This window comes from Pseudomonas sp. NY15356 (assembly GCF_048068175.1).
GTDB classification, from domain to species: domain Bacteria; phylum Pseudomonadota; class Gammaproteobacteria; order Pseudomonadales; family Pseudomonadaceae; genus Aquipseudomonas; species Aquipseudomonas putida_K.
Genome location: NZ_JBLUPW010000018.1, coordinates 1 through 55,617 on the forward strand (window position 1 = coordinate 1; position 55,617 = coordinate 55,617).

Annotated in this window: 59 protein-coding genes (1 of these 59 only partly in view); 32 read left to right on the plus strand and 27 right to left on the minus strand. The window is 63.5% G+C overall.

Going from position 1 to position 55,617, the window contains the following annotated elements:
* The 7 genes from ACNFCI_RS15255 to ACNFCI_RS15285 form a co-directional block, all read right to left on the minus strand.
* On the minus strand, positions 1 to 180 hold a 180-nt coding region (locus ACNFCI_RS15255), incomplete at its 3' end, for a hypothetical protein (protein WP_416768032.1).
* On the minus strand, positions 177 to 818 hold the full coding sequence (locus ACNFCI_RS15260; protein ID WP_416768033.1) for a hypothetical protein: 642 nt from the start codon (positions 816 to 818) through the stop codon (positions 177 to 179). The genes ACNFCI_RS15255 and ACNFCI_RS15260, both read right to left, overlap by 4 nt.
* Positions 815 to 1,561 carry a Rha family transcriptional regulator gene (locus ACNFCI_RS15265; RefSeq protein WP_416768034.1) on the minus strand — a complete coding sequence of 249 codons (747 nt, stop codon included), beginning with the start codon at positions 1,559 to 1,561 and terminating at the stop codon, positions 815 to 817. Before ACNFCI_RS15265 ends, ACNFCI_RS15260 begins: the two co-directional genes overlap by 4 nt.
* Positions 1,558 to 1,848: a hypothetical protein gene (locus tag ACNFCI_RS15270; protein ID WP_416768035.1), complete on the minus strand. Its 291-nt coding sequence runs from the start codon at positions 1,846 to 1,848 to the stop codon at positions 1,558 to 1,560. The genes ACNFCI_RS15265 and ACNFCI_RS15270 overlap by 4 nt, the downstream gene beginning before the upstream one ends.
* Positions 1,845 to 2,081, minus strand: a complete 237-nt coding sequence (locus tag ACNFCI_RS15275; protein WP_416768036.1) for a hypothetical protein — start codon at positions 2,079 to 2,081, stop codon at positions 1,845 to 1,847. The genes ACNFCI_RS15270 and ACNFCI_RS15275 overlap by 4 nt, the downstream gene beginning before the upstream one ends.
* On the minus strand, positions 2,078 to 2,473 hold the full coding sequence (locus tag ACNFCI_RS15280; RefSeq protein ID WP_416768037.1) for a hypothetical protein: 396 nt from the start codon (positions 2,471 to 2,473) through the stop codon (positions 2,078 to 2,080). The genes ACNFCI_RS15275 and ACNFCI_RS15280 overlap by 4 nt, the downstream gene beginning before the upstream one ends.
* Before the next feature lie 130 nt (positions 2,474 to 2,603).
* Positions 2,604 to 2,891 carry a transcriptional regulator gene (locus ACNFCI_RS15285; protein ID WP_416768038.1) on the minus strand — a complete coding sequence of 96 codons (288 nt, stop codon included), beginning with the start codon at positions 2,889 to 2,891 and terminating at the stop codon, positions 2,604 to 2,606.
* Positions 2,892 to 2,970: 79 nt separating this feature from the next.
* Here ACNFCI_RS15285 and ACNFCI_RS15290 point away from each other — a divergent pair, with 79 nt between their 5' ends.
* From ACNFCI_RS15290 to ACNFCI_RS15355, 14 genes are all read left to right on the plus strand, one after another.
* Positions 2,971 to 3,645 (plus strand): XRE family transcriptional regulator, encoded by a 675-nt coding sequence (locus ACNFCI_RS15290; RefSeq protein ID WP_102082663.1) that lies wholly within the window; start codon positions 2,971 to 2,973, stop codon positions 3,643 to 3,645.
* Between the two features lie 146 nt (positions 3,646 to 3,791).
* Positions 3,792 to 4,184 (plus strand): LuxR C-terminal-related transcriptional regulator, encoded by a 393-nt coding sequence (locus ACNFCI_RS15295; protein WP_416768039.1) that lies wholly within the window; start codon positions 3,792 to 3,794, stop codon positions 4,182 to 4,184.
* A gap of 37 nt (positions 4,185 to 4,221) precedes the next feature.
* Complete coding sequence (locus ACNFCI_RS15300; RefSeq protein WP_416768040.1) at positions 4,222 to 4,482, plus strand: hypothetical protein; 261 nt, start codon at positions 4,222 to 4,224, stop codon at positions 4,480 to 4,482.
* A gap of 46 nt (positions 4,483 to 4,528) precedes the next feature.
* A complete protein-coding gene (locus ACNFCI_RS15305; RefSeq protein WP_236183476.1) occupies positions 4,529 to 5,104 on the plus strand; it encodes a Rha family transcriptional regulator in 576 nt (191 codons plus the stop codon).
* A gap of 100 nt (positions 5,105 to 5,204) precedes the next feature.
* A complete protein-coding gene (locus ACNFCI_RS15310; RefSeq protein ID WP_102082661.1) occupies positions 5,205 to 5,600 on the plus strand; it encodes a carbon storage regulator in 396 nt (131 codons plus the stop codon).
* Positions 5,597 to 5,797, plus strand: coding sequence for a hypothetical protein (locus ACNFCI_RS15315; RefSeq protein WP_054913066.1), 201 nt, complete (start codon positions 5,597 to 5,599; stop codon positions 5,795 to 5,797). The genes ACNFCI_RS15310 and ACNFCI_RS15315 overlap by 4 nt, the downstream gene beginning before the upstream one ends.
* On the plus strand, positions 5,794 to 6,528 hold the full coding sequence (locus ACNFCI_RS15320; protein WP_416768041.1) for a hypothetical protein: 735 nt from the start codon (positions 5,794 to 5,796) through the stop codon (positions 6,526 to 6,528). The genes ACNFCI_RS15315 and ACNFCI_RS15320 overlap by 4 nt, the downstream gene beginning before the upstream one ends.
* Complete coding sequence (locus ACNFCI_RS15325) at positions 6,525 to 7,055, plus strand: hypothetical protein (RefSeq protein WP_416768042.1); 531 nt, start codon at positions 6,525 to 6,527, stop codon at positions 7,053 to 7,055. The genes ACNFCI_RS15320 and ACNFCI_RS15325 overlap by 4 nt, the downstream gene beginning before the upstream one ends.
* Complete coding sequence (locus ACNFCI_RS15330) at positions 7,052 to 7,447, plus strand: hypothetical protein (RefSeq protein ID WP_416768043.1); 396 nt, start codon at positions 7,052 to 7,054, stop codon at positions 7,445 to 7,447. Before ACNFCI_RS15325 ends, ACNFCI_RS15330 begins: the two co-directional genes overlap by 4 nt.
* Before the next feature lie 184 nt (positions 7,448 to 7,631).
* Positions 7,632 to 8,822, plus strand: coding sequence for a tyrosine-type recombinase/integrase (locus ACNFCI_RS15335; protein WP_416768044.1), 1,191 nt, complete (start codon positions 7,632 to 7,634; stop codon positions 8,820 to 8,822).
* A gap of 36 nt (positions 8,823 to 8,858) precedes the next feature.
* A complete protein-coding gene (locus ACNFCI_RS15340; RefSeq protein WP_084854897.1) occupies positions 8,859 to 10,646 on the plus strand; it encodes an N-acetylglutaminylglutamine amidotransferase in 1,788 nt (595 codons plus the stop codon).
* 3 nt (positions 10,647 to 10,649) lie between these two features.
* Positions 10,650 to 12,392, plus strand: a complete 1,743-nt coding sequence (ngg, locus tag ACNFCI_RS15345) for an N-acetylglutaminylglutamine synthetase (protein ID WP_368829850.1) — start codon at positions 10,650 to 10,652, stop codon at positions 12,390 to 12,392.
* A gap of 179 nt (positions 12,393 to 12,571) precedes the next feature.
* Positions 12,572 to 13,753: an osmoprotectant NAGGN system M42 family peptidase gene (locus tag ACNFCI_RS15350; protein WP_084854895.1), complete on the plus strand. Its 1,182-nt coding sequence runs from the start codon at positions 12,572 to 12,574 to the stop codon at positions 13,751 to 13,753.
* A gap of 340 nt (positions 13,754 to 14,093) precedes the next feature.
* Complete coding sequence (locus ACNFCI_RS15355) at positions 14,094 to 14,321, plus strand: YheU family protein (RefSeq protein ID WP_084854894.1); 228 nt, start codon at positions 14,094 to 14,096, stop codon at positions 14,319 to 14,321.
* Here ACNFCI_RS15355 and csrA read toward each other — a convergent pair.
* Both csrA and ACNFCI_RS15365 read right to left on the minus strand, forming a co-directional pair.
* Complete coding sequence (gene csrA, locus ACNFCI_RS15360) at positions 14,318 to 14,533, minus strand: carbon storage regulator CsrA (protein WP_084854893.1); 216 nt, start codon at positions 14,531 to 14,533, stop codon at positions 14,318 to 14,320. The genes ACNFCI_RS15355 and csrA overlap by 4 nt on opposite strands.
* Before the next feature lie 117 nt (positions 14,534 to 14,650).
* A complete protein-coding gene (locus ACNFCI_RS15365) occupies positions 14,651 to 14,983 on the minus strand; it encodes a YnfA family protein (protein ID WP_084855136.1) in 333 nt (110 codons plus the stop codon).
* Positions 14,984 to 15,144: 161 nt separating this feature from the next.
* On the opposite strand from ACNFCI_RS15365, the gene ACNFCI_RS15370 reads away from it, so the two are divergent.
* Complete coding sequence (locus ACNFCI_RS15370; RefSeq protein ID WP_003252624.1) at positions 15,145 to 15,297, plus strand: DUF3309 family protein; 153 nt, start codon at positions 15,145 to 15,147, stop codon at positions 15,295 to 15,297.
* A gap of 5 nt (positions 15,298 to 15,302) precedes the next feature.
* On the opposite strand, the gene ACNFCI_RS15375 is transcribed toward ACNFCI_RS15370, so the two are convergent.
* The 10 genes from ACNFCI_RS15375 to ACNFCI_RS15420 all read right to left on the minus strand — a co-directional run bounded on the left by ACNFCI_RS15375 (position 15,303) and on the right by ACNFCI_RS15420 (position 29,360).
* Complete coding sequence (locus tag ACNFCI_RS15375; protein ID WP_368829851.1) at positions 15,303 to 16,517, minus strand: hypothetical protein; 1,215 nt, start codon at positions 16,515 to 16,517, stop codon at positions 15,303 to 15,305.
* A 41-nt stretch (positions 16,518 to 16,558) separates the two neighbouring features.
* Positions 16,559 to 17,293 (minus strand): pilus assembly protein, encoded by a 735-nt coding sequence (locus tag ACNFCI_RS15380; protein ID WP_084854890.1) that lies wholly within the window; start codon positions 17,291 to 17,293, stop codon positions 16,559 to 16,561.
* Between the two features lie 67 nt (positions 17,294 to 17,360).
* On the minus strand, positions 17,361 to 19,856 hold the full coding sequence (locus ACNFCI_RS15385) for a CS1-pili formation C-terminal domain-containing protein (protein WP_368829852.1): 2,496 nt from the start codon (positions 19,854 to 19,856) through the stop codon (positions 17,361 to 17,363).
* Positions 19,857 to 19,955: 99 nt separating this feature from the next.
* Complete coding sequence (locus ACNFCI_RS15390; RefSeq protein ID WP_084854888.1) at positions 19,956 to 20,438, minus strand: CS1 type fimbrial major subunit; 483 nt, start codon at positions 20,436 to 20,438, stop codon at positions 19,956 to 19,958.
* Between the two features lie 134 nt (positions 20,439 to 20,572).
* Positions 20,573 to 23,773: a transporter substrate-binding domain-containing protein gene (locus tag ACNFCI_RS15395; RefSeq protein ID WP_416768045.1), complete on the minus strand. Its 3,201-nt coding sequence runs from the start codon at positions 23,771 to 23,773 to the stop codon at positions 20,573 to 20,575.
* A 10-nt stretch (positions 23,774 to 23,783) separates the two neighbouring features.
* A complete protein-coding gene (locus ACNFCI_RS15400) occupies positions 23,784 to 24,407 on the minus strand; it encodes a response regulator transcription factor (protein ID WP_084854886.1) in 624 nt (207 codons plus the stop codon).
* A gap of 226 nt (positions 24,408 to 24,633) precedes the next feature.
* Positions 24,634 to 25,806: a hypothetical protein gene (locus ACNFCI_RS15405; RefSeq protein WP_368829854.1), complete on the minus strand. Its 1,173-nt coding sequence runs from the start codon at positions 25,804 to 25,806 to the stop codon at positions 24,634 to 24,636.
* A 292-nt stretch (positions 25,807 to 26,098) separates the two neighbouring features.
* Complete coding sequence (locus ACNFCI_RS15410; protein WP_084854884.1) at positions 26,099 to 27,766, minus strand: cation acetate symporter; 1,668 nt, start codon at positions 27,764 to 27,766, stop codon at positions 26,099 to 26,101.
* Complete coding sequence (locus tag ACNFCI_RS15415; RefSeq protein ID WP_084854883.1) at positions 27,763 to 28,074, minus strand: DUF485 domain-containing protein; 312 nt, start codon at positions 28,072 to 28,074, stop codon at positions 27,763 to 27,765. The genes ACNFCI_RS15410 and ACNFCI_RS15415 overlap by 4 nt, the downstream gene beginning before the upstream one ends.
* A 437-nt stretch (positions 28,075 to 28,511) precedes the next feature.
* Positions 28,512 to 29,360, minus strand: coding sequence for a glycine betaine ABC transporter substrate-binding protein (locus ACNFCI_RS15420; RefSeq protein WP_084854882.1), 849 nt, complete (start codon positions 29,358 to 29,360; stop codon positions 28,512 to 28,514).
* Positions 29,361 to 29,565: 205 nt separating this feature from the next.
* Between ACNFCI_RS15420 and ACNFCI_RS15425 the strand changes: the two genes are divergently transcribed.
* A complete protein-coding gene (locus ACNFCI_RS15425) occupies positions 29,566 to 31,122 on the plus strand; it encodes a beta (1-6) glucans synthase (RefSeq protein ID WP_368829855.1) in 1,557 nt (518 codons plus the stop codon).
* A gap of 49 nt (positions 31,123 to 31,171) precedes the next feature.
* Here ACNFCI_RS15425 and ACNFCI_RS15430 read toward each other — a convergent pair whose 3' ends face one another.
* Positions 31,172 to 31,534, minus strand: a complete 363-nt coding sequence (locus tag ACNFCI_RS15430) for a hypothetical protein (protein WP_368829856.1) — start codon at positions 31,532 to 31,534, stop codon at positions 31,172 to 31,174.
* Between the two features lie 222 nt (positions 31,535 to 31,756).
* Between ACNFCI_RS15430 and ACNFCI_RS15435 the strand changes: the two genes are divergently transcribed.
* Complete coding sequence (locus ACNFCI_RS15435; protein ID WP_084854880.1) at positions 31,757 to 33,055, plus strand: serine/threonine protein kinase; 1,299 nt, start codon at positions 31,757 to 31,759, stop codon at positions 33,053 to 33,055.
* Positions 33,048 to 33,860 carry a VacJ family lipoprotein gene (locus tag ACNFCI_RS15440; protein ID WP_143515163.1) on the plus strand — a complete coding sequence of 271 codons (813 nt, stop codon included), beginning with the start codon at positions 33,048 to 33,050 and terminating at the stop codon, positions 33,858 to 33,860. The genes ACNFCI_RS15435 and ACNFCI_RS15440 overlap by 8 nt, the downstream gene beginning before the upstream one ends.
* A gap of 59 nt (positions 33,861 to 33,919) precedes the next feature.
* Here the strand turns inward: ACNFCI_RS15440 and ACNFCI_RS15445 are convergent, their stop codons facing one another.
* Positions 33,920 to 35,068 carry a patatin-like phospholipase family protein gene (locus tag ACNFCI_RS15445; protein WP_368829857.1) on the minus strand — a complete coding sequence of 383 codons (1,149 nt, stop codon included), beginning with the start codon at positions 35,066 to 35,068 and terminating at the stop codon, positions 33,920 to 33,922.
* Positions 35,069 to 35,198: 130 nt separating this feature from the next.
* On the minus strand, positions 35,199 to 36,134 hold the full coding sequence (locus tag ACNFCI_RS15450) for a lipid A biosynthesis lauroyl acyltransferase (protein WP_368829858.1): 936 nt from the start codon (positions 36,132 to 36,134) through the stop codon (positions 35,199 to 35,201).
* Positions 36,135 to 36,244: 110 nt separating this feature from the next.
* Between ACNFCI_RS15450 and minC the strand changes: the two genes are divergently transcribed.
* From minC to ACNFCI_RS15485, 7 genes are all read left to right on the plus strand, one after another.
* Entirely contained in the window at positions 36,245 to 37,006 is a 762-nt protein-coding gene (gene minC, locus ACNFCI_RS15455; protein WP_084854876.1) for a septum site-determining protein MinC, read from the plus strand.
* 96 nt (positions 37,007 to 37,102) lie between these two features.
* Positions 37,103 to 37,915 carry a septum site-determining protein MinD gene (gene minD, locus ACNFCI_RS15460; protein ID WP_368829859.1) on the plus strand — a complete coding sequence of 271 codons (813 nt, stop codon included), beginning with the start codon at positions 37,103 to 37,105 and terminating at the stop codon, positions 37,913 to 37,915.
* A gap of 3 nt (positions 37,916 to 37,918) precedes the next feature.
* Positions 37,919 to 38,173, plus strand: coding sequence for a cell division topological specificity factor MinE (minE, locus tag ACNFCI_RS15465; RefSeq protein ID WP_043206650.1), 255 nt, complete (start codon positions 37,919 to 37,921; stop codon positions 38,171 to 38,173).
* Between the two features lie 117 nt (positions 38,174 to 38,290).
* Positions 38,291 to 38,926, plus strand: coding sequence for an RluA family pseudouridine synthase (locus ACNFCI_RS15470; RefSeq protein WP_084854874.1), 636 nt, complete (start codon positions 38,291 to 38,293; stop codon positions 38,924 to 38,926).
* 76 nt (positions 38,927 to 39,002) lie between these two features.
* A complete protein-coding gene (locus ACNFCI_RS15475; RefSeq protein WP_084854873.1) occupies positions 39,003 to 40,292 on the plus strand; it encodes a M18 family aminopeptidase in 1,290 nt (429 codons plus the stop codon).
* A gap of 184 nt (positions 40,293 to 40,476) precedes the next feature.
* Positions 40,477 to 40,641: a hypothetical protein gene (locus ACNFCI_RS15480; RefSeq protein WP_172402951.1), complete on the plus strand. Its 165-nt coding sequence runs from the start codon at positions 40,477 to 40,479 to the stop codon at positions 40,639 to 40,641.
* A 47-nt stretch (positions 40,642 to 40,688) separates the two neighbouring features.
* Positions 40,689 to 42,845, plus strand: a complete 2,157-nt coding sequence (locus ACNFCI_RS15485; protein WP_368829860.1) for a mechanosensitive ion channel family protein — start codon at positions 40,689 to 40,691, stop codon at positions 42,843 to 42,845.
* A 15-nt stretch (positions 42,846 to 42,860) separates the two neighbouring features.
* Here the strand turns inward: ACNFCI_RS15485 and ACNFCI_RS15490 are convergent, their stop codons facing one another.
* On the minus strand, positions 42,861 to 43,574 hold the full coding sequence (locus ACNFCI_RS15490) for a UTRA domain-containing protein (protein WP_368829861.1): 714 nt from the start codon (positions 43,572 to 43,574) through the stop codon (positions 42,861 to 42,863).
* Between the two features lie 326 nt (positions 43,575 to 43,900).
* Here ACNFCI_RS15490 and ACNFCI_RS15495 point away from each other — a divergent pair, with 326 nt between their 5' ends.
* From ACNFCI_RS15495 to ACNFCI_RS15520, 6 genes are all read left to right on the plus strand, one after another.
* On the plus strand, positions 43,901 to 44,965 hold the full coding sequence (locus ACNFCI_RS15495; RefSeq protein WP_084854870.1) for an ABC transporter substrate-binding protein: 1,065 nt from the start codon (positions 43,901 to 43,903) through the stop codon (positions 44,963 to 44,965).
* A 143-nt stretch (positions 44,966 to 45,108) separates the two neighbouring features.
* Positions 45,109 to 45,915, plus strand: coding sequence for an alkaline phosphatase family protein (locus ACNFCI_RS15500; RefSeq protein WP_368829862.1), 807 nt, complete (start codon positions 45,109 to 45,111; stop codon positions 45,913 to 45,915).
* Positions 45,912 to 46,751, plus strand: coding sequence for an ABC transporter permease (locus ACNFCI_RS15505; protein WP_084854868.1), 840 nt, complete (start codon positions 45,912 to 45,914; stop codon positions 46,749 to 46,751). Before ACNFCI_RS15500 ends, ACNFCI_RS15505 begins: the two co-directional genes overlap by 4 nt.
* Positions 46,741 to 47,532, plus strand: a complete 792-nt coding sequence (locus ACNFCI_RS15510; RefSeq protein ID WP_084854867.1) for an ABC transporter permease — start codon at positions 46,741 to 46,743, stop codon at positions 47,530 to 47,532. The genes ACNFCI_RS15505 and ACNFCI_RS15510 overlap by 11 nt, the downstream gene beginning before the upstream one ends.
* Position 47,533: 1 nt before the next feature.
* Entirely contained in the window at positions 47,534 to 48,523 is a 990-nt protein-coding gene (locus tag ACNFCI_RS15515) for an ABC transporter ATP-binding protein (RefSeq protein ID WP_324818195.1), read from the plus strand.
* Positions 48,524 to 48,535: 12 nt separating this feature from the next.
* A complete protein-coding gene (locus tag ACNFCI_RS15520) occupies positions 48,536 to 49,189 on the plus strand; it encodes an HAD family hydrolase (protein ID WP_416768046.1) in 654 nt (217 codons plus the stop codon).
* A gap of 117 nt (positions 49,190 to 49,306) precedes the next feature.
* Here ACNFCI_RS15520 and ACNFCI_RS15525 read toward each other — a convergent pair whose 3' ends face one another.
* Complete coding sequence (locus ACNFCI_RS15525) at positions 49,307 to 50,269, minus strand: NAD(P)H-quinone oxidoreductase (RefSeq protein ID WP_368829863.1); 963 nt, start codon at positions 50,267 to 50,269, stop codon at positions 49,307 to 49,309.
* A gap of 142 nt (positions 50,270 to 50,411) precedes the next feature.
* Here ACNFCI_RS15525 and ACNFCI_RS15530 point away from each other — a divergent pair, with 142 nt between their 5' ends.
* Positions 50,412 to 52,493: a carboxy terminal-processing peptidase gene (locus ACNFCI_RS15530; protein ID WP_172402950.1), complete on the plus strand. Its 2,082-nt coding sequence runs from the start codon at positions 50,412 to 50,414 to the stop codon at positions 52,491 to 52,493.
* Between the two features lie 79 nt (positions 52,494 to 52,572).
* Here ACNFCI_RS15530 and ACNFCI_RS15535 read toward each other — a convergent pair whose 3' ends face one another.
* The 3 genes in view from ACNFCI_RS15535 to ACNFCI_RS15545 are tightly spaced (at most 15 nt apart) and all read right to left on the minus strand, a layout consistent with a single transcriptional unit that may run on beyond the window.
* On the minus strand, positions 52,573 to 53,403 hold the full coding sequence (locus ACNFCI_RS15535; RefSeq protein WP_368829864.1) for a hypothetical protein: 831 nt from the start codon (positions 53,401 to 53,403) through the stop codon (positions 52,573 to 52,575).
* Positions 53,404 to 54,987: a hypothetical protein gene (locus ACNFCI_RS15540; RefSeq protein ID WP_368829865.1), complete on the minus strand. Its 1,584-nt coding sequence runs from the start codon at positions 54,985 to 54,987 to the stop codon at positions 53,404 to 53,406.
* A 15-nt stretch (positions 54,988 to 55,002) separates the two neighbouring features.
* On the minus strand, positions 55,003 to 55,617 hold the final stretch of the coding sequence (locus ACNFCI_RS15545) for an OmpA family protein (RefSeq protein WP_368829866.1). 882 nt of this gene lie beyond the right edge of the window; the window shows 615 of its 1,497 coding nt (coding positions 883–1,497); its start codon lies beyond the right edge, outside the window; the stop codon is at positions 55,003 to 55,005.

Here is a 55,617-nt window from a genome sequence, read left to right on the forward strand (position 1 = left end):
GCTCATCACCAGGCCCTGGAGCTCCAGCGCCTCGCGATACGCCTTCGCGCTGCCGTACAGCACCCAACGCTCGCGCTCTGGTAGATTTCGGAATGCGGCATAGCTTGGCCAGGGGCCGCTGATAATCGTTGCGCCAGTGAGCTGCGGTAGCGCCTGGACGGGATTCGGGATCGGAGTCATTGGAGGGTCTCCGATGCGGGGCCGGCGTTAACCGTCAACGGATCGACCTGAACCAGTTCGGCGCCAGCGAAGGGAGAGCCAGGTCCGAACAGATCAGGCAGGTCGCCTTCCGGCGCCGTCTTGATCCAATCGACCATGGCCATGAAGCACGCTTCGAACAACGGCCCACCCTCACCCCAGCCATCTGACTTGAGGCTCACGCTGTTTTCGAGCCGGGCGACATAGATCAGGCCTGCCAAGCCTCGCTCGTCATGTTGAATAGAACGGCGATGTACCGGGTTAATGCTCAGCAAGTCGCACAGGCGGTCGAAGCCAATTGCGTTGTAGCTGTCATCGGTGTCCTTGATCAGGTGGTAGCCCATACCGACCAACCCTTGCTTGATATCACGCATGTCATCGGCGCGATGGTTTCGAGCTTGCTGAAGAAGGTAATCCATCTGTTGCTGGGTGAACGGGTAGCCCTGCAGCTTTGCCGCTTCGCGTCTGAAGACTCGGCGCTCGGCGCGGATCTCAGATAGCTTGGCCAAGCCGTTGCGTACCACACGCTGAGTGAGGATCAACATCGTACTCGGCGACAGATCGGGCTTCTGAGCGATGCTGGCAATTTTCTCGGCGAGTTTGAGTTTGAGGATGGTCATTGGTGTTCTCCAGCGGCGCCGAACAGCTCGGCCAGGTCAATTTGGTAAACGGCCGCCCAGGCGGCAGCAGGCCAGGAGCGCACCCAGCCGAATCGAGGATCTTGGACTTTCGGGGCGGATACCCCGTGGCTGTCACACCAGTTCTTGAGCGGTCGGAAACCCTGGCTGCCGAAGCTCCGGTGGGCGGCTTTCTCCACCGCGGTTACGGTGGCGTGCTGACAGCCCCTGCCCAGCTCGTTCTCCAAGTGCATGACCTTGCGCACGGCAGCTGATGCGGTGGCCATGGCCGTGGCCTCGCGGCGGCTACCGATCTCGGCCTTGGTGGCGATCGCATGGTCACGCTGCTCCAGCGCCAGCTGCTCCGAACGCTTCGAGGCCAGCAGATGCTCTAAGGCCTCGATATAGTTCTCGGGCAGGGATGACCTGGCGCGGTTGCGTTCCTGCACCAGCTCCCAGAATTCACGGACCAGCTTTTTCTTGAAGGCCCGGACAATCTCGGTGTTGCGCATGTACGTGAGTAGCAGCGTGGCCTGCGGCTCTGTCAGCAGAGCGATCTCTCGCGTCTGCACACCACCAGCCGTTTCGAAGGGGTCTACCTCGAATCGAACCCTTCCGAACTCGCAAAGATCGTCGTGATACTTGCGCACAAGAGCGATAACGCTCGCATGCTCATTCTCGGTCCCTGTAGCGATAGCAGTGGTCGGAGTGACGGCATCGCCGTCCTTGATGATTACCATGCTCATGCCGCACCTCCCGCGCCACGATTCCGTGAGGCAGCTTTTTGTGGCGCGGCGGTCCTTCCAGCGTCGATTTCAGTGAAGCTGGCATCCATCCTCTTCATCCAGTCGTCGACATGGTTCACCCATTCCTCGCAGAGCTCATCACCCATCAGCGCGAGCTTCGTGGGCAGGCTCGATTCCTCTGCAATCTTGCTAATGGAAAGGAACAGAGTACGGGCATCTTCCAAGCGCGCCTGGAGGCAGAGAATGTCGTTGTAGGCCTCGTCGGCAATCATGCGGATAGTTTTCATTGGCTATCCCCCGCTGCATTCATCAGCTGAAGCAACTGGTCCTGCGCCTGGTCGGCCAACATGAACAAGGCCTCGTGGAGGACTGATTCGCTGAGGTGATCGAGTTGAGGAGCGAACCCGGCCTGCGCATCCCCCTTGAGGCTGTCGTTCTCCATCAGGATGGAGGCGAACCCCTCGATAACACGCAGACGGGCCATGACCTTTTCGCCCAGGTCCCTGGTTGTGGTCGTCATTGGGTTACCTCCGCGCCACGAGCTGGAGAGGTAAGGTTTTGTGGCGCGACCTCACCAAACACCATCGACAGACCAAGACGCTCGGCGTAAACCGAGGCCGGAAATTCTGCTTCACGACAGCTGATGATGATGTCGCGGTGCCGATCAGCCTGTTGCTGAAGCTCGGCCAATTCAGCAGTCGCCCTTGGAGGCACGCAAACCAGGCTAGCGAATGGGTACGCTTGACGAAGCAGGTCGACGCATTCGTTTTCAAGGTCTTTCCCTGAAACTGGCGGAAGCTGAGCGCCGGTATCAGGCCCGCAGATAGATATAATTGCGAACGGTTGCGGCCATTCATCAGTGGATGGCGGGTATTGCGTCCGGTTATGTCCGGTGGTATTTTTCGGGTGCATCTCGTCCTCCTACAGAACGAAGATTCAAAAAGTCCCCTGCAAGGGACGGTTAAAGAACCCGCCTGGCAGCGGGTTTTTTGTTGCCCGGAGAAAAGTCAGCCGGACAGCAAAAACATGGATGCCGAGGCCGTCATGGAGAGGCCTGCGCAGCACTGGATGGATGAACAGAGGGTTTGCCCGACTGATGAGCGGCATCATTGGTGCGTATCGTTGCGTTCAGGATAGGTGCCGCCAATTCCCGAGCAGTTACGACACCTCCTGTCAGATCCTCAGCCAGGAAAGCTTTTGCAGCAGACATTGAGTGAGAGCCGCTGACCCAGTGCGACACTGCGGCTTGGGATACTCCAAGGGCTGCGGCAGTTTTGGTCTGACCTCCAAAGAAGCCGACCAGTCGTTCGATAGGTGTCACAGCAGTCACTCCAAAATAACCATACTTATACCATATTTAAAAGCATACCTATTTGCAACCCCATAGGGAAACTTATACCGTTGCTACTATGAATACACTCGCAGACCGCATAAAGCTCGCACGCAAGCATGCCCACCTGACCCAGAAGGCTTTGGCCGACAAGGCGGGAGTCGAGCAGCCAGTGATCTCCCAGCTTGAAACTGGGCGAAGCCAGAAAAGCGCATTCATTTTCGAGATCGCTATGGCGTGCGGGGTGAATCCTGCCTGGCTGACTAAAGGCGTGGGAGAAATGACCAGTGAAAGCGAGGCGAAGCTGGGCGCTATGCTGGAAAGCAACGTAGAGCCAGGGCCGCCGATCACCACCGCACCTCGAAGGATCGAAATTGTGGGCACTGCCCAGCTTGGAAACGATGGCTACTGGATTGGCCTGGACAATTCGGATGGTTGGGTAGAGACCTGGTCTCGCGACGAAGACGCCTACGCACTGCGGCTCAAGGGCGACTCGATGGCCCCAGCGATCCGTAGTGGCTGGGTGGCTGTGTGCGAGCCGAACCATCGTCTCGTCCCTGGCGAGTACGTGATGGTCACAACCATAGACGGCCAGAGCATGGTTAAAGAGCTGCTATTTGAAAGCGAAGACAGCGTGAGCGTGATGTCGGTGAACTCAGCCTACGAGCGACGGACCATTGATTGGTCTGACATAGATAAGATTCACTACGTGGGCAATATCCTTGCGCCGAGCAAGATTCTCAGTCGAATTTGAATCGCCAGGGTTGACCCCGGCCACGGCAGAAGCCCGCCACTGAGCGGGCTTTTTTGTGGCTTGCATAAAATTATAAGAAAACCTATTGACCAGACGAATAACTGTTCTTATATTTGAATCATGACAACCAAGCATGGAGCTTCCAAATGACCAACACCTCTATCACCTGCCAAGGATGGACCGGACGCCTCGACATGGGCCTGGCCCCGCGCGAACTGGAAGCCACGCTGCTTGCAGCTGCTGACCTGACCGTGAAGCAGGTTGCCCAGGTGATGGGGGTTGCTCCGAAAACGGTTGAGAAACGCCTGGAGGCAGCCCGCCTCAAGCTCGGCAGCAAAACGATTCGCGGCTTGGTGCTAGAAGCGTTCAAGCGCCAGATCATAAGCCCGGCCGCAACCGCCCTGGCATTGCTGATGGCCATCCACGGAATGATCGGCGACGACCAAGCAATGCGCATCCGCCGTGGCGGCAACGGTAGTGAGCGCCGGGTCGAGCTTCGAGTTGCCGCACGCCGGGTCGAGCAATTCCTGGCGGCGTAAGCGCCAGCTCAAACGAATCCCAACTCAGGACCTAGCCATGATCGACGTGACTATCAACATCAGCTCAGAAGCGCGCCAGCCGGCACCCGCTCCTGCCGCCGCGAAGCTGACCACCCTCAAAGAGCTGGCCGAGCTGTTGAAGATGGACCGCAGCGCAGCCCGTCGCTACGTGATGCGCCTGGGTTACGAGCCGAAGCGGGCGCGTACTGCGTCCAGCGGTTTCCAGGCCGCGCTGGTGTTCGACCACGACCAGGTGCGCCAGATCGTCGAGGCCCGGCAACAGGACGGGTACTGCTGACACGGATCGGCCAGCGTCGAGGGCTTTTTCACAAGAGCCCTGTGCGGTGACCAACCAGCACAGCGAATGGATGCGCGATCAATGGCTCCACTCGAGGGAAAACTGGATGACTGATTTGATTTTGACCGAGGCCGACTATCGCGAGCTTGTGAGCTGCGACGGCGACGAGCCGACCACCGACTCGGTCAGGGTGGCCAAACGTTTTGGCAAGCGTCACGACAACGTGCTGCGCACGATCGACCACATCAAATGCTCTGCGAAATTCCGACTCCTCAATTTTGAGGAGTCCTCCTACATCAATGAGCAGGGCAAAGTGCAACGGATGTTTCACATGACGAAGGACGGATTCATCTTCGTTGTCATGGGGTTCACCGGAGAGAAGGCGTCAGCTTGGAAAGAAGCATTCATTGAGTCATTCAACAGGATGGCTCGCGAGCTTCAGGACCGTTCGCTATCGATCGAGCAGCAACGCCACATGCTGATGGCGGAGTTCAAGCAAGAGAAAGGTCTGGCGAGTCTCGCCGGGAAAACAATGCGCCGCTGGCAGCTCAAGAAGCCAGTCATAGAAGGGAAGATCATCCAGCTTGAAAAGGATGGTCAGCAGGTACTGCAACTTCACTGAGATATCGGGCGCAACTTACGCCCAAGTAACACCCGAAACTTCACTCGAAAGCCAAGTTACTCGGCGGGTACTCGCTCGCCTTAAATAAGGAGATTCAAACATGCTCATGCTAAGCCGCAACATCGGCAAGGCCGTCATCATCGGCGGCAACATCCGGGTCAGCGTGGCCCAGGTTAACGGTTGCCAAGTCCGCCTGGGGATCGAGGCCCCGCGTGGAGTGGTGGTTGATCGCGAGGAGATCCACCAGCGCCGGGTCGCCGAAGGCACTGCCCAAGAGGCGCCAGCGTTCGACATCGACGACCACGTCAAGCTGGTGGCTGATGCACGCCGGTACCGCTGGCTGCGTGACCGTGAGCGAATCGAAGATCCCGACGAAGACCTGCTGGTAGTGCGCGGCGATAACTGGTTCTCCGGCGAAGAGCTGGATCAGGAGATCGATACCGCCCTGCGCCTGGAAGCCTTGCAGCGGCAGGCGGTGCTGGAGCAGCAGCCATGACCATCACCACAACCGACACCCGCGTCTATACGGATCACCTGACAACTGAACTAGGGAGGCTGGGTCAGCGGCTTGTCGATTTCGGTCAAGCCCTGCAAAGCCCGTCCACGACGGTGGCAGAGCTTCAGGTGCTCGCCAAGTCTTGCGGCATCAAGCTGCACATGCGCACCGTTGCCGAGTCGGGGGAACAGCCATGAACAAACGCCGCTCAATCAACCCCGCCGCCCTCCCCGCCGCTGGCCAGCCTCTGGCCGGTGGCTTCTACGCCGGGCGCCTGTTCTTCGACGGCGCCGAGCACGCGGTAATCGATGCTGGGCGCGAGTTCGAAGCCGTTGCTCAGTGGTGGGAGCAACCAGGGCCGCGAGTGAACGTCCGTGGAGCCCTGTCGTTCCATGACGGACTGGCGAATACCCGCGCCATGGCTGAGGCCGGGAGCGCTATTGCGCGCAAGGTGCTGGGGATGACCATTCGTGGCCAGCGCGGTTGGCACCTGCCGAGCATCGAGGAGCTGCAGGTCATGCGGGCGAACCTTCTGCAGTTGCCTGACTGGGATCGCTACTACAGCTCCTGCCGTGCTGGCGGGCCCGCCCAGGCCTTCACCCACATGGAGTACTGGTCCAGCACGCAGAATTCCGCCGGCAGCTCCTGGTGCTTGCATATGCTGCCCTGGTGCACCCCGACCACCAACTGGGCCAGCAAGTGCAAGGGCATCCGCCCGGTGCGCACGCTGCTGATCAGCCAAGAATCTTTCGTGCACGCCCCGTCGACCGACGCGGTCCTGCCCGCCGTCGATCTGCGCGGCCTTGCCAACCAGCAGGCCGTAGCCACCGTGCTCGAGCGGTTCGTGAACGAGGACACCGGGAAGTTCTACGGGCGCACTGATGCACTGGTGGCTGAGCTGGCAGCGCTGGCGGGAGGCAGGCCATGAGTATCGTATTGCAGGGTTACAAGCTGAACCAGCGCCAGCTGGATGCCATCACGCCAGCCTTGAACGACTTCATGCACGGGAAGATCAAGGGCCAGAAGAAGCTGGAGCAGGCTTGCGCCAGGGCGCTTGAGGCTGCCGGCTGCGCTCTTGGCTACGACACGTCAATGCCCGGTGGAGATACCACGGTCGAGCAGCGCGCCGCGGCCTGGATGCGTGACGGTGAAGTTGGAATGTCGTCTCGGGCTATTCACGACCACATGCTAGGCTTTCCCGCCCGTAATGGTTATGCCGCCCCTGCCGACCCGGATGATCTCAACCGCTGCATCAAGCTGCTTGAGTTGATCCCTGAGTGGAAGCCACGCATGGGCGAGATGATCTATCACGGGAAGGATTGGGCAGGACTGGCCAGCCGTTGGGAGGAAATCTGCCAGTGCTTCATTGATGAGGTTGGCGTGGATTGGTGCAAGGGTAACAGCGCTCCGATGACGTACATGCTGATGAAGCAAGCGATGGGGGAGCGGTCATGAACGACGCCAAGCATTCATGCGGCCTCGACATTGCTGCGTCCTGCGCAGCCTGCGAGCAGAAAACCACGGTTCCAGCAAGCGCCAGGCGCGACATCATCCCCGACCTTGGCGCGTTCGTGGACTGGGTATGGGCATTGAAGGCCGAGCGCGACCAGCTCAAGGCCGAGAACGAGGCGCTGCGCAAGACGATGAGCGAGTGCATCTCATCCCTCGCCGGAGAGATGGCGCAGAAGTTTGCAGGCCAGAGGCCAGAAGATATGCATCCCGTAACGCGCCGCGACTACGACCGCGACATGGCGGAGCTGGCCGGATATAGAGCAGTCATGGCTAAGGATGCTGACGTGACAGATCAGCGTGACAACGAAAACCTGACGCGTCAGGAGGTGGAGTGATGGCAGCAGCAGAGAATCTGCCCGATGACCATATGCACGACAAGGTCACCGAAAAGCGGATGAGCGAGTTGGTGGGGTGTACGGCGAAGGCGCTTCAGCGCAAGCGCGAGAAAGGCATCATCCCAAACTGGGTGTGGATGAAGATCAATGGCAGGATCATGTACAGCAGAAGGAGATACGACGAATGGATGGAAAGCCTGTGGACCTCCCGGCCGGGGTCGAGCTTGTCGGGCGATCAATCCGAATTCGCTTCACCTGGAACAAGAGGCGGTGTTGCGAGACGCTCCCCCTCCCCCCGACTGCGAAAGGAATCGCGGCAGCAGCGAGTCTACGTGCTCAAGTAAAAGGCCTGGATAAGCTCGGTGCCCTGACAGTAGAGAAGTACGCCGAGCTGTTCCCCAACACCCGCAGCGTGGTGGTGCAGGACAAGGTCGCTCCGATCTTCTTCGACTACGCCCAGGACTGGCTCAACAGCTTGCAGATCGTTGACGGCACTCGCCGGAACTACAGATCGGCCCTGCAGGTGTACTGGATTCCGTACCTGGCGGAGACGCCAATCGACGCCATCACGTCTGTCAGGCTGCGCAAAATCATGAACGAAATCGAGTGGACCTCAGCCATCCGACGCAAGGGTGTCGTGAGGCTGCTGGTGTCGATTCTGCAGCAGGCCGTGGTCGACGAGCTGATCACCCGCAACCCTGCCCTGTCCATCCCTGGCGCGAAGGTGCCCAAGCGCGAGGTAGATCCTTTCCTCAAGGAAGAAGCGGATCTGATCATTGACCAGCTGTACAAGACGACCAGCGGCCTGACCACGATCTATGCCGCCTATTTCGAGTTCTGCTTCTACACCGGAATGCGGCCCGGAGAGGTGATGGCTCTGCGCTGGAGCGAGATCGACAAGCGCGGGAAAACCGCCAACGTGTGCAGGATTCAGATCCGCGGATTAATCCAGGATCGGACCAAGACCAAGCGTACCCGGAAAGTTTTATTGAACGATCGCGCTCTCCATGCACTCGAAAAAGCCAGGCCACTCACCGAGGCGCGATCCGATTATGTGTTCGCACCGAGTGGTACAGGCGAAAGATCGGAGATGTTCATTCGCTCCGAGACGAGCCAGAAACGCTACTGGGAGGCTGCGTTGCGGAAGCTTGGGATCAGGCGCCGCAGGATGTACGACACGCGCCACACGTACGCAACCATGTGCTTGATGGCCGGCATGAACCCGGCATTCATTGCCGCGCAACTTGGGCACAGCGTGCAAGTGCTGCTTTCCACATACGCCAAGTGGATCAACTCGCCGAACGACTGGGCCGAGCTTGATAAGCTGAAAGCGCTGGAGAGTGGTACGAAAGTGGTACGAGCTGATAGCCAGTAACGCCAAGAGTGCCGAAACCCAAAAGGTTTACGCTACATGTGCGGATTAGCAGGAGAGTTACGTTTCACCCCCATCGACCAAGCCCCTCGCCCGGCGGACCTCGCCGCGGTGGAGCGCATCACCCACCACCTGGCACCCCGAGGCCCCGACGCCTGGGGCTTCCATAGCCAGGGCCCGATCGCCCTCGGCCATCGACGCCTGAAGATCATGGACCTGTCCGACGGCTCGGCCCAGCCGATGATCGACAACACCCTGGGCCTGTCGCTGGCCTTCAACGGCGCCATCTACAACTTCCCCGAGCTGCGCGAAGAGCTGCAAGGCCTGGGCTACAGCTTCTTCTCCGACGGCGATACCGAAGTGCTGCTCAAGGGCTACCATGCCTGGGGCGCGGCACTGCTGCCCAAGCTCAACGGCATGTTCGCCCTGGCCATCTGGGAGCGCGACAACCAGCGCCTGTTCCTGGCCCGCGACCGCCTCGGGGTCAAGCCGCTATACCTGTCGCGCAACGGCGAGCGCCTGCGCTTCGCCTCGAGCCTGCCGGCCCTGCTCAAGGGCGGCGACATCGACCCGGTTATCGACCCGGTGGCGCTCAACCACTACCTCAACTTCCATGCCGTGGTCCCCGCGCCGCGCACCCTGTTGGCCAACGTGCAGAAGCTCGAGCCCGGCACCTGGATGCGCATCGACCGCCATGGCGAAGTGCAGCGCGAGACCTGGTGGCAACTGCACTACGGCCCGCACCCCGACGAACAGCAGCTGGACCTGGATGACTGGACCACCCGCGTGCTCGACGCCACCCGCGACGCCGTCGCCATTCGCCAGCGTGCGGCAGTGGATGTCGGCGTGCTGCTCTCCGGCGGCGTCGACTCGAGCCTGCTGGTGGGCTTGTTACGCGACGTCGGCGTGGACGACCTTTCGACCTTCTCCATCGGTTTCGAGGACGCCGGAGGCGAGCGCGGCGACGAGTTCCAGTACTCTGACCTGATCGCCCGCCACTACGGCACCCGCCACCACCAGTTGCGCATCGACGAGCGCGAGATCATCGAACAGCTGCCCGCGGCGTTCCGTGCCATGAGCGAGCCGATGGTCAGCCATGACTGCATCGCCTTCTACCTGCTCTCGCGGGAAGTGGCCAAGCACTGCAAGGGTGTGCAGAGCGGCCAAGGCGCCGACGAGCTGTTCGCCGGCTACCACTGGTACCCACAGGTCGACGGCGCCGAGGATGCCTACACCGCCTACCGCGAAGCCTTCTTCGACCGCAGCCACGCCGAATACCGCGACACCGTCCAGGCCCCTTGGCTGCTGGAGACCGACGTGGCCGGCGAGTTCGTCCGCGAGCACTTCGCCCGCCCCGGCGCCAGCGAGGCGGTGGACAAGGCCCTGCGCCTGGACAGCACGGTGATGCTGGTGGACGACCCGGTCAAGCGCGTCGACAACATGACCATGGCCTGGGGCCTGGAAGCGCGTACGCCGTTCCTGGACTACCGCCTGGTGGAGCTGTCGGCACGCATCCCGGCCCGCTTCAAGCTGCCCGACGGCGGCAAGCAGGTGCTCAAGGCTGCGGCGCGGCGGGTCATCCCCCATGAGGTGATCGACCGCAAGAAGGGCTATTTCCCGGTGCCTGGCCTCAAGCACCTGCAAGGCGCCACCCTGGACTGGGTGCGCGAACTGCTGACCGACCCGAGCCAGGACCGTGGCCTGTTCAACCCAGCGATGCTCGACCGCCTGCTGAGCAACCCACATGGCCAGCTGACGCCGCTGCGCGGCTCGAAGCTGTGGCAGCTGGCGGCCCTGAACCTGTGGCTCAGCGAACAAGGAATCTGACCGATGAAAGCCCAAACAGCCTATGGCCAACGCCTGCTCCGCGGACAAGCGCCCTCCTACGAGCGCCTGCAGGCGCGCCTGGCAGGCGACGGCAGCGAACCCCACGACCAGCCGCGCGCCGTGCATTGCGGCTGGGGTCGCCTGTTGATCGGCCACACCTACCCGGACCCGGCAGTGTTGGCCGAGGCGCTGCTGGACGAGCACCCCGGCGAACGTGACATCGCCCTCTACGTGGCGGCCCCGCAACAGTTGCTGGCGCAAGCGCCGCAACAACTGTTCCTCGACCCCTCGGACACCTTGCGCCTGTGGTTCACCGACTACCGCCCGGCGCAACGGGTATTCCGCGGCTTTCGTATCCGCCGCGCCCAGGCCGAAGCCGACTGGCAGGCGATCAACGCACTCTACCAGGCCCGCGGCATGCTGCCGGTCAACCCTGACCTGCTCACACCGCACCACCTGGGTGGCCCGGTGTACTGGTTGGCCGAGGACGAAGACACCAACGCGGTGATCGGCAGCGTCATGGGCCTGAACCACAGCAAGGCCTTCGACGACCCCGAACACGGTAGCAGCCTGTGGTGCCTGGCGGTGGACCCGCAATGCAGCCGCCCAGGCGTTGGCGAGGTGCTGGTGCGCCACCTGATCGAACACTTCATGAGCCGTGGCCTGGCCTACCTGGACCTGTCGGTGCTGCACGACAACCGCCAGGCCAAGCGCTTGTACAAGAAGCTGGGCTTTCGCAACCTGCCCACCTTCGCCGTCAAGCGCAAGAACGGCATCAACCAGCAGCTGTTCCTTGGCCCTGGCCCGGAGGCCAAGCTCAACCCTTATGCCCGCATCATCGTCGACGAGGCCTTCCGGCGTGGCATCGAGGTGCAGGTGGACGATGCCGCCGTGGGTCTGTTCACCCTCAGCCTGGGCGGGCGGCGGGTGCGTTGTCGCGAGTCGCTGAGCGACCTGACCAGCGCCGTGACCATGACCTTGTGCCAGGACAAGCGCCTCACCCAGCATGTCCTGCACAATGCCGGGCTGAGGGTGCCGGTGCAGCAGCTGGCCGGCAATGCCGACGACAACCTGGCGTTTCTCGAAGAGCACGGCGCGGTGGTGGTCAAGCCGGTCGATGGCGAGCAAGGCCAGGGCGTGGCGGTCAACCTGACCACCCACGAAGAGATCAGCCAGGCGATCGAGCAGGCCCGCCGCTTCGACAGCCGAGTGCTGCTGGAAAGCTTCCACCCGGGGCTGGACCTGCGCATCGTGGTCATCGGCTTCGAAGTGGTGGCCGCGGCGATCCGCCACCCCGCCCAGGTGGTGGGTGACGGCGAGCACAGCATCAAGGCACTGATCGAGGCCCAGAGCCGTCGGCGCCAGGCCGCCACGGGCGGGGAAAGCCGTATCCCGCTGGACGAGGAAACCGAGCGCACTCTGCGCGCCGCAGGCCTGGGGTACGACAGTGTGCTGCCGGCCGGCCAGCGCCTGGCAGTGCGGCGTACCGCCAACCTGCACACCGGCGGCACCCTGGAAGACGTCACCGAGCGCCTGCACCCCGTGCTCGCCGATGCAGCGGTGCGCGCGGCCCGGGCCCTGGATATCCCGGTGGTGGGCCTGGACCTGATGGTGCGCGATGCCGAGCACCCGGACTACGTGATCATCGAGGCCAACGAACGGGTCGGCCTGGCCAACCACGAACCGCAACCCACGGCCGAGCGTTTCATTGACCTGTTGTTCCCCCATAGCCGGGCGCTGGTCTGAGCGACGCCGTACCGGCCCAATCGCTGGCAAGCCGGCTCCCACAGGGCGCACGCCAGCGCTCAGAAACAATTGCTCCCACTGGTATCGCGATGTCTCTGAAACAACGCAGCCCAGGTGGGAGCCGGCTTGCCGGCGATGGGGCACCACCCCATTCACTGACCCAGAACGGAGGCCAGGACATGTCCGACCGACATCCCGAACCCGATCTCGACTACCTCAAGCGCGTGCTCCTGGAAATGCTCGCCATCCCCAGCCCCACCGGCTTCACCGACACCATCGTGCGCTACGTGGCCGAGCGCCTGGAAGAGCTGGGCATCCCCTTCGAGCTGACCCGCCGCGGCACCATCCGCGCCACTCTCAAGGGCCGACAGAACTCGCCGGACCGCGCCGTCTCGGCGCATGTCGACACCATCGGCGCCAGCGTGCGCCAGTTGCTGGACAACGGCCGCCTTGCCCTGGCCCCGGTGGGCTGCTGGTCCAGCCGCTTCGCCGAGGGCAGCCGGGTGAGCGTGTTCACCGACACCGGCGTGTTCCGTGGCAGCGTGTTGCCGCTGATGGCCAGCGGGCACGCCTATAACACCGCGATCGACCAGATGCCGATCACCTGGGAGCATGTGGAAGTGCGCCTGGACGCCTACTGCACCACCCGCGCCGACTGCGAGGCCCTGGGGCTGGCCATCGGTGACTTCGTGGCCTTCGACCCGCTGCCGGAGTTCACCGAAAGCGGCCATATCAGCGCTCGTCACCTGGACGACAAGGCCGGCGTGGCGGCGCTGCTGGCCGCGCTCAAGGCCGTGGTGGAGAGCGGCCGCCAGCCGCTGATCGACTGCCACCCGCTGTTCACCATCACCGAGGAAACCGGTTCCGGCGCCGCCGGGGCCCTGCCCTGGGATGTCAGCGAGTTCGTTGGAATCGATATCGCGCCGGTGGCGCCGGGCCAGGCGTCCAGCGAACATGCGGTGAGCGTGGCCATGCAGGACTCCTCCGGCCCTTACGACTACCACCTCTCGCGCCACTTGCTGAAACTGGCCGGTGACCACGACCTGCCGGTGCGCCGCGACCTGTTCCGCTACTACTTCAGCGATGCCCATTCGGCCGTGACCGCAGGCCACGATATCCGCACCGCGCTGGTGGCCTTCGGTTGCGATGCCACCCACGGCTATGAGCGTACCCATATCGACAGCCTGGCGGCCCTGAGCAAGCTGCTGGCCAGCTACCTGCTGAGCCCGCCTGTGTTCGCCAGCGACTCGCACCCGGCCAACGCCTCCCTGGAGCGCTTCAGCCACCAGCTGGAGCACGAGGCGCAGATGGAAAGCGAGACGCGCGTGCCGCCGGTGGACAGTTTGGTGGGGAGGTCTTGAGAGGGTAGGCGCCTGTGAAACCGAGCGCCGCCCGCGCGGCGCATCGCGAGCTGCGCTCGCTCCTACGTTTATTTCGGGCCAATTATTCCTGGGGGATTTTCGCGCGGGCGCCTTGGGGCATGACGCAATATCGTGCCGTACGAACCAGGCGGTCGCGCGCGCCTGTCACAGGCGTTACTGGCCGTAAACAAACGTAGGAGCGAGCGCAGCTCGCGATGCGCCGCGCGGGCGGCGCTCGGTCTCCCAGGCGCTAAAGCAACTGCGCCGGACACCTTAAACCCGCTACAGCTTTGCATCAATCTATGGGAGCATGCCGCTTCCCAGCCAAGACCGTGCGACCATGCTGATCCCCTACGACCAACTCGAAGCCGATACCCTGACCCGCCTGATCGAAGACTTCGTCACCCGCGACGGTACCGACAATGGCGACGACACCCCCCTCGAAACCCGCGTGCTGCGGGTGCGCCAGGCCTTGGCCAAGGGGCAGGCGTTCATCCTCTTCGACCTGGAGAGCCAACAGTGCCAGCTGCTGGCCCGGCATGAGGTGCCCCGGGAACTGCTCGACTAGGTGTTCCTGGCCCGGCGCCCAGGCCGGCAGGCGCCCTCTTCGTTTGCCTGGTTGGCCTTGATGCGCCGGTACACCTCTTCCCGATGCACCTGCACCTCGTGCGGCGCGCTGATGCCGAAGCGAACGGCCTTGTCCTTGGATGACACTACCTTGATGTAGATGTCATCGCGAATGACGATGCCTTCTCCAATATCGCGTGTGAACACCAGCATGCTCCGATCCTCCAACCCAACGGAAAACCAGAGACTGCCTGGGGTACATTCGGCCGCACAATGCATCGACCAGTATTTAGATACTTCCTACACAATGCGGTAATTTTCCCTACAAATTCAGCCTTGTTGCAGGCGCGGACCGAATACGATGAGGGTCGCCCCCAGCACGCACAACAACGCCCCCAGCCAGTCGCTGCCCAGCGGCCTGGCACGCTCCACCAGCGCCAGCCAGAGCAGCGAAGCGACGATGTAGATTCCGCCGTAGGCGGCATAGGCACGGCCGGCATAGGCCGCTTCGACACGGGTCAGGATCAAACCGAAGAGCATCAGGCTGGCCAGCGCCGGCACCACCCACCAGGCACTCTTGCCCAGGCGCAGCCACAGGTACAAGGCGTAGCAGCCACCGATCTCGAACAGCGCGGCGGTAAAGAACCAGACGTAGTTGATCACCCAGGCACCCTGCCAGCGAAAAGACGCCAGCATACCTGAGGGGCGCGCCGGGGCAAGCGCCGCACCATCCGATGGAATCTTTCCCCTGGCGCGCCAGTCGGAATGATCAAGAGGCCAGCCTTTCCGAGCCCTTAACCCTCGAACAACGCAAGGACTCCGCCATGACCACGATCCTCATCATCATCCTGATCCTGCTGCTGATCGGCGGCTTACCGGTCTTCCCCCATTCGCGCAGCTGGGGCTATGGCCCGTCCGGCATCATCGGTGTGGTACTGGTGATCCTGCTCGTATTGCTGCTCCTGGGCATGATATGAGCCCGCTAGAGCACTTCAGCATCGAAGAGCAGGGTAACGCCCCCTCGGTAGGTGCCCGGCGGTTTCTGGAGCATGGATGCTACCCATGACTCCCTGATCCAGAAATGCACTGTACCGGGCAAAGCACTGGTCGCCGAGTCCGGTACAAGCCTCATGCGGCGGCCGGTATTAGCGTGAATTCTCATCCGCTGCACTGGCCCATTGTTGTACTTCACACCTGCAGGGAGCGACATCGCCAGGTCCAGCACAACCCCTTCCCCATTTTGATGGTTCTTGAGCGTGCAAAAGCCCGATCCGCCCAGCGGATACTCGCAGGCTGCATATACGGTGAACGGGCCGGATGTGGTCAACCGAAACGAAAGGTCCCGGGCCAGTTGCGGTGGGACACGCCCACCCGGCCAGGCCAACCATCCGCCTGGCGGCTCGAGCACGGCCCGGTCGGAGCCGGGCGGGAAATCCACCTTCAGCTCGTGGCGCAGATCCACCTCGAAATCGATCGTCAAGCTATTGCCAAGCCGATCGACTCCCTCGCCGAAATCAATGTCGGCACCGACGCCCCCCACGGTGAATGTCATGCTTCCTCGGTATATGCCCGACGCAACCTTGGTCGGCGAGGGCAAGCTCAGCTTGTAGCCAATACCCGTTCGACTTACGAGCGATTCCCTCCAATCACCGATGCTGCCCAGTGAACTGCTGGAATAGCAGTACTTACCACTCACGAATTTCCACTGAAAAACGCCCCCAGAACCCGCAGGCGGAAGTGGAGCACGGGCAACGCTGCAGTTACGAACATCATACGTGGCGATCGGGCTGTTGTTTCGCGCCGGGCTCGCGGACGTCACGACTGCATACTGGCTGACATGGGTGATCTCGAACACCAGGTCCAAAACCTCGGTGCCTCCCTCGCGCCGCACTTGCAGGGTGCGTGGCGGCGGGACCCTGACATAGTATTGATCGCGCGTGCCCGCATCCTTCTTGGAGATTTTGTAATAGGTGCCGAACGGCAGGTCCACTGCATTTTCCGATGCACTTTTGCACAATGCCGACCAAGTACGGCATATCCACTCATTGGACGAGCCGAACCGCGCATACTGGTTGCCGACGTCGGCCCGATAGCGTGCGCCGATGGTAACGTCGGCTGCCTGCGCCGTCGGCAGCAGGCCCAGTACGAGCCAGGCGACGGCAGCGCGTACGGTTGCGGGCAGGTAATACAATCGCATCTTCTGATCCCTCCTGGGAGGCCGAAACATGGCTGGGCGGGTCAATCCTTGAATGCCAGTTCCTGGCGTTGGCCGCCCTCCTGGAGCTCGAAACGGTATTCGCGCCCGGGCTGCTGGGGGAACTTGCGGGTGACACCTGGCAACAGGTGGTACTTGGTCGCCGCCCCGCACTCATGCCCATCACGGTCGCAGTGGCGAAAGTTATCCAGCACCACGGTGGCGTTGCCCTGGTTGCTCACCACGAAATCGGCGCCTTCACGCAGCAGCGGCGTGCGGAAGTGGCTACCCTTGGGACGCACGAACAGCAGCGTGCCATAGCCTGCCAGCAACTGGACGCCCGCCTTGAGGCTCTCGCTGTAGTCTTTCGCTTCTTCCTCGCTGATGGCGAAACCGTCGTTCGTTTCCGGCAGCACGGGCACGAAGCGCAGGCGGAAGTAGCGCTCCTTGTCCCGCTCGCCCCGGTAGAGCAGGCGCACCGACTGCATGCCCCTGGCCGGCACGATCAGCCGCGCGGGGCTGGCGATCACGCCGCGCTGGTCGAGGGGCTGCTTTTCGAGGTCCACCTCGCGGGGTTCGCCGTCTGCCCCATAGATCAACTCAGCAACGCTGACCTTGACGAAGGCCGTGGAATCGCCTGCGTTGTAGATGCGCTTGAGCACCGTGCTCTTGCCTTCATCCAGGTAGTCGTACAACGCGCCAACGTTGAGCTCCGGCCCGGCCTGGGCCACCAGCGGTGCCAGCAGCAACGCCAGGCAGAGTGATTTGAAGGGTTGCATCATCAACCTCCCTATTCGTGTTTATCCAACCCTGGCCTGCAGGCCGGGCATCTGCTTGTCGGCCGTATCAGCCTCGACCGGTATCGCCCCGGTCGGCCAGGCTGGCGGTTCGACAGACCTGGTCGCCGGCCATCACCACATCCCCTTCATGCACCAAGGTGTCCAGCGGCAGGCTCAACAGGCAACTGACGGCGCCGGCCTGACGGATCTCCAGGGTGGGTGTCGTCTGGCTCATCTCCACCGAGAAATAGCCATCCACTTCGCTCACGCCTCGGCTGGCATGGTTGATCACATGGGCCCCGCGGATAGGCTGGCCTTTTTCGTCGATCAACCGGCCCAGCACGGTGACCGTGCGCATCACGTGCACCTGGCGGTACTCCACGCCACCGCGGTTGAGGTGGTAGTCGAGGCTCGAAGGCTGGATCACCGCCGCCGGGGCATCGGCGCCCTCGAAATCGAACTGCACGTAACCGGACTTGAACGCCGTGACCGGGATGATGTTGCGCCCTGGATGCAGGACGGCACTGGTGCCCTGGTAGTCGTCGGCACGCAGCTTCAGGCCTTGCATGTCGGAATCCACATCGACGATCAGGCCTGCCTCATGGGATAGGTACTGGCCGCTCACGGCCAGCTTGCCTGCGCCGAAGGCGACCATGCTCTGCAGGTTCAGGCCTCCGCTGAGCGCGTTGTCGATCGTCGAGGTCTGGGCATAGGCATCACCTTGCAGGCTTTCACCCAGGAACTGGGCATTGCCACCGAACCCGATGCCGTAGCGGTCGAAGGTGGTACTGGCACCGACGCTTTGCAGCGGGCCGAAGTCGACCTCTTGCTGGTAGGAAAGCGACCCATGCCGGTCGTTGCCGCCGTCGCGCGAGGTACGGCTCCCGAGGGTCGCGGCGATACGTTTGCCGGGGCCGCCAAGGTTCATGCTAAGGCTCAGGTTGACACCACGGCTGCGTGCATCGCCGCTGCTGGACGTACCCGGCCGGTCGAACACCGACAGCCGCCAGTTGGTGTCGGTACCGAACATCTTGCCGTAGAACACCCAGCCCAGGTCGATGCCCGTACCACTGGCCGCCCCGCTGCTGTGGGACAGGCGCAGGGTCGCACTGCTGCGCTGGGTGACCCGATGGTTGAGCGAAAGGCTCGACTGGCTGCGCTGTTCCTGCACGGACGGCTCGCCCCGCACCCGCCGCCCGGTCTCGAGCCACGACTGGCTATGGCTCACTACCAGCGAGCCCTGGTCATAGGTATGGATCGTTTGCAGGTCGTACCCGGTACCCCGCTCCTCGGTGTAGTTGATGTTGCCGTAGAACTTCAGGCGTTCGAGCACATCCCAGTCCAGCGACGTACCGTACTGCATGCTCTCGTCCACATGCTGCGCCGAAAGCCCGAGCACGGCGCGCGGATGCAGGAGGTAATTGGACATCACCCCGGCGCCAAGCCCATCGCGGCGCTCGTAGTCCCAGTTGTTCAGCAGGCTGGTCTGCTGGCCGAGGTAAAGGTTGTAGCGCCAGCGACTCTCGGGGTTGCTCCAGTTCGACGGCTTGTAGATGAAGGCCTCGGTGCGCGAGGTCTCCTGGCCGTCCTCCAGCAGGCGCACCTCCACCTGGTAGATCCCGCCGGGCAATACCCGGGTGTCGAGGGTCTGCAGGCCCGGCTGCACCGGCTGGCTGTTGATCAGCACGCCGTTGCGATAGATCTCGGCGATGCCCTGGCGGTTGGGCGTGACGTAGATCGGCGTGGAACTGGGCTGGCCGTTGTCGATCAACAGGCTGTCGCTGCTGCCGAACATCACGCCAAGGGTCGTGTCGGGGCTGTCGCCCAACAGCGTGGGCTGGCGGGTCAGGCCTTGCGCGCCCGGGGTGAAATAGCCCAGGCGAAAGAAATGCTGTTCGAGCAAGCGCTCGACGTAGAGCTGGTCCATGCGATAACGCGTGCCATCCTCGCCCTGGCTGACACGGTCGGCCTGGGCATCGGCGTAGGTGGTCCAGTTGCCCAGGCTGCCCTGGCCCTGGAAAGCGACGCGGCCAGTGGTGTCGGTGCCGTCATGCACCAGGTTGAGCTGGTTGCGCAACAACAACCCGAGGCTGCCGCCTTCAGGCATGCGGTGATAACGCACCTGCTGCCCCTCCTTCTCGGCGTTGGAGGTCAGCAAGGAAAGCTGGGAATTGGCCAGGCTGTAGTGGATGGCCTGCAACCCGTCCGGGCAGTTTTTCGTGCAATCGCCCAACAGGCGCCCGGCGGCCAGCCGCTCCTGCCAGACGCGGCGCAGCGCAGGGGGTTCGCGGCTGTCCATGACATCGGTGAACTCGAGCATCTGCACACGCTCGTCACGGGTCAGGATAACCATGGCGTCCCCAAGGTAACGCCCATCCAGCTCGACCCGGACCGCCAATGGCACATCGAAGAAATGCGCCTCGAACTCCCGGGGCAGGCCTTCGAACTGATGCACCACCGACGGCGGGGTTGGCGCCTGGGCCCAGCCTTGCAAGGGCGCCAGGCAAGCACCCAAGGCCAGCCAATGGCGCAGGCGACGGTAACGTGCAGAAAAGTGGAACATGACCTTTTCCATAGGCAATGCCCGCCCCCGACTGCCCGGCAGGTGCCGAGCAGCCAAGGGAGACTATGGATGTTGAAGGGGGTATGGAAGCGAGGAGAATCAGGCGCCGCCAGGTGCTGCGCTTTCGAACATCATGTTGACCATGCCCATGTAGTTGCCAGGCACATAGCCCCCTGCAGGTTTCTCGGCGCTGATCAGGAAGTCCATCGTGGTGCCTGCACTGGCCTGGGCCTGGTTGAGCAGCTCGACCGGGGTCAGGCCCAGGTCCTTGCCAGCCATGCTGACCTTCAGGCTGAACTTGTCGATACCGCTGACCACTTCCGGCTGGGTGGTCAGGAACGCCTTGATCGGGCCGATGGTGCTCTTGGCCTGGAACTGGCGGCGTACCTCACCGAAGTCCCCGCGCTGGGAATTGAAGCGCAGCTCCTGCGGGTCGTTCATCCAGTCTCCGACCGGCTCGACATAGAACTGCGCGGTCGGAACCGTGGCGATGACCTGGACCTGCTTCTCGATGGTTTCAGCGGCAAATGCCGAGCCCGCAGCCAACGCCAGGAAAGGGATAGCCAGAAAACGCGCTTTCATTCATTCATCTCCTTGAAAAACTGAAAATTTCAATCAGCACTTGGTGGCTGACGGAGAGAATTATCAGCAAGGGCCGCAGCCACAAATACAGGACCGCTCCGAGCGTTTTGTGGAAATTTCCCATGCCAGATCATTCAACCCTGGCCGGGTGCGCCACGGGCGGCCTCCCGCGCCAGCTGCCGCTCCAGGCGCATCATCACCCGTCGCAGCGCCTGCACATCCCGACGCAACGTGGTGATGACCACAGGCTTGGCCGCGCAGCTGCGCTCGAGCTGCTCGCACAGGTCATACAAACGGTCGGCCCGGGCGATTCGCGCGCCACCCTTGACCCGATGCGCCAACTCCGCCAAGGCCACCGCATCGTCGCCCAGCGACTCCAGGCGCTGCAGGTCCTCCCGGTTGCTGCTGCGCAGGTCACGCAGCAAGGCCTTGAGTGCGGCCTGGTCCTTGCCCACCAGATGATCCAGGTGCGCAAGATCGAGCATCGGTTGCTCCTCGCTTGCCGCTTGCATGCAACTGGCCAGGGTGCGTTGCAGGCTGTCCAGCCCGAGGGGCTTGAACAAGCAATCATCCATGCCGACGGCACGGCAACGTCGTCGCTCGCGCGTCATGGCCCTGGCTGTCAGGCCGATCAACCGACACCGCGGCCGGCCGCTACGCCGCTCGTGCTCGCGAATCGCCCGAGCCAGGGCATAGCCGTTGAGGCGCGGCATATTGCAATCGCTGATCACGACGTCGAAATGCTCCTTCAGCCACAAGCGCAGCGCCTGCGACCCATCTTCGGCCACCCGCGCCTGGTGCCCGAGGAAGTCAAGCTGTTGGGCCAACAGCAGCCGGTTGGCCGGATAATCGTCCACCACCAGGATCCGCAGGCGCATCTCGGTGCCAGCGACGTAGGGGGCATCGGCAGGTTCACTCGCCTCGCCTTCGGGCAACAACGCCAGGTCGAGGCTCACTTCTACCCGCGTCCCCTGCCCCAGCACACTGTGCAGACGCAGCCCCCCGCCCATCATCTGGCACAGGCTACGGCTGATCCCCAGGCCCAGGCCGGTGCTGCTGCGCGCGGACTGGCGCTGGTTGCTGGCCTGGTGGAACAATTGCCCGAGCGCCTCGATCTCCGAGGCGTCGATGCCGATACCGGTGTCCTGCACATGCAGCTCCACCTGCAGCCGTTGCGCCTGTGCCTTGGCTTGCAGCACGACCCGTACCTGCCCCTGCTGGGTGAACTTGATGGCGTTGCTCAGCAGGTTCGCCAGCACCTGCTTGAAACGCAGCGGGTCGAGCATGACATGGGCGTCGACCTGCCCGTGGGTCTCCAAGCGCAGCTCCAGCCCCTTGCCCTTGGCCTGCTGCTCGAACAACTGCACCACCCGCGCCACCTGGTCATACAGGCGTACGCGCTCGAGCACCAACTGCAGGTGCCCGGCCTCGATGCGCGCGATATCGAGTATGTCACCGATCAGCTCGAGCAGGCCGCGCGCGGCATCGCTGGCCACTTCGATGGCCAGGCGGTCGAGCACGCCATGGGCGGCCTTGCGCTGGGCCAGCTCGAGCATGCCCTGCACGGCGTGCAGCGGGGTACGGATCTCGTGGCTCATGGTGGTGAGGAAATGGGTCTTGGCCTGGTTGGCCTGCTCGGCCTCCTGCTTGGCCCTGCGCAGTTGCAGCTGTAGACGTCGCAGGTAGCGGATCCACAGCATGGCCATGACCAACAGGGTCATCGCCACGGCGAAACCGACCATGACCTTGGCGCGATAGCGCGGCCACATGCCATCGGCGACGATCATCGGATTCCGCCATCGGCGCACCAGCGAGTCGATTTCCTGTGGCGCCAGGCTGAGCATGGCCTTGTTGATGATCCCCTGCAGCTCGGTGGCGCCGCGTACGCTGGCCAGGGCGAAGTGAACTGGCGGCAGGGCCAGGCTGGCGCTTATCTTCAGGCGCCCGGGGTACCAGCGGGTGATCAAGGGGCGCGCATCATCGAAGGTCAGCACTGCACCTTCGACCTGGCCACGAGCCAGCGCATGCAGGGCCTCCAGCGGCGTGGCCATCGGTACTTGGCGAATCAGCGGGTAGCGTCGCCCCAGCTCATCCTGGACGGCACTGCCCTTGACCAGGGCCAAGCGCCGGCGCTCGAGCTGCGCCAGCTCGACCGGGGCGTCGGGTTCGTCACGGGTGACCAGCACCCGCGATGCACTCAGGTAGGCACGGCTGAAGGCCAGCTCGCGCCTGCGCCCCGGGCTGTCCGGCAAGCCGGCGATCAACTGTGCGTGGCCCTGGCGCAGGCGGTTGATCATCTGTTCGATGGTGCCACCGGGTTGCACATCGAAATGCAAGCCCGTGCGGCGACCGATCAATTGCAGGATATCCAGGCTCATGCCGCGCCACTTGCCATTGGCATCCCGATAGCTCAAGGGCAGCAGCTGCTCGTCCGCCAGCACCGTGACACGGGGGTTGTCATGCAGCCAACGCTCCTCGGCCTCGCTCAGTTGCAGCGGCTCGGGTTGGTGGGTATCGATCACGATGGGGCGCCAGCGCCTGCGCACGCCCAGGTGCTGGGGCACCGTGAGGCCTTCCAGGGCCAGGTCGACCAGTTGCGCCAAGGGGCTGCCATCATCGGCCATGGCAAACCCGACGCCCTGTTCAGGCAGCCCTGCCCGGCCGATTTCCTCGATGCTCCCGGACTGGTTGCGCCCCAGCACGTAGCGCACGCCCAAGGCACTGCCCAGGTAGAGGTCGGCCTGGTCGAGCGCCAGCGCGGCCAGGGCGCTGGCCGGCGATGGGTACGTCTGGATCTGCGCCTTGGGGTAGCGGGCGCGGACTTGCGCCACGGGCCGATAGCCCTCCAGCATCGCCAGGCGGAACGGCATGTCGGCGTTGGCCACGGCATGGCCGTTCGGCGTCGGGCCAAGCAATGTCGGCTGGTCGCTGGCATAGGGCCGGGACAGGCGCAGGCCGGCTTCCAGGGCGCGCTGCGCAGTCACCGAGCCGAGCAGGTCGATACGCCCGGCGCGCAAGGCCGTGGCGGCATCCTCGAAGCTGCGGAACACCTCGACCTGCACCTGCAAGCGCAGCTGCGCAGCCACAAGGCCGGCATAGTCGGCGGTGATGCCTTCGAATGACAAGCCGGTGCCGAGGATATCCAGTGGCGGGTTTTCCTGGTCGATCACGCCCAGGCGCAAGGCCCGGTGCTCCCACAGCCAACGCAGTTGCCGGTTGTCCAGATCGAGACTGGCCCCCGCCGGGAGGGTGGGCGGGGTGAGCAGTGGTCCGCCATGAGCGAACGCTACGGCGATGCTGTAGAGCAAGGCCGCCAATAAGAGACGTAAGGGCACGGGAGGGGTTCTAGATCAGGAAATTACGGCGGGCGAGGTCGGCCAGCTCGATCACCGAGCCCACCCTGAGTTTTTCCAGCAGGCGCGTCTTGTAGGTGCTGATGGTCTTGTTGCTGAGCAGCATCAGGTCACCGATGGCCTTGTTGCTCATGCCACGGGCCAGGTATTGGAGGATGATCATTTCGCGATCGCTCAGCGATGCGATGAGCTGGGCCTCGCTGGCGACCATGTCGCCGTGGTTGACGGAGCTGAACGACACGTCCGGGAAATAGCTGTAGCCCGAACGCAGGGCTCGCACTGCCTTGCTCAACTCCTGCAGGTTGTCGCTCTTGGACAGAAACCCCGAAGCACCGGCGCGCATGCAGCGCAAGGAAAAGTAGTCGGCCAACTGGGAGGTGAGCACCAACACCTTGGGCGGCCGCGGCATTTCACGGATACGCACCAGTACCTGCAGCCCGTCCATGTCCGGCAGGACAAGGTCCAGCACCACAAGGTCCGGCGAGCACTCGCGAACCAGGCGCACGGCATCGACGCCGTTGTCCGCCTGGCCGACCACCTCCAGACGGTCCTGGCGCAGCTGAGTGCTCACGCTGGAACGAATGAAGGGGTGGTCGTCCACGATCAAAACTTTCATGGAGTGTCATCCTTTACAAATCAGCATTTGGCCTTGTAGGAATCTGATAGTGGCCAATTGACTACCAAGGAACTATTGTTCGCCGATTGATGCGCATGAATAGTCGGACACCTCCTAAACTAAGTAAGAAATTTCCCATGATTACGTCAGACAACTTCCAGCACTCGAACAGCCAATAGGTGCATGTCGCAGCGGCGTAGTGCCGAATCGTACGAGCATCGAAACGCTATATGGCTGCGTCGAAAATCACGTTGACGAACCCTTTGTAAGTGCTGCCGGGATGTTCGAGCATGCGCGATACGTTCTCGCCGTCAACCTTGAAGTGCAGCGTGCCGGGCTGGTTGCGCAAAGGCTGACTGGGAACGAACAGACGCTTGTCGCTCTCGACAGTGGGCAACGGGACCCTGACCGCCCCACGACGCTCGGAGGTCGTCCCGTTCAAGGTCATCTGCACCGTGACCGGCACCTCATGGTCATTCTGGTTGCGCAAGCCGCAGCTTTCGGCGGTGAGTGTGTACTGGCAACTCAAGTACACGCCGACGGGACCGTCGATGGAAATACGAAACGGGATATCGCGTGCGAGCAGCTTAGGGGGCTTGCCACCGGGGTAGTTGTTCCAGCCACCAGGTGGTTCCAGGATCGCGCGGTCGGTGCCTGGCGGAAAGTCCACCTGGATATCGCGGCTGACGGTCAGTTCGACCCAGACATCCAGCTGGCTATCAGCGATGGTCACCCGGTTCCCGAAGTCGATGTCGCCGCGGTCGCCGACACGATAGGAAACCTTGCCGCTGTATCGCCCGGGCTTGAGCTGCTGCAGGGGCGGTAAGCCCAGGTGGTAGGACGCACCGATATCCCGTACCGTCCCCCTGTATGTGTAGGGTCGCGGCGGAGTGCTGGCGTAACAAGGCCCCCCTCTGTTGCTATCGATCTGCAGGACGACCTTCGCCCACGTCACGTTGGGTGGCCCCCGGCGAAGTACTGAGCAACTACCATAAAAAGGCAAATGGGCCGGGTTATCCTCAATGCGAGATGTTTCTACCGACACGCCCAAGTTCAGGAACTGGAAATCGAACGGGTAGGCGTCGCCCGTCATGCCTGTCAGCGTTCCTGTTTGCTTGGGTGGCAACTGGTAGTACACCTGGTCCCGTTGCCCTCCCCCGTAGTCGAGCGTCTTGTAGTAGTTGATCGGCAATGCCACGGTCTGGCCGTTGGTGCACACTTCCGGCCAGAGGCTGCAATAAGGTGCCGGCGGCGAATCGAACAGCAGCTTCCCATCACGGTAGACCACGTTGATCTGCACCTGCGCGGCCTCGGCCAAGCCTGCACCGAATATCGCCAGCCAGGCCAGCAAACCGCCACGCAACCACTTGGCGACCTGGGCGCCCACACTTCGCTTCATGTTTCTCATGACTCCTCACGACCGTTCGCCTGCCCCGGGCACCGCCCGACACAGCAAAACCAACAGCATGAGGAAAACGCCGAGCTACTCGAATAGGATGCTTCCTGGCACCTTGATGAAATTTCCTATCGCCCTATACGCGCCCGAATGGGAAAGCGTGATGAGCCCAAGCCCTGGCGTGAATGAGACGGCTCCCAATGAATCGGCGAAACCTCCTACCTTGCTACGAAACGTCCTAGGCCAAAAGAAAACGCCCCGGCGAGCGGGGCGTTTTCTTTACAGCAAGCACAGGTCAGTGCGACACCGCCCCACTGGCCCCCAGGCCGGTCTGCGAACGCACGAACTGCGGGAAGAACAGTGCACGCTCGTCTTCAGCAGCCTTGGACTTGTCGGTGACCGAGAAGAACCAGATACCGACGAAGGCGATGAGCATGGAGAACAGCGCCGGGTATTCGTACGGGTAGATGGCTTTCTCGTGGCCAAGGATCTGCACCCAGATGGTCGGGCCGAGGATCATCAAGCCCACCGCGCTGACCAGGCCCAGCCAGCCGCCGATCATGGCGCCGCGGGTGGTCAGCTTCTTCCAGTACATCGAAAGCAGCAGTACCGGGAAGTTGCAGCTGGCCGCGATGGAGAACGCCAGGCCGACCATGAAGGCGATGTTCTGCTTCTCGAACAGGATGCCCAGGCCGATCGCCAGCACGCCCAGGGCGATGGTGGTGATCTTCGAGACGCGGATCTCGTCCTTCTCGTTGGCCTTGCCCTTGCAGATCACGCTGGCGTACAGGTCATGGGACACCGCCGAGGCGCCGGCCAGGGTCAGGCCGGCGACCACCGCCAGGATGGTGGCAAAGGCCACTGCCGAGATGAAGCCCAGGAACACGCTGCCGCCCACGGCATCGGCCAGGTGCACCGCCGCCATGTTGTTGCCGCCGATCAGGGCGCCAGCGGCGTCCTTGAAGTCGGGGTTGGTGCTGACCAGCAGGATCGCGCCGAAGCCGATGATGAAGGTCAGGATGTAGAAGTAGCCGATGAAGCCAGTGGCGTAGAGCACGCTCTTGCGCGCTTCCTTGGCGTCGCTGACGGTGAAGAAGCGCATCAGGATATGCGGCAGGCCAGCGGTACCGAACATCAGGGCCAGGCCCAGGGAGAACGCCGAGATCGGGTCCTTGACCAGGCCGCCCGGGCTCATGATCGCCTCGCCTTTGGCGTGCACCTTGATCGCTTCGGAGAACAGGGTGTTGAAGTCGAAGCCTACGTGCTTCATCACCATCAGCGCCATGAAGCTGGCGCCGGAGAGCAGCAGCACGGCCTTGATGATCTGAACCCAGGTGGTGGCCAGCATGCCGCCGAACAGGACGTACAGGCACATCAGGATACCCACCAGGATCACCGCGACGTGGTAGTCCAGGCCGAACAGCAGCTGGATCAGCTTGCCGGCACCGACCATCTGGGCGATCAGGTAGAACGCCACCACCACCAGGGAGCCTGAGGCCGACAAGGTGCGGATCTCTTTCTGCCCGAGACGGTACGAGGCGACGTCGGCGAAGGTGTACTTGCCCAGGTTGCGCAGGCGTTCGGCGATCAGGAAGAGAATGATCGGCCAGCCGACGAGAAAGCCGATCGAGTAGATCAGGCCATCATAGCCGGAGGTGAACACCAGGGCGGAAATCCCCAGGAAGGACGCTGCCGACATGTAGTCACCGGCAATCGCCAGGCCGTTCTGGAAGCCGGTGATGCGGCCACCGGCGGCATAGTAGTCGGAGGCCGACTTGTTGCGCTTGGAGGCCCAGTAGGTGATGCCCAGTGTGAAGCAGACGAAGGCCACGAACATGACGATCGCGGAGACGTTGAGCGGTTGCTTGTGCACCTCGCCGGTCAGGGCATCGGCGGCCCACACGGCGGGTGCGAAAGCGCCGCAGGCCAGGACGGCCAGGGCTTTGGTTGAGTGGCGGATCATTGCTGCGCCTCCTTCAGGATGGCCTTGTTCAACTCATCGAACTCGCCGTTGGCACGGCGTACGTAGATGGCGGTGAGGACGAACGCCGCGACGATCAGGCCGACGCCCAGGGGGATGCCCCAGGTGATCGACGACTCGGGGCTGAGCTTGGCGCCCAGTACCTGAGGACCATAGGCGATGAGAAGGATGAAGCCGCAGTAGAGGCCGAGCATGATCGCCGAGAGAATCCAGGCGAAGCGCTCGCGCTTGGTGACAAGCTCCTTGAAGCGGGGGCTGTTCTGTATCGATTGGTAGATGCTGTCGTTCATTGTTGTTGTCCTAGCAGCAGCACAAATAAGGGAGAACCCGCCCTTACTTTATGCTGCCGAAGGCTGCCAACCAGACGACCTTAGTCTTAGATGAGAAAGTGTTTTACAGGATCGGTAACAACCCGGTTCATCGTAGCCGCCGGTGAGATCGAGCGCCGCCCGCGCGGCGCATCGCGAGCTGCGCTCGCTCCTACGTTTGTTTCGGGCTAGTCCATCCTGTGAGATTTGCGCGCGGACGTTTTGGTGCTGGACGCAAGATCGTGTCGTACGAACCAGGCGGTCGCGCGCGCCTGTCACAAGCGTTACTGGCCCGAAACAAACGTAGGAGCGAGCGCAGCTCGCGATGCGCCGCGCGGGCGGCGCTCGATCCCACAGACACCACCCTCCTCGAGACAAGCCCCTTAACGGGCTTGCCCCGCGATTGGGCTACAGGGCAATTATTTGCCGGTCCATTCCTTCACGCGGTCAGGGTGCTTGGCGACCCAGTCCTTGGCGGCGGCTTCGGGTTTGGCGCCTTCCTGGATGGCCAGCATGACTTCGCCGATCTCATCCTTGGAGTTCCAGTGGAAGTTCTTCAGGAACTCGGCCACTTCCGGTGCCTTGCTCGCCAGCTCCTTGCTGCCGATGCTGTTGACGGTTTCGGCGGCGCCATAGACGCCTTTCGGATCCTCGAGGAACTTGAGTTTCCACTTGGCGAACATCCAGTGCGGCACCCAGCCGGTCACGGCAATGGACTGCTGCTTGGCATAGGCACGACCCAGCTCCGCGGTCATCGCCGCGCCAGAGCTCGCCTGCAGCTTGTAGCCGTCCAGGGCGTAGTCCTTGATGGCCTGGTCGGTCTTGAGCATCACACCGGAGCCGGCGTCGATGCCGACGATCTTGTTCTTGAAGCTTGCATCGGTCTTGAGGTCGGCAATGCTCGCGGCCTTGACATACTCAGGCACGATCAGGCCGATCTTCGCATCCTTGAAGTTGGGGCCGTAGTCGACCACCTTGTCCTTGTTCTTGCCCCAGTACTCCCCGTGGGTGACCGGCAGCCAGGCCGACAGCATGGCATCGAGCTTGCCGGTGGCCACACCCTGCCACATGATGCCGGTGGCGACTGGCTTGAGGTCCACGTCATAACCGAGTTTCTGCTTGATCACTTCGGCGGCCACGAAGGTGGTTGCCACACTGTCGGACCAACCATCCACGTAACCAATGCTTACTTCTTTGGCCATTGCCTGCGCAGCGCTCATGGCCAATACCAGGGCTGCACCCACTCCCAGGAAACGTCGCATTTTCATCAAAGCATCCCCTCGTCAGGTCTCGGAAGTTGCATCATCAACTTCACACAATAGCTGACCTGCTCTGTGCGCGACCTTTATCGAACGATCAGCGACAGCACTTCGCCATCAGTGCGCCAGTTTTTCCCTACCCTGCGTGATCCTTGCATGGTAGATGCCTGATCTAGAGCGTTTGCAGCTATCATCTAGCCTTTTGCCGCCGATGATGGACCGCCCGATGCCCCGTGCCACCCGCCTGCTGCCTGTGTACCTGCTCGCCTGCCTGCTGGCCCTGGCCGGGCTCGGCGCGCTCTGGTACGGGCTCGGCAGGCCGGTTCACCTACCCGACGCGGCCAGCTCGACACACAAGCTGCAGTGCGCCTCCTACACCCCGTTCGACAAGGACCAGTCGCCGTTCGACCAGCCGTTTCGCCTGCGCCCGGCGCGCATGGATGCCGACCTGGCCCTGCTCGCCGAGCGATTCCAGTGCATCCGCACCTATTCGATGACAGGCCTTGAGGCCATCCCTGCCCTGGCCCGCAAGCACGGGCTGAAGGTGATGCTCGGCGCCTGGGTCAACGCCAACCCGGTGGACACCGACAAGGAAGTCGATGCCTTGATCGCCTCGGCCAATGCCAACCCCGACGTGGTGACTGCGGTGATCGTCGGCAACGAGGCGTTGCTGCGCAAGGAAGTGACCGGCGAACGCCTGGCCGCCCTGATCGCCCGGGTGAAAAGCCAGGTGAAGGTCCCGGTGACCTACGCCGATGTCTGGGAGTTCTGGCTGCAGCATCCCCAGGTGGCCCCGGCGGTGGACTTCCTGACCATCCACCTGCTGCCCTACTGGGAGGACGACCCACGCGGCATCGATGACGCCCTCGCCCACGTGGCCCAGGTGCGTCGGGTGTTCGGCGAGCGCTTCGCCCCCAAGGACATTCTCATCGGTGAAACCGGCTGGCCCAGCGAAGGCCGCCAGCGCGAGACCGCCGTGCCGAGCCGGGCCAACGAGGCACGGTTCATCCGCGGTTTCGTGGCCCTGGCGGAGGCCAATGGCTGGCGCTACAACCTGATCGAAGCCTTCGACCAGCCATGGAAACGCGCCAGCGAAGGTGCCGTGGGCGGCTACTGGGGGCTGTACGATGCCGACCGACAGGACAAGGGGGTACTCGAAGGCCCAGTGAGCAACCTGCCCTACTGGCGCCAATGGTATCTGGCAGGCGCCGGCTTGATGGTGCTCACCTTGTTGCTGGCCGGCCAGCCCGCGAACCAACGCGCAGCGCTGGCGTTGCCGCTGCTGGCGGCAGTAGGCGCAGCCAGCCTGGGGTTGTGGGGCGAGCTGATGCGCACCCATGCACGTTTTGCCGCCGAATGGGCGTGGGCAGCAGGATTGGCGGGGTTGAACCTGGTGGTGCTGGCCCATGGGGCGCTGGCCTTGGCGGCGCGTGATGGCTGGCGTCAACGCTTGTTCGCCTGGCTCGAGCAACGGGCGGGTTGGTGGCTGCTGGCCACAGGTTTCGCGGCAGCCGTGAGCATGCTGGCGATGGTGTTCGATGCACGTTATCGCAGCTTCCCTACCCCGGCGCTGGTGCTGCCGGCGTTGGTCTACCTGCTGCGACCAGTGGCGGCGCCCCGGGCGGAGGTGGCCTTGCTGGCGTTCATCGTCGGGGCGGGGATCGCGCCGCAGTTGTTCATCGAAGGGCTGACGAGCCAGCAGGCGTGGGGCTGGGCGGTCGTGAGCGGGATGATGGTCGCGGCGTTGTGGCGAAGCTTGCGCAAGGCGTGAGGATCGAGCGCCGCCCACGCGGCGCTCGATCTCACAGGCAACCCCCGTATCAGGCCGATTGCCTGACCAACCGCAACCCCGACAGCACCACCGCGAACACCGCAAGGCTCGCGGTATACAGCACCAGCGCCGGCAGGCCGAAGACCAGCCCCAGCAGCGCCAGCCACCAACCGCCGCGTCCCGGTATCACCTGTGCCAAGAGCGAGATGCCCAACGCTGCCCACCCCAGCACCTGGTAATGGATCCCCAGGCCCAACAGCGAACGGGCCTGGCATTGCCAATGTTCTCCCGGCACGCTGCACAGCCCGACCCAACGGCCCTCCTCCATCAACCCATAGCGCACGCCATAACTGGCCGCCAGCCACAATGCCAGGAACAGCAGCAAGACAACGATGGGCAACGCACGGGACATGACAGCCTCCAAAGGTCGAAACATGCCGCCAGCATAATCGGCCTGCAGCGCCACGCAAGGCAAAATCCGTGAGTTGCAGCTATGTTCGAATGAACTCCATTGCCGCGCCGTAGACAGCCGCGGCACTATCTTGTGCAACAAACAGTGGGGTGCCAGGCAACTTTGCCGGGCCAACCATGGTCCTAGATAGCGCTTTGCCTTATGTACTTTTTGGGGGATCCCATGCTTCGACCCTTGCGCCTCGCTGCCCTGTTCGGTGGCCTGCTCCTGGCTGCGGCCGCTTCGGCGCAGGATATTGACGCCGCGAGCTACGGCTACCCGCTGACCAACCCGTTCGAGGCGACCATCGCCACCACGCCGCCGGAGCAGCGCCCTACCCTGCCCAGCGACGAGGACATCAGCCAGTCCGACTACAGCCTCAACCTGCGCCCGGAGCGGGCCTTCACCCTGCCCGATAACTTCTGGCCGGTGAAGAAACTCAAGTACCGCCTGGCCTACCAGGACCACGAGGCTCCGCTGATCTTCATCATCGCCGGCACCGGAGCCCCTTACTCCAGCACCATCAACGAATACCTGAAGAAGCTGTTCTACCAGGCGGGCTTCCATGTGGTGCAGTTGTCCTCGCCCACCAGCTGGGACTTCATGAGCGCCGCCTCGCGCTTCGCCACCCCCGGCATCACCCAGGACGATGCCGAGGACCTGTACCGGGTGATGCAGGCCGTGCGCGCCCAGCACCCACGCCTGCCGGTCAGCGAGTTCCACCTCACCGGCTACAGCCTCGGCGCCCTCGATGCCGCCTTCGTCAGCCACCTGGACGAAACCCGGCGCAGCTTCAACTTCAAGCGTGTGCTGCTGCTCAACCCGCCGGTCAACCTCTACACCTCGGTCAGCAATCTGGACAAACTGGTGCAGACCCGCGTGAAGGGCATCGACCACAGCACCACGTTCTACGAACTGATGCTGGAAAAACTGACCCTGTACTTCCAGCAGAAGGGCTACATCGACCTCAACGAGGCGTTGCTTTATGACTTCCAGAAGTCGCGCCAGCACCTGTCCAACGAACAGATGGCCATGCTCATCGGCACCTCGTTCCGCTTCTCGGCGGCCGACATCGCCTTCACCTCGGACCTGGTCAACAACCGTGGCCTGATCACCCCACCCAAGTACCCGATCACCGAAGGCAGCAGCCTCACGCCGTTCTTCAAGCGCGCCCTGCAATGCGACTTCGAGTGCTACATCACCGAGCAGGTGATCCCCATGTGGCGCGCCCGCACCGACGGTGGCAGCGTGCTGCAGTTGATCGACCAGGTCAGCCTGTACGCCCTGGCCGACTACCTGCGCGAGAGTCCGAAGGTCGCAGTGATGCACAACGCCGACGATGTGATCCTCGGCCCTGGCGACATCGGCTTCCTGCGCAAGGTGTTCGGCGATCGCCTGACCCTGTATCCCCATGGCGGCCATTGCGGCAACCTCAACTACCGCGTCAACAGCGACGCGATGCTGGAGTTCTTCCGTGGTTAACAAACTGCTGCTCGTCACCGCCCTGCTCGCCGCCGGCAATGCCCTGGCGGCCGAAACCGCGCCACGCACCAGCGTGGTCGAAGCCGACAAGCCCGCACCTACGGCCGAAGCCGACGGTTTTCTCGACCCGTTGCGCGAGCTGAAATTCAACCCCGGGCTGGACCAGCGCGAGTTCGAGCGCTCGACGCTCACCGCCCTGAACGTGTACGACCCGCTGGAGTCGATGAACCGGCGCATCTACCACTTCAACTACCGCTTCGACCAATGGGTGATGCTGCCAGTGGTCGACGGCTACCGCTACGTCACCCCGCGCTTCGTGCGCACTGGGGTGACCAACTTCTTCAACAACCTGGGCGACGTGCCCAACTTGTTCAACAGTATCCTGCAGCTCAAGGCCAAGCGTTCGGCAGAGATCACCGCCCGCCTGATGTTCAACACCATCATCGGCGTGGGCGGTTTGTGGGACCCGGCGACCAAGATGGGCCTACCACGCCAGAGCGAGGACTTCGGCCAGACCCTGGGCTTCTACGGCGTGCCCGATGGGCCGTACATCATGCTGCCGATCCTTGGGCCTTCGAACCTGCGCGATACCGCTGGGCTGGCGGTGGACTACGTGGGCGAACGCGAGGCGAACTTCCTCAACGTGGCCGAGGCCAGCAGCGATCACCCGGAGATCACCGTGCTGCGGGCAGTGGACAAGCGCTACAGCACCAACTTCCGTTATGGGCAGCTCAATTCGCCGTTCGAGTACGAGAAGGTGCGGTACGTGTATACCCAGGCGCGCAAGCTGCAGATTGCCGAGTGACGGGGCCGCCCTACGACCCAGTCGCCGGCAAGCCGGCGATTGGGCCCGCGAAAACACGCTCATAATCCCAGGAACTGGCACAACTCCCGTCGCTTGGCCAAGGCATCCTTGCGTCCCAGCTCGATCAGCTCGCTGCAATAGCTGGCTTCGAACAGCAGGTAGCTGAGCACCCCTGCCCCGCTGGTGCGGGTGGCGCCCGGGCCGCGCAGGAACACGCGCAGCGCCGCCGGCAGTTCGCGCCGGTGGCGGGCGGCGATTTCGTCCAGCGGTTGGCTAGGCGCCACCACCAGCACCTCGATCGGCGCCAGCCCCAGGCGCCGGGCATCCAGGTGCGCAGGGATCAGGTGGCTCAGGTGGTTGAGCCGCTGGAGCAGCTCGATGTCGTCTTCCAGGCTATCGATGAAGGTGCTGTTGAGCATGTGCGCGCCGATCTGCGCAAGGCTCGGCTGCTGGCCACTGAAGACGCGCTGGGTCGGCATGGGTGCCGACGGCCGCTGGGGGTTGCCGCTGACGCCGACCACCAGCACCCGGCTGGCTCCCAGGTGCAGCGCCGGGCTGATCGGTGCCGATTGGCGCACCGCACCGTCGCCGAAGTACTCCTCGTCGAGCTTGACCGGGGCGAACAGCAGCGGGATCGCCGAGCTGGCCAGCAGATGGTCGATGGTCAACGAAGTGGGCACGCCAATGCGCCGATGACGCAGCCAGGGCTCGATGGCACCGCGCCCTTGGTAGAACGTTACCGCCTGGCCCGACTCATAGCCGAAGGCGGTGATGGCCACCGCACGCAAGTGCTCGGCCGCCAGGGAGTGGGCAATGCCGTCCAGGTCCAGGTGCGACTGCAGGAGGGTGCGCAGCGGGCTGCTGTCCAGCAGCGCCACCGGCACCTGGCCGCCAACGCCCAGCAGGTTGTGACTGACGAAACGGCTGGCCTGACGGATCACCCCCGGCCAGTCGCTGCGCAATACCAGGTGGCTGCGAAAGTGCTGCCAGAAGGTGGTCAGGCGCTGCACCGCCTCGGTGAAACGCGTGGCGCCGCTGGCCAGGGTGACGGCATTGATGGCGCCGGCGGAGGTGCCGACGATCACCGGGAACGGGTTGGCCGCACCCGGCGGCAACAACTCGGCGATGCCCGCCAGTACACCTACCTGGTAGGCAGCCCGGGCGCCGCCGCCGGAGAGGATCAGGCCGGTGGTGCGGGGTGGAGCCATGAAGTTCTCCTGGAAGGAATGCGCTGCCTGCCCTGGCCCTATCGCCGGCAAGCCGGCTCCCACGGGTTTTAACCAGGCTTCTGTGGAAGCCGGCTTGCCGGCGATAGGGGCAAGGCAGACGAATCACCTGTCAGCGCTTTTTCTTGTCATACAACCGCGGCTCTCCTGGCGGGCGCGACTTGAAGCGGCGGTGCGCCCACAGGTATTGCTCGGGGCATTCGCGCAATACGCTCTCCACCCACTGGTTGATGCGTAGGCAGTCGGCCTCTTCGGTCTCGCCCGGGAAGCCCTCGAGCGGTGGATGGACCACCAGGCGATAGCCGCTGCCATCCTCCAGGCGCTTCTGGGTGAAGGGGATTACCCGGGCCTTGCCCAGGCGGGCGAACTTGGTGGTGGCGGTGACGGTCGCCGCCGGGATGCCGAACAGCGGCACGAACAGGCTCTGCTTGGCCCCGTAGTCCTGGTCCGGGGCGTACCAGATCGCCCGACCGCCGCGCAGCAGCTTGAGCATGCCGCGCACGTCGTCGCGCTCCACGGCCAGCGAGTCGAGGTTGTGACGCTCGCGGCCACGGCGCTGGATGTAGTCGAACAACGGGTTGCCATGTTCGCGGTACATGCCGTCGATGGTATGGGCCTGGCCCAGCAGTGCCGCGCCGATCTCCAGGGTGGTGAAGTGCACGGCCATGAGGATCGCGCCCTGGCCTTCGCGCTGGGCGGCCTGCAGGTGCTCCAGGCCCTCGATGTGAGCCAGGCGCGCCAGGCGTGGCTTGGGCCACCACCAGCTCATGGCCATTTCGAAGAAGGCGATGCCAGTGGAGGCGAAGTTTTCCTTGAGCAGGCGCTGCCGTTCGTCGCCGGAAAGCTCGGGGAAACACAGCTCCAGGTTGCGCGCGGCGATGCGCCGACGTTCACCGGCGACCCGGTACATCAGCGCGCCCAGGGCACGGCCCAGGCACAGCAACGCACGGTACGGCAGCTGCGACACCAGCCACAGCAGGCCCAGGCCCAGCCACAGGCCCCAGAACCGAGGGTGAAGGAAATAAAGTCGAAAACGCGGGCGTTCCATTGAAGCTTCCGGAAAGACAAAGGTGGGCATTCTACATCGGTTCGCCCGCGGTTGCGGCCAACGGGTCTTATCGTTATAAGTCAGGGCACTTTTTTCGCAACAAGCCGTCTATGCAGACCATGAGCCTCAACCAGACCTCCGACACCGCCCCCGTATTCCAGCTCAAAGGCAGCATGCTTGCCATCACCGTGCTGGAACTGGCGCGCAACGACCTCGAAGCCCTCGACCTGCAACTGGCGGCGAAAGTGGCCCAGGCCCCCAATTTCTTCAGCAATACGCCGTTGGTACTGGCGCTGGACAAGCTGTCGGCCGACGGCGGCGCCATTGACCTAGCCGGGCTGATGCGCGTTTGCCGCCACCATGGCCTGCGCACCCTGGCCGTGCGCGCCAGCCGCATCGAGGACATCGCCGCGGCGATCGCCATCGACCTGCCGGTGCTGCCCCCCTCCGGTGCCCGTGAGCGGCCGCTGGAACCGGAGCCCGAGGTGAAGAAGCCCGAACCCGCCCCTGCGCCGCCACCGACGCCGGCCGAACCCGAAGTGCGCCCAACCCGCATCATCACCGCGCCGGTGCGCGGCGGCCAGCAGATCTACGCCCAGGGCGGCGACCTGGTGGTGACCGCCTCGGTCAGCCCGGGTGCGGAACTTCTCGCCGATGGCAACATCCATGTGTACGGCGCCATGCGTGGCCGCGCACTGGCGGGCATCAAGGGCAATACCCGGGCGCGCATCTTCTGCCAGCAGATGACCGCGGAGATGGTATCCATCGCCGGCCAGTACAAGGTCTGCGAGGACCTGCGTCGCGACCCGCTATGGGGGGCTGGCGTGCAGATCAGCCTGTCTGGCGATGTGTTGAACATCACCCGTCTTTAACGGATACTTGCCGGCATTTTTAGCGCAACTTTTTTCTTGTTGCCGTTTTTCGTATTTGCAGGGACCGCTGTCCCATTTATTTAGGGGTGAAACACCTTGGCCAAGATTCTCGTGGTTACTTCCGGCAAGGGGGGTGTGGGCAAGACCACCACCAGCGCCGCCATCGGTACCGGCCTCGCTCTGCGCGGCTACAAGACTGTCATCGTCGACTTCGACGTCGGCCTGCGTAACCTCGACCTGATCATGGGCTGCGAGCGCCGCGTGGTGTACGACTTCGTCAACGTGGTCAACGGCGAGGCCAACCTGCAGCAGGCCCTGATCAAGGACAAGCGCCTGGAGAACCTGTTCGTGCTGGCCGCCAGCCAGACCCGCGACAAGGACGCCCTGACCCAGGAAGGCGTCGAGAAGGTGCTGATGGAGCTCAAGGAAACCTTCGACTTCGTCATCTGCGACTCCCCGGCCGGTATCGAGAAAGGCGCCCACCTGGCGATGTACTTCGCCGACGAGGCCATCGTCGTGACCAACCCGGAAGTGTCCTCGGTCCGTGACTCCGACCGCATGCTGGGCATCCTGTCGAGCAAGTCGCGCCGCTCCGAGAACGGCGAGGAGCCGATCAAGGAACACCTGCTGATCACCCGCTATCACCCCGAGCGCGTCGAGAAAGGCGAGATGCTCAGCATCGCCGACGTCGAAGAGATCCTGGCGATCAAGCTCAAGGGTGTGATTCCCGAATCCCAGGCCGTGCTCAAGGCCTCCAACCAGGGCATCCCGGTCATCCTCGACGAACAGAGCGATGCCGGCCAGGCGTACAGCGACACCGTCGACCGCCTGCTGGGCAAAGAGAAGCCACTGCGGTTCATCGATGTGCAGAAGCAAGGATTCTTCGCGCGCCTGTTTGGAGGCAAGTAAACCATGAACCTTTTTGACTTCTTTCGTGGCAGACAGAAACAAAGCAGCGCGTCGGTAGCGAAAGAGCGTCTACAGATCATCGTGGCGCACGAACGCGGCCAGCGCAGCGAACCGGATTACCTGCCTGCCCTGCAGAAAGAGCTGCTGGAAGTGATCCGCAAGTATGTGAACATCGGCAGCGACGACGTGCATATCGAACTCGAGAACCAGGGTAGCTGCTCCATCCTGGAGCTGAACATCACCCTGCCTGATCGCTGATCCGGTCCTCTCGGACCACCTCTGTGGGAGCGGGCTTGTCCCGCGATTGTGCAAGCCCCGGCTGACGCAATCGCGGGACGAGCCCGCTCCCACAGTGTTTTTTGAGAACACACCATAATGCCGTTGTCGAACATCCAGATCCTCTTCGAGGATGCCGCCGTCCTGGTGGTCAACAAGCCCACCCTGCTGCTGTCGGTGCCGGGCCGCGCCGAGGACAACAAGGACTGCCTGATCACCCGCCTGCAGGAAAACGGCTACCCCGATGCCCTGATCGTCCATCGCCTGGACTGGGAGACCTCCGGCATCATCCTGCTGGCCCGCGATGCCGACAGCCATCGCGAGCTGTCGCGCCAGTTCCATGACCGCGAGACCGAGAAGGCCTACACCGCCCTGTGCTGGGGCCAGCCGGCCTTGGACAGCGGCAGCATCGACCTGCCCTTGCGCTACGACCCGCCGACCAAGCCGCGCCATGTGGTGGACCATGAGCACGGCAAGCATGCCCTGACCTTCTGGCGCGTGCTCGAGCGTTGCGCCGACCATTGCCGGGTGGAGCTGACCCCGATCACCGGTCGCTCGCACCAGTTGCGCGTGCACATGTTGTCGATCGGCCACCCGCTGCTGGGCGACCGGCTGTACGCCAACCCCGAGGCGCTGGCGGCCCATGAGCGGCTGTGCCTGCATGCCTCGATGCTGAGCTTTACCCACCCGGTGTCCGGGGAGCGCCTGAAGTTCGAGTGCCCGGCGCCGTTCTGAGGCGCGTGCTCCCTGTGTCAGCCCAATTTGCCGTCCAACTGCGCTAAACTCGCGCCACTGCTGTCTGGAGTGAGTTATGCGCGATTCCCTGAATGCTGGCCTGATCGATTTCCTCAAGGCTTCCCCGACGCCCTTCCATGCCACCGCGAGCCTCGCCCAGCGCCTGGAGGCCGCCGGCTACCAGCGCCTGGACGAACGCGACAGCTGGGCCACGGTGCCCGGTGGCCGCTACTACGTCACCCGCAACGACTCCTCGATCATCGCCATCAAGCTGGGCAGGCAATCGCCCCTGATCGGCGGCATCCGCATGGTCGGCGCCCATACCGACAGCCCTTGCCTGCGGGTCAAGCCACAGCCAGAACTGCAGCGCCATGGTTTCCTGCAGTTGGGCGTCGAAGTCTATGGCGGCGCCCTGCTCGCCCCCTGGTTCGACCGCGACCTGTCCCTGGCCGGCCGGGTCACCTTCCGCCGCGACGGCAAGGTCGAGAGCCAGCTGGTGGACTTCAAGCTGCCGATCGCGGTGATCCCCAACCTGGCCATCCACCTCAACCGCACCGCCAACGAAGGCTGGGCAATCAACCCGCAGACCGAGCTGCCGCCGATCCTGGCCCAGGTTGCCGGTGACGAGCGCGTCGACTTCCGCGCCCTGCTCACCGAGCAGCTGGCCCGCGAGCACGACCTCAACGCCGACGTGGTGCTGGACTATGAGCTGAGCTTCTATGACACCCAGGACGCCGCACTGGTCGGCCTGAACGGCGACTTCATCGCCGGTGCCCGCCTGGACAACCTGCTGTCGTGCTACGCCGGCCTGCAGGCGCTGCTGGCCGCCGACAGCGATGAGACCTGCGTGCTGGTATGCAACGACCACGAGGAAGTCGGTTCCTGCTCGGCCTGCGGCGCCGATGGCCCGATGCTCGAACAGACCCTGCAACGCCTGCTGCCCGACGGCGACGACTACGTGCGCACCCTCCAGCGCTCGCTGCTGGTGTCGGCCGACAACGCCCACGGCGTGCACCCCAACTACGCCGACAAGCATGACGGCAACCATGGGCCCAAGCTCAACGCCGGGCCCGTGATCAAGGTCAACAACAACCAGCGCTACGCCACCAACAGCGAGACCGCCGGGTTCTTCCGCCACCTGTGCATGGCCGAGGAAGTGCCGGTGCAAAGCTTCGTGGTACGCAGCGACATGGGCTGCGGCTCGACCATCGGCCCGATCACCGCCAGCCACCTGGGCGTGCGCACCGTCGACATCGGCCTGCCGACCTTCGCCATGCATTCGATTCGCGAACTGTGCGGCAGCCACGACCTGGCGCACCTGGTGAAGGTGTTGACCGCGTTCTATCGCAGCCGCGAGTTGCCCTGAAACCACACCGCCCGATCGCCGGCAAGCCGGCTCCCACAGGGATTTCGCAAGTCTTGAGAGCGGCGTAATCCCGGTGGAAGCCGGCTTGCCGGCGATGGGGACAACACCTAACCCGGATCAATGCCCACGGCTGCTCAACCCGCTATGCTTACTACATTGACATCATGTAGAAGGATGCCTGTTCATGTCGCCGTTCCTTTCCCTGTTCCTGCCGGTGTTCATCGGCCTGCTGCTGTTGACCATCGGCTTCAGCCTGCGCGAACGCAATGTCGGCGTGCTGATGATGTGGATCGGCACCCTCGGCATCTTCGGCATCATGTGCTGGAAGATCCTCGCGAAACTGGCCTGAAAAATCCTCTACACTGCGGCAATCGTTTGCCCTGAGGTAGATTTTCGGTGCCTGCCCTCCTGCGTTGCCTTGCCCTGCTGCTGTTTTTCTTCATCGCTCCCGCCCAGGCCGCCGGCCTGCCCGGCCTGCTCGGTGCGGGCAAGCCTGCGCAACCGGAAGCGACGCAACCCTTGGGCCAGTCGCTGGACGAGGTGATCAAGAACCTGGAGAACGACCAGCAGCGCACCCAGTTGCTCAACGACCTGAAGAAACTGCGCGATGCCACCAAACAGTCGCAGCCCAGCGCCGAACAAGGCGTACTGGGCCTGATCGGCGGTGCCCTGCATGACCTGGAGAAGCAGTTCAGCGGTGAGGCCAGCCCGTTCCGGCGTTGGTCGATGGAGATCGACCAGGCCCAGGACGAACTGGCGGCCTTGGTGGTGCCGGTGCATCAATGGCCGGCGATCCTGTTCGGCTTTGCCGCGATCATCGCGGTCTGGAGCCTGCTGGCCTACACCTTCAACTGGATCGGCCACCGCGTGCGCCTGCGCTTCGGCCTGAGCGAAGAGCTGCCGCAGCACCCACGGACCTGGGACCTGGTGCGCTTCGCCTTGCGCAAGTTAGGGCCATGGCTGGTCGCCTTGGTATTCACCGTTTACCTGAGCTTCGCCCTGCCCTCCTCGCTGGGCAAATCGCTGGCCATGGTGCTGGCCTATGCGCTGGTGGTGGGCACGCTGTTCTCGGCGATCTGCGTGATCGCCTTCTCCCTGCTCGACGGCCCCCATCGCCACCAGGCCTTGCACATCCTGCGGCGCCAGGCGTTCCGCCCGCTGTGGTTGATCGGCAGCTTCGCCGCGTTCGGCGAGGCGATGAGCGACCCGCGCATGACCACCGCCCTGGGCAGCCACCTGGCCCACGCCCTGGCGACCCTGGCCAATGTGGTGGCGGCAATATGCACGGGCCTGTTCATCCTGCGCTTCCGCCGCCCCATCGCCCATCTGATCCGCAACCAGCCCCTGTCGCGCCGCCTGACCCGCCGCACCCTGAGCGACACCATCGAGATCCTCGGCAGCTTCTGGTTCGTGCCGGCGTTGATCCTGGTGGCGATCTCACTGTTCGCCACCTTCGTGTCCGCCGGCGACACCAGCACAGCCCTGCGCCAGTCGCTGATGTGCACGGTGCTGGTGGTGGTGTGCATGGTGCTCAACGGCCTGGTGCGCCGCCACGCCGCCAACCCCAGGCGGGCCAACCGGCGCCAGGAGGTCTACGCCGAGCGCCTGCGCAACTTTGCCTATGCGCTGGTGCACCTGTTCATCTGGCTGGTATTCATCGAACTGGGCCTGCGGGTCTGGGGGCTGTCGATGATCAATTTCGCCGAGGGCAGCGGGCATGAAGTCAGCGTGCGCGTGCTGGGCCTGGCCGGGACCTTGATCGCTGCCTGGCTGGTCTGGATCCTGGCCGACACCGCCGTGCACCATGCTCTGGTGCGCTCGCGCCGAGGCCTGGCCAATGCCCGCGCGCAGACGATGATGCCGTTGATCCGCAACGTGATGTTCGTGGCGATCTTCATCATCGCGGTGATCGTCGCCCTGGCCAACATGGGCATGAACGTCACCCCGTTGCTGGCCGGTGCCGGTGTCATCGGCCTTGCCATCGGCTTCGGTGCCCAGTCACTGGTGGCGGACCTGATCACGGGGCTGTTCATCATCATCGAGGACTCCCTGGCCATCGACGACTACGTGGATGTCGGTGGCCACCTGGGCACGGTGGAGGGCCTGACCATCCGTACCGTGCGCCTGCGGGATATCGACGGCATCGTGCATACCATTCCGTTCAGCGAGATCAAGAGCATCAAGAATTACTCGCGCGAGTTCGGCTACGCGATCTTTCGCGTGGCGATCCCGCACAGCATGAACATCGACCAGGCCATCACGTTGATCCGCGAGGTGGGGCAGAAGCTGCGCAACGACCCGCTGATGCGGCGCAATATCTGGTCGCCGCTGGAGCTGCAGGGGGTGGAGAGTTTCGAGTCGGGGTCGGCGATCCTGCGGGCGCGGTTCAAGACGGCGCCGATCAAGCAGTGGGAGGTGTCGCGGGCGTTCAACCTGGCCTTGAAGCGGCAGCTGGATGAGGCGGGGCTGGACCTGGCGACGCCGCGGTTGTCGGTGCAGGTGGTGACAGCCGGCGGGGGTGGCATGAGCGAGGCTGGCGGGGCTGCCAGCTAGGGCCGCTTCGCGCCCCTACCCCACCTCTGCCCGGATGCGAATCGCATCATGCCGCCAATACTCCAGGTCGCAATCGATCACATGCCCATGCTGGTCGCTGTTGACCCGCGTGACGTGCAACCCCGCACTGCCCGCTGAAACCTTCAGCGCCGCCGCAGCCGCCCCCGGCAAGGCCGTGGGCAGGATCTCGAAGCACACCCGCCCGTAGCGGATGCCGAACTCACGGGCATAGATCTCGGTCAGCGACTGCCCCAGGTCCTGGTCCAGGATGCCGGGGAAATACCGCGGGTTGAGGTAGTGCTCGGCATACAGCACCGCCCGCCCATCGATGCGCCGCAAGCGGCAGATACGCACCACGCTCGAAAGCGCCGACAACCCCAGCCGCGCACAGATCGCCGCCGGCGCCGGCTGCAACCGCGCCGACAACAGCTCGGTGCCCGGCTCCCGCCCCTGGGCACGCACCATGGCATGGAAATGGCTGCGCTCGACCAGGTCGTAGGTCAGCCGCTCGGGCGCCACGAACCAGCCCCGGCGCTCCTCCCGGTAGATCAACCCCTGCGCCTCCAGCTGTACCAGCGCCTCGCGCAAGGTGATACGCGTGGTATCGAACACCTCGCTCAACTTGCGCTCGGCCGGCAGCTTGCCCCCCGGGGCCAGCAGGCCGTGTTCGATCTGCTCCTGCAACGCATGGCAGATGGCTGTTACCGCGCGCGGTGGCGTCGATTGCATCGAAGGTTACCTATCTGGACTAGTCCAGCCCCAGAACAGGGCCATTGGAGATTAGCGCAAGCCTAGGCACAGCCCATGAACATCCTGTGACAAAGCCCTCGTCCCGCTCCTGGCAGGACAGGCCCAGGCCCCGGGATTCAAGGCCTGGGATCTGGTCTACGCTGTAGTGCCAGGGCCCCGGAGCGCATTTTCACGCCCAGGCCTTACATCAAACTGTCACGCAACCGGCCTACCTTGGCTCGAGGTTTGCTGACCTAGACCACACGTTCGCAAGCATGGGTTTCCTCACATCACAACACTGCAAGGCCCTACCAAAGGAGCTTCGGATGAAAACGTTCTTCATGGCGTCACTGCTCGGCTCGACCATCGCCCTGTGCACTGCGGCCATGGCCGCCGGTACCGACCTCAAGGCCCTGGAAGAGGCCGCCCGCAAGGAAGGTGTGATCAACAGCGTGGGCATGCCCGATGCCTGGGCCAACTGGAAAGGTACCTGGGCGGACCTGGCCAGCAAGTACGGCCTCAAGCACAGCGACACCGACATGAGCTCTGCCCAGGAAATCGCCAAGTTCGACGCCGAGAAGAGCAACGCCAGCGCCGACATCGGCGATGTGGGCGCCGCCTTCGGCCCCATCGCCGTGACCAAGGGCGTGACCCAGCCCTACAAGCCAAGCACCTGGGACCAGGTGCCCGCCTGGGCCAAGGACCAGGACGGCCACTGGGCCCTGGCCTATACCGGCACCATCGCCTTCATCATCAACAAGGATCTGGTCAAGGAAGGCGAGCGCCCGAAAACCTGGCACGACCTGGAAAAAGGCACGTACAAGGTCGCCATCGGTGACGTCGGTACCGCCGCCCAGGCTGCCAACGGCGTACTGGCCGCCGCCATCGCCTATAAAGGGGACGAAAGCAACATCGAGCCGGGCCTGCAGCTGTTCACCAAGCTGGCCCAGGACAAGCGCCTGTCGCTGGCCAACCCGACCATCCAGACCCTCGAGAAGGGCGAAGTGGAGGTCGGCGTGGTGTGGGACTTCAATGGCCTGAGCTACCGCGAGCAGATCGATCCCAAGCGCTTCGAGGTGCTGATCCCCTCCGACGGTTCGGTGATCTCCGGCTACACCACCATCATCAACAAGTACGCCAAGCATCCCAACGCCGCCAAGCTCACCCGTGAATACATCTTCAGCGACGCCGGCCAGACCAACCTGGCCATCGGCCATGCCCGACCGATTCGCGCCGAGCACCTGAAGCTGCCGGCCGAGGTGCAGGCCAAGCTGCTGCCCAACGAGCAATACAGCGCGGCGCAGCCGATCAAGAATGCCGAGGCCTGGGAAGCGACCTCCAAGAAACTGCCGCAGATGTGGCAGGAGCAAGTGATCATCGAGATGGAATGACGGCCTACCTATCCAATGCCTGAACTGCCCTTTCGCGGGTAAACCCGCTCCCACAGGTACACCGCACGCCTCGAGGCCCGTGAGCGCCTGTGGGAGCGGGTTTACCCGCGAAGAGGGCGCCACGGTCAACGACTGGAGTCCCCATGCAACACAACGTCATCCTGGTCCTGCTCGACGGCCTCAACCACCAGGTCGCCCACCATGCCATGGGCCACCTGCACGCCTATGTCGAGGCTGACCGCGCCGCGCTGTACCGCATCGAATGCGAGCTGCCGTCGCTGTCGCGGCCCCTGTACGAATGCATCCTCACCGGCGTGGCCCCTATCGACAGCGGCATCGTGCACAACAACGTCAGCCGCCTGTCCAACCAACGCAGCGTGTTCCACTACGCCCGCGAAGCGGGCCTGGGCACCGCGGCGGCGGCCTACCACTGGATCAGCGAGCTGTACAACCGCTCGCCCTTCGACCCGCTACGTGACCGTCATACCCATGCGCCGAAGCTGCCCATCCAGCACGGGCTGTTCTACTACGCCGACCACTACCCCGACTCGCACCTGCTGGCCGACGCCGAGTACCTGCGCCGTCGCCATGCTCCGAACTTCCTGCTCGTGCACCCGATGAACATCGATGACGCCGGCCATCGCCATGGCCTGGACAGCAGTCAGTACCGCAACACCGCGCGCAGCGTCGACATCCTCCTGGCCGACTACCTGCCACGCTGGCTCGAAGAGGGCTACCAGGTGCTGGTGACCGCTGACCATGGCATGAACAACGACCGCTCGCACAACGGCCTGCTGCCCGAGGAGCGTGAAGTGCCGTTGTTCGTGTTCGGCGAGGCGTTCAGCCTCGACCCTGCAGCCAAACCCTTGCAGACCGAGCTGTGCGGCACGATCTGCGAACTGCTGGGCGCAGCCCACGACAAGCCGGTCTGCCGGGAGCTGCTCAAGTGAATACCCGCCCTCGCGGCCGCTACCTGGCCCTGCTCTGCCTGCTGCCGTTCGCCCTGTTCTTCATCGTGTTCCAGATCGCCCCGCTGGCCTGGGTGGCCATCAACAGCCTGCAGAGCGAAAGCGGCTGGGGGCTGGCCAACTTCAACAAGGTGTTCGCCTCCAAGTTCTACCTGCAGGCGCTGCAGCGCAGCCTGGAGATCAGCTTCTGGTCGAGCCTGTTCGGCATCGTCATCGCCACCCTCGGCGCCTACTCCCTGCGCCAGGTGGACTCGCGCCTGCGCGACTTCGTCAGCGCCTTCGCCAACATGACCAGCAACTTCGCCGGGGTACCGCTGGCGTTCGCCTTCATCATCCTGCTGGGCTTCAACGGCGCGCTGACCTTGCTGCTCAAGCAGGCCGGCCTGTTGGAAGACTTCAGCATCTACTCCAAGAGCGGCCTGATCCTGGTGTACACCTACTTCCAGATCCCCCTCGGTGTGCTGCTGCTCTACCCGGCCTTCGACGCCCTGCGTGAAGACTGGCGCGAGTCCGCGGCACTGCTGGGTGCCAACCACTGGCAGTACTGGCGGCACATCGGCCTGCCGGTGCTGGCCCCTGCCCTGCTGGGCACCTTCGTCATCCTGCTGGCCAACGCCCTGGGCGCCTATGCCACGGTCTATGCCCTGACCACCGGCAACTTCAACGTGCTGCCGATCCGCATCGCCGCCCTGGTGGCCGGCGACATCACCCTCGACCCGAACCTGGCCAGCGCCCTGGCGATGGTGCTGGTGGGGTTGATGACGTTGGTCACGGTGGTCCATCAATGGCTGCTCAAGAGGAGCTACCATGCGCGCTGAACCTCGCGGCAACCTCTACCACCGGGTGGTGGTGTACCTGCTGTTCATCATCCTGCTGCTGCCGTTGGCCGGCACCTTGCTCTATTCCCTGGCCACCAGCTGGTCGGCGAGCCTGCTGCCCAGCGGCCTGACCTTCAAATGGTACCTGGCGCTGTGGAGCGAACCGCGCTTCCTGGCGGCCTTCGGCCAGTCACTGCTGGTATGCGTCGGCGCGCTGGTGCTGTCGGTGGTGCTGATCCTGCCGCTGTTGTTCGTGGTGCACTACCACTTCCCGCGCCTGGATGCGCTGATGAACATCCTCATCCTGCTGCCCTTCGCCGTGCCGCCGGTGGTGTCTTCGGTGGGCCTGCTGCAGCTGTACGGCAGCGGGCCGATGGCCATGGTCGGCACACCATGGATCCTCATCGGCTGCTACTTCACCATCGCCTTGCCGTTCATGTACCGGGCCATCACCAACAACCTGCAGGCGATCAACCTGCGCGACCTGATGGACGCCGCCCAACTGCTGGGCGCCAGCACCTGGCAGGCGGCCTTGCTGGTGGTGCTGCCGAACCTGCGCAAGGGCCTGATGGTGGCGTTGCTGCTGTCGTTCTCGTTCCTGTTCGGCGAGTTCGTATTCGCCAACCTGCTGGTGGGGACCCGCTATGAGACCTTGCAGGTCTACCTGAACAACATGCGCAACAGCAGCGGCCATTTCAACAGCGCACTGGTAATCTCCTACTTCGCCTTCGTGCTGGTGCTGACCTGGGTCGCCAATCGCCTGAACAAGGACAAATCCTGACATGAGCTTCGTCAGCGTACAGAAACTGCACAAAAGCTACGCCGGCAGCCCGGTGTTCCATGACATCGACTGCCAGATCGAACGCGGCGAGTTCGTCACCCTGCTCGGCCCTTCCGGTTGCGGCAAGTCGACTCTGCTGCGCTGCATCGCCGGGCTGACCCCGGTGGACAGCGGCCGCATCCTGCTCGACGGCCAGGACCTGGTGCCGCTCAGCCCGCAGAAACGCGGCATCGGCATGGTGTTCCAGAGCTATGCGCTGTTTCCCAACATGACCGTGGAGCAGAACGTCGCCTTCGGCCTGCGCATGCAGAAGACCCAGGCCGACGAGAGCCTGGTGCGGGTGCGCGAGGCCCTGGAACTGGTGGAGCTTTCCAGCTTCGCCGGGCGCTACCCGCACCAGCTGTCGGGCGGGCAATGCCAGCGCGTGGCCCTGGCGCGCTCACTGGTGACCCGCCCGCGCCTGCTGCTGCTCGACGAGCCGCTGTCGGCCCTGGATGCACGCATCCGCAAGCACCTGCGCGAACAGATCCGCGCCATCCAGCGCGAGCTGGGCCTGACCACCATCTTCGTCACCCATGACCAGGAGGAAGCGCTGACGATGTCTGACCGCATCTTCCTGATGAACCAGGGTCGCATCGTCCAGAGCGGCGATGCCGAAACCCTCTATACCGCGCCCGTGGACCTGTTCGCCGCAGGCTTCATCGGTAACTACAACCTGCTCGAGCCGGACACCGCCAGCCGCCTGCTGCAGCGCCCCGTGGCCAGTCGCCTGGCGATTCGCCCGGAAGCCATCAGCCTGCGCCTGGAAGGTGAGCTGGACGCCCAGGTACGCAGCCACAGCCTACTGGGCAACGTCATCCGCTACCGGGTAGAGGTGCGTGGCGTGGAGCTGGTGGTGGACGTGCTCAATCGCTCGTCGGCCGACCTGCACGCCGACGGGCAGCGGGTATCCTTGTCGATCGACCCCACGGCGCTACGAGAAGTGGCCTAGGAGAACAACGCAATGGCATTGGCAATTTTCGATCTGGACGAAACCCTCATCCAGGGCGACTGCGCCTCGCTGTGGAGCAAGCAGATGGCCCAGCTGGGCTGGGTGGACGGCAAGGAATTCCTGCGCCGCGACCAGGAGCTGATGGAGGCCTACGGCAAGGGCCACCTGAAGATGGAGGAGTACATGGCCTTCAGCCTGGAACCGATCGCCGGGCGCACCCTCGAGGAGGTGGAGCACCTGGTCGAGCCCTGGGTCGAGGATGTGATCGAGCCGATCATCTATGGCGACGCCTGCCGCTGCATTGCCGAGCACCGCAAGCGCGGTGACCGGATCCTGATCATCTCCGCCTCGGGGACCCACCTGGTCGGGCCGATCGCGGCACGCCTGGGGGTGGACGAATACCTGGCGATCGAGCTGGAGGCGGTGAACGGGGTGTATACCGGCAAGACCCATGGGGTGCTGACCTACCGCGAGGGCAAGATCACCCGCTTGCTGGAGTGGCTGGACCAGGAGCAGGAGAACCTGGAAGGGGCGAGCTTCTATTCCGACTCGCGCAATGACCTGCCGTTGCTGCTGAAGGTGGACCACCCCCATGTGGTCAACCCGGACCCGGTGCTGCGTGAGCATGCCGAGGTCAATGGGTGGCCGATTCTGAGCTGGAGCTGAGATCCCGGGGGCGCTTTGCGCCCCTTTCGCGGCACAAGGCCGCTCCTACACAGAATCGCGTCGCCCTGTAGGAGCGGCCTCGTGCTGCGAAAGGGCTGCAAAACAGCCCCAGCGATCTCAAGCCAAACCAGGATCGATCACCAGCACCAGCTTGCCCGACACCTGGTTGCTCGCCAGCTCCGCATACGCCGCCTCGGCAAACGCCACCGGGTAGGTGTCCACCAACTGCGGCGACAGCCGCCCTTCGCCGAACAACGGCCACACCTGCTGCACCAGCTCGCGCAGCAGCTCGCCCTTGAATTCATCGCTGCGATTGCGCAAGGTCGAGCCGGTGACCTGTGCCCGCTTGGCCAGCACCTGCGCCAGGTCCAGCTCGACCTTGCGCCCGCCCATCAGGCCGATGATCACCCAGCGCCCGTCGCGGGCCAGCAATTCGAGGTTCATTTGCCCATAGCTGGCGCCCACCGGGTCGAGGATCACATCGAACGGCCCGAACGCCTTCAGCTCGTCCAGGTTCTCGTTGCGCACCACGCCACCGGCAGCCCCCAGCGCCTGGCAATAGGCCAGGCGATCCTGCGAGCCGACACTGACCCACACCGGGTTGCCGAATGCCTTGCACAGCTGGATCGCCGCCGAGCCGACGCCACTGGCACCTGCGTGCACCAGCACCTTCTCGCCGGCCTTCACCGCGCCCAGCTGGAAGATGTTCAGCCAGGCCGTGGCATACACCTCGGGCAGCGCCGCCGCCTCGTGCAGGCTCAAGCCCTCGGGCACCGGCAGCACGTGGCGGGCATCGACCACCACTTCCTCGGCCATGGCGCCACTGGTCAACAGCGCGCAGACCCGGTCGCCCACGCGCCAGTCGGCCCCGGCGCCCACTTCCTCGACCACCCCTGCGCACTCCAGGCCCATGTAGGGGCTCGCGCCGGGCGGCGGCGGGTACAGGCCTTTCATCTGCAGCAGGTCGGCGCGGTTGAGTCCCGCTGCGGCCACACGAATACGCACCTGGCCTGCGTCACAGGTCGGGCGCTCGGCTTCGACCCAGGCCACATGTCCGTCAACGCCTTGCAATGCCTTCACAGTGCCTCCATAGTTGAGTCATGACTGAGCCCGGGATCGCCATGTCCCGGGCTTTTTGCAGTATGCGTCCGGCTCTTGTGGAACCGGCGAACGGAAAAGACGGCCTACTATGCGTGATCAATTGCCTTTACGTCGAATCAGCATGAAGCATTTCCTGCCCAGCACTGCCCTCGCCCTCCTGATCGGCCTCGGCAGCCTCACGCTCGGTGGCAATGCGGCGGCCGCCAACAAGTGGGACAGCCTGCAGCCTGACCGTGACGAGATCGTCGCCAGCCTGAACGTAGTGGAGCTGCTCAAGCGCCACCACTACAGCAAGCCGCCGCTGGACGATGCCCGTTCGATCATCATCTACGACAGCTACATCAAGCTGCTCGACCCCTCGCGCAGCTACTTCACCGCCGCCGACATCGCCCAGTTCGACAAGTGGAAGACCCAGTTCGACGATTTCCTCAAGAGCGGTAACCTCGAACCCGGCTTCACCATCTACAAGCGCTACCTGGACCGCGTGAAATCGCGCCTGGACTTCGCCCTGGCCGAGCTGGCCAAGGGCGTCGACAAGATGGACTTCACCACCAAGGAAACCTTGCTGGTCGACCGCGAAGATGCGCCCTGGATGAAGAACGAGGCCGAGCTCGACGACCTGTGGCGCAAGCGCGTCAAGGACGAAGTGCTGCGCCAGAAGCTCGCCGGCAAGGATCCCAAGCAGATCCAGGAAACCCTGACCAAGCGCTACAAGAACCAGCTGTCGCGCCTGGACCAGACCCGTGCCGAGGATATCTTCCAGGCCTATATCAATACCTTCGCCCAGTCCTACGACCCGCACACCAACTACCTGTCGCCGGACAACGCGGAAAACTTCGACATCAATATGAGCCTGTCGCTCGAAGGCATCGGCGCGGTGCTGCAGAGCGATAACGACCAGGTCAAGATCGTGCGCCTGGTGCCGGCAGGCCCGGCGGCCAAGACCAAGCAGGTGGCACCGGCCGACAAGATCATCGGCGTGGCCCAGGGCGACAAGGAAATGGTCGACGTGGTCGGCTGGCGCCTGGACGAAGTGGTCAAGCTGATCCGCGGCCCGAAAGGCTCGGTGGTCCGCCTGGAAATCATCCCGGCCAGCAACGCGCCGAACGACCAGACCAGCAAGGTGGTATCGATCACACGCGAAGCGGTCAAGCTCGAGGAGCAGGCTGCCAAGAAGTCGGTGCTCAAGCTCAAGCAAGACGGGCGCGACTACAAGCTGGGCATCATCGAGATCCCGGCCTTCTACTTGGACTTCAAGGCCTACCGCGCGGGCGACCCTGACTACAAGAGCACCACGCGCGACGTGAAGAAACTGCTCACCGAACTGCAGAAGGAAAAGGTCGACGGCGTGGTCATCGACCTACGCAACAACGGCGGCGGCTCCCTGCAGGAAGCCACCGAACTGACCAGCCTGTTCATCGAGAAAGGCCCGACGGTGCTGGTGCGCAACAGCGATGGCCGCGTCGACGTGCTCGAAGACGAGAACCCCGGCGCCTTCTACAAGGGCCCATTGGCGCTGCTGGTCAACCGCCTCTCGGCCTCGGCCTCGGAGATCTTCGCCGGCGCCATGCAGGACTACCACCGCGCGCTGATCATCGGCGGCCAGACCTTCGGTAAAGGCACCGTGCAGACCATCCAGCCGCTCAACCATGGCGAGCTGAAGCTGACCCTGGCCAAGTTCTACCGGGTTTCCGGGCAGAGCACCCAACACCAGGGCGTGCTGCCGGACATCGACTACCCGTCGATCATCGACACCAAGGAGATCGGCGAGAGCGCCCTGCCCGAGGCCATGCCATGGGATACCATCCGCCCCGTGGTACGCCCTGCGGTCGACCCGTTCAAGCCGTTCCTGGCCGAACTCAAGGCCCGTCATGACGCGCGCAGCGCCAAGGACCCGGAATTCGCCTACATCCGTGACCGCCTGGCCCTGACCCAGAAGCTGATGAACGAGAAGACCGTCAGCCTCAACGAGCAGGAACGCCGCGCACGCCACGACGAAATCGAGGCCAAGCAACTGGCGCTGGAGAACGTTCGTCGCAAGGCCAAGGGCGAGGAGCCGCTCAAGGAACTGAAGAAAGAAGACGAGGATGCCCTGCCGATCGAGGACGAGGACACCAAGCCTGAGGACGATGCCTACCTGGCCGAGACCGGGCGCATCCTGCTCGACTACCTGAGCTTGAATTCGCAGGTGGCCAAGCACTGAGGCCTATGACGCACCCGCGTCATCATGAAAAAGGGGCGAACACGATAGGTGCTCGCCCCTTTTTCATGATGCCGCGGGACTACTGCAGGTCGACATTCAGGCTCGGCGTACCAAAGGCCGCCAGGGAGGCGTTGGAGCCTTCGAAATAGCCTTTCCAGAATGCTTGCAACTGCTCCATGGTCTTGCCGGATCGATAGGCCTGCTTGACATCCTTGGTCACCAGGCCAGCGCCAACGACATACACCCTGGCACCTTGTAGGTCGGCGAACAGGTGCTTGTCGCCCACTCGCTTGAGCTCTACAGACGAGTCAAGATTTCGGATCCGGCTGTTGGCGTAGAAGCTGCCGAAGTCGCTGTTTTCCAGCATGTCCGAGAGCAGGAGGATGACCCGGTCGTTCGCCGGTCGGCTCGCCAGATCGCTCCCGATGTCGCGCAGCGAGTGGAAGATCTCGCTGCGGGGAATATCCTCGTTCGCCTCGCGCAGGGTCTGGACGAATATCTGGCCGAACTTCTTCTGCATGAACGCCTGTTGCTGCGCCACGCACTTGTCGAACGCGCGCAACGACTGCATGCCGACATCGTCGCGTATCTCGCCTTGCAGGGGCGCGTTTAACTCGCCGGCAAAGCGCAGCTGCATGAACTGCCCGGGCAGGAAGGCCGAGAAGCTGTACAAGCGCAGCTTGTCACCAGGGCCGACAAAGCGATTGATCTGCGCCCAGGTGGCTTTCTGGATACTTTGCGGCATGGGCACAGTCTGGTCGACGATTACGGTCAGTTCTCGCCCCGAACCAGCCTGGCGAAATGCATCGATCTTGGCATATGCGTAGCAGTCAGGCACGTCGTTGCGCTCCCCCGCTTGGATGAGGGCAGGCAGCCAGAGCAGCAGAGCCAGCAGCGATTTGAGTTTCATTCAGACGCCTTCGAAGTCTTTGAGCAGCTTTTGTTCGGCACGCAAGGCCAACACGGCGGCCACATCGTAGCCCTTGTTCTGGCACACAGTGCGCAATTGTTCTTCGCTATAGACCGTCAGGTCTTTGCTGCGCAGGGCATCCAGCGGAGTGCTGGCGCCTGCCGGCTGCGGCGACGCAATGGCCGGTTCCTTGGCCACGGCCGGTGCCACGATGCCCACGGCTGCAGGCGCCGAGCCACCCTGCGCGACCATCGGGCGAGCAGGCGCTGCCGGTGCGGCATCTACTTCCACCGACTTGTGAGTGATGTTTTCTTCCTGCATGCGGCGCACGTAGGCATTGAAGTCACGGCTCTGAGCACCACTGATGGCAAGGGCGACATCCGGGTCGGTGGTCGGGCGGCGCGACAGTTTCATCTGCAGCATACGCAGCTTGTGATCGGCGTGGGCACTGATCTTGATGCGCTGGTTCTCCATCCAGCGCTCCAGCTCCGCGGCGTTGTTGAAGGCGTGGGTGTACTCCCAGGCTTTCTTCGACTCCACCCCGGCAAAGCCGAAGATCGACGCCAGCCAGACACTCACCGCCTGAATGGCCACGTAGATCACCGAGAGCACGACGAAAGTGATCAGCGAAGCGCTGCGAATGGCATCCATCTTGTCGGTCAGGGTGCTGTCGTTGGCCTCCTGATTGAGCGTGGCCGATTCTTCAGGGAGTTCGAAAGGGCTGGCATTGCCCTCGAAGCTCTGTTGGGCGAAGACATCGGGGTTGCCAACCATTTCGGTCTCGATGCTCTTGAGCTGGTAGGCACGAATGCCAAAAGCGGCGCAGGCCATGATGACCACCACCAAGGCGCAGCCGACGATCCAGCCCCGCTTGGGCGTTACGGTATGGTTGGTGTTCAGGCGGGCCAGGATACGGTTGTAATCCTTGGCGCCCATGTCTTTGTAGGTGTCCTTGATACGCAGGGTGGGTTGCTGCTTGAGCGCACTACTGCCGCGCTCCGGATCGCTCTCCCACCAGTGGCGCGCCTTGCTCACCAGGGTGTTATGGTGAATCGCACGGCCTGCGGCCTCAGCAAAGCCCGCGGAGATAATCGACAGCAGGAAGGCCGCCATCCAGCCGAGATAGGTCTGGTCGTTGCTCGATAGATTCTGGTTGATGAATGGCACCAGCACATAGGCGAAACCGACCGCCTCGAAGAGAATCAACAGGAAGATCAGCACCAGCACCCAGAGCGGTCGCTCACGACGATCGCTCTCGCCGATGGCATCCAGATAGGCTTCGCACTTGTTGTAGTAGTCGGCGTTCTTCTCACCGACATCCTGGTAATAGTCGTAGTAGGCATTGCACAGCGAGGTCTCGCTGAGCAGCCATTTGCGATTGTCGGCGCTGGTGCTGCCGCGGGCCAGGCGTGCGACGGTACCGACCAACGGCATCCCGTGCCAGACCCGCATCGCGAAGTAACCGACCTTGTCCCAATAAATCTTGATAGCGATGATCGCCAGCAGCGTGGAAATCACCACTCCACTGATCAACTTGTTGGCCCATGCGAGGGCCATCAAGGCATTGAAGCTGAATTCTTCCATTTGTATTCCCTTGTGTCAGGTGCGGACCGGCACGAACCGGGCGGTAAAGGTTTCACCATCGCGTCGCGGGTAGAACAGCGCACCATCGGTGGCTTGCGCACTGCCTTTGCTGAACACGACATCCATGCAAGAGACCGGCGCTTGCGGATCCTTCAGGAAGACTCGGTACAGCACCCGGTCCTCGCCTTCGTAGGTGTTGGCCACCGCGTCGGCCTTGATCAACGCCTTGCGGTTGCCATCGGCGTAGTCCTTGACCACTTGGATGAACGGTTGGCGATCGACAGCGGCATCGACCCGCAGAATGGAGACTGGGGAGATGGTTACCAGGTGGCCGTTGACGGTCTGTGCCCACACCCGGTTGTTATAGCCTGGGAGGTAGTCGGTGGTTTGATGGGTATCGAGCCTCTGGCCGCTGGCCAGGTTGAATACTCTGCCGCTTTCACGGGGTTGATCGCTTTCGCAGCTGCTCATCGGGATGCTGTTGGCATAGGCTGGGGAGATCAGCGAGAAACCGCCGGTTTTCGGCGTGATGGTCTGCCCCAGCGTCCATTCGCTGCCGGTCACGGCCTGGCCGCCGAAGTCGACCAGCGCGCCGGAATGGGCGATTGGTGCAGCAGCCTTTGCCGCAAC

Coding starts and splice junctions, on each gene's coding strand:
- ACNFCI_RS15260 (WP_416768033.1), bottom strand. CDS start 818: ATGACCATCCTCAAACTCAAACTCGCCGAGAAAATTGCCAGCATCGCT.
- ACNFCI_RS15265 (WP_416768034.1), bottom strand. CDS start 1,561: ATGAGCATGGTAATCATCAAGGACGGCGATGCCGTCACTCCGACCACT.
- ACNFCI_RS15270 (WP_416768035.1), bottom strand. CDS start 1,848: ATGAAAACTATCCGCATGATTGCCGACGAGGCCTACAACGACATTCTC.
- ACNFCI_RS15275 (WP_416768036.1), bottom strand. CDS start 2,081: ATGACGACCACAACCAGGGACCTGGGCGAAAAGGTCATGGCCCGTCTG.
- ACNFCI_RS15280 (WP_416768037.1), bottom strand. CDS start 2,473: ATGCACCCGAAAAATACCACCGGACATAACCGGACGCAATACCCGCCA.
- ACNFCI_RS15290 (WP_102082663.1), top strand. CDS start 2,971: ATGAATACACTCGCAGACCGCATAAAGCTCGCACGCAAGCATGCCCAC.
- ACNFCI_RS15295 (WP_416768039.1), top strand. CDS start 3,792: ATGACCAACACCTCTATCACCTGCCAAGGATGGACCGGACGCCTCGAC.
- ACNFCI_RS15300 (WP_416768040.1), top strand. CDS start 4,222: ATGATCGACGTGACTATCAACATCAGCTCAGAAGCGCGCCAGCCGGCA.
- ACNFCI_RS15310 (WP_102082661.1), top strand. CDS start 5,205: ATGCTCATGCTAAGCCGCAACATCGGCAAGGCCGTCATCATCGGCGGC.
- ACNFCI_RS15315 (WP_054913066.1), top strand. CDS start 5,597: ATGACCATCACCACAACCGACACCCGCGTCTATACGGATCACCTGACA.
- ACNFCI_RS15320 (WP_416768041.1), top strand. CDS start 5,794: ATGAACAAACGCCGCTCAATCAACCCCGCCGCCCTCCCCGCCGCTGGC.
- ACNFCI_RS15325 (WP_416768042.1), top strand. CDS start 6,525: ATGAGTATCGTATTGCAGGGTTACAAGCTGAACCAGCGCCAGCTGGAT.
- ACNFCI_RS15330 (WP_416768043.1), top strand. CDS start 7,052: ATGAACGACGCCAAGCATTCATGCGGCCTCGACATTGCTGCGTCCTGC.
- ACNFCI_RS15335 (WP_416768044.1), top strand. CDS start 7,632: ATGGATGGAAAGCCTGTGGACCTCCCGGCCGGGGTCGAGCTTGTCGGG.
- ACNFCI_RS15340 (WP_084854897.1), top strand. CDS start 8,859: ATGTGCGGATTAGCAGGAGAGTTACGTTTCACCCCCATCGACCAAGCC.
- ngg (WP_368829850.1), top strand. CDS start 10,650: ATGAAAGCCCAAACAGCCTATGGCCAACGCCTGCTCCGCGGACAAGCG.
- ACNFCI_RS15350 (WP_084854895.1), top strand. CDS start 12,572: ATGTCCGACCGACATCCCGAACCCGATCTCGACTACCTCAAGCGCGTG.
- ACNFCI_RS15355 (WP_084854894.1), top strand. CDS start 14,094: ATGCTGATCCCCTACGACCAACTCGAAGCCGATACCCTGACCCGCCTG.
- csrA (WP_084854893.1), bottom strand. CDS start 14,533: ATGCTGGTGTTCACACGCGATATTGGAGAAGGCATCGTCATTCGCGAT.
- ACNFCI_RS15370 (WP_003252624.1), top strand. CDS start 15,145: ATGACCACGATCCTCATCATCATCCTGATCCTGCTGCTGATCGGCGGC.
- ACNFCI_RS15375 (WP_368829851.1), bottom strand. CDS start 16,517: ATGCGATTGTATTACCTGCCCGCAACCGTACGCGCTGCCGTCGCCTGG.
- ACNFCI_RS15380 (WP_084854890.1), bottom strand. CDS start 17,293: ATGCAACCCTTCAAATCACTCTGCCTGGCGTTGCTGCTGGCACCGCTG.
- ACNFCI_RS15385 (WP_368829852.1), bottom strand. CDS start 19,856: ATGTTCCACTTTTCTGCACGTTACCGTCGCCTGCGCCATTGGCTGGCC.
- ACNFCI_RS15390 (WP_084854888.1), bottom strand. CDS start 20,438: ATGAAAGCGCGTTTTCTGGCTATCCCTTTCCTGGCGTTGGCTGCGGGC.
- ACNFCI_RS15400 (WP_084854886.1), bottom strand. CDS start 24,407: ATGAAAGTTTTGATCGTGGACGACCACCCCTTCATTCGTTCCAGCGTG.
- ACNFCI_RS15405 (WP_368829854.1), bottom strand. CDS start 25,806: ATGAAGCGAAGTGTGGGCGCCCAGGTCGCCAAGTGGTTGCGTGGCGGT.
- ACNFCI_RS15410 (WP_084854884.1), bottom strand. CDS start 27,766: ATGATCCGCCACTCAACCAAAGCCCTGGCCGTCCTGGCCTGCGGCGCT.
- ACNFCI_RS15415 (WP_084854883.1), bottom strand. CDS start 28,074: ATGAACGACAGCATCTACCAATCGATACAGAACAGCCCCCGCTTCAAG.
- ACNFCI_RS15420 (WP_084854882.1), bottom strand. CDS start 29,360: ATGAAAATGCGACGTTTCCTGGGAGTGGGTGCAGCCCTGGTATTGGCC.
- ACNFCI_RS15425 (WP_368829855.1), top strand. CDS start 29,566: ATGGACCGCCCGATGCCCCGTGCCACCCGCCTGCTGCCTGTGTACCTG.
- ACNFCI_RS15430 (WP_368829856.1), bottom strand. CDS start 31,534: ATGTCCCGTGCGTTGCCCATCGTTGTCTTGCTGCTGTTCCTGGCATTG.
- ACNFCI_RS15435 (WP_084854880.1), top strand. CDS start 31,757: ATGCTTCGACCCTTGCGCCTCGCTGCCCTGTTCGGTGGCCTGCTCCTG.
- ACNFCI_RS15445 (WP_368829857.1), bottom strand. CDS start 35,068: ATGGCTCCACCCCGCACCACCGGCCTGATCCTCTCCGGCGGCGGCGCC.
- ACNFCI_RS15450 (WP_368829858.1), bottom strand. CDS start 36,134: ATGGAACGCCCGCGTTTTCGACTTTATTTCCTTCACCCTCGGTTCTGG.
- minC (WP_084854876.1), top strand. CDS start 36,245: ATGCAGACCATGAGCCTCAACCAGACCTCCGACACCGCCCCCGTATTC.
- minE (WP_043206650.1), top strand. CDS start 37,919: ATGAACCTTTTTGACTTCTTTCGTGGCAGACAGAAACAAAGCAGCGCG.
- ACNFCI_RS15470 (WP_084854874.1), top strand. CDS start 38,291: ATGCCGTTGTCGAACATCCAGATCCTCTTCGAGGATGCCGCCGTCCTG.
- ACNFCI_RS15475 (WP_084854873.1), top strand. CDS start 39,003: ATGCGCGATTCCCTGAATGCTGGCCTGATCGATTTCCTCAAGGCTTCC.
- ACNFCI_RS15480 (WP_172402951.1), top strand. CDS start 40,477: ATGTCGCCGTTCCTTTCCCTGTTCCTGCCGGTGTTCATCGGCCTGCTG.
- ACNFCI_RS15490 (WP_368829861.1), bottom strand. CDS start 43,574: ATGCAATCGACGCCACCGCGCGCGGTAACAGCCATCTGCCATGCGTTG.
- ACNFCI_RS15495 (WP_084854870.1), top strand. CDS start 43,901: ATGAAAACGTTCTTCATGGCGTCACTGCTCGGCTCGACCATCGCCCTG.
- ACNFCI_RS15500 (WP_368829862.1), top strand. CDS start 45,109: ATGCAACACAACGTCATCCTGGTCCTGCTCGACGGCCTCAACCACCAG.
- ACNFCI_RS15510 (WP_084854867.1), top strand. CDS start 46,741: ATGCGCGCTGAACCTCGCGGCAACCTCTACCACCGGGTGGTGGTGTAC.
- ACNFCI_RS15515 (WP_324818195.1), top strand. CDS start 47,534: ATGAGCTTCGTCAGCGTACAGAAACTGCACAAAAGCTACGCCGGCAGC.
- ACNFCI_RS15520 (WP_416768046.1), top strand. CDS start 48,536: ATGGCATTGGCAATTTTCGATCTGGACGAAACCCTCATCCAGGGCGAC.
- ACNFCI_RS15530 (WP_172402950.1), top strand. CDS start 50,412: ATGAAGCATTTCCTGCCCAGCACTGCCCTCGCCCTCCTGATCGGCCTC.
- ACNFCI_RS15535 (WP_368829864.1), bottom strand. CDS start 53,403: ATGAAACTCAAATCGCTGCTGGCTCTGCTGCTCTGGCTGCCTGCCCTC.
- ACNFCI_RS15540 (WP_368829865.1), bottom strand. CDS start 54,987: ATGGAAGAATTCAGCTTCAATGCCTTGATGGCCCTCGCATGGGCCAAC.